This is a genomic window from Rhodosalinus sp. 5P4, assembly GCF_041365695.1.
Classification (GTDB): Bacteria; Pseudomonadota; Alphaproteobacteria; order Rhodobacterales; family Rhodobacteraceae; genus Rhodosalinus.
In genome coordinates this window covers 276906-330657 of sequence record NZ_JBGFSJ010000005.1, presented here as the reverse complement: position 1 = coordinate 330657, position 53752 = coordinate 276906, and the positions used below count along the sequence as shown (strand labels likewise).

Genomic DNA, 53752 nt, shown 5'->3' with positions numbered 1-53752 from the left:
TCAAGCTCACCGGGCTCGACGACGCCATGCGCTCGGTCGCCGTCATCGGCTGGACGATGCTCGGGTTCGGCGTGGTCCTCTGGGTGGCGGACCGCTTCGGGCCCGCCCGGCTGGAGGCCGCGGACTGGTCCTGGCGTCATGCCTGGATACTCGGGCTCTGGCAGGCGGTGGCGCTCATCCCCGGCACCTCGCGCTCGGGCATCTGTATCACCGGGGCCCGCTTCCTCGGCTATTCGCGCCACGGCGCGGCCAAGATCGCCATGCTCATGTCGATTCCCACCATCGCCGCCTCGGGTGCGCTGCTGGCCGCCGAGGTCGTCGCCACGGCCGACACCGAGGCCGCCCGGAACGGCGCGATCGCAGCGGGTTTCGCCTTCGTCTCGGCGCTGGCGGCGCTGGCGCTGATGATGCGGCTGCTGCGGTCGGTGAGCTTCACGCCCTACGTGATCTACCGCGTGGCGCTCGGTATCGGGCTTCTGGCCTGGGCCTATTCCTGACCCCGGCGCGGGTCAGACCCGCATCGGCATCACGACGTAGATCGCGGAACTGTCGTCGCCCTCGCGCATCAGCGTCGGGTCGCCGGAAGAGTTGAACATGAACACCGCGTTCTCGCGGTCCACCTGGCTCGCGATCTCGAGCAGATACTTGGCGTTGAACCCGATCTCGAGGCGTTCGTCGCCGTAGGCGACCGACAGTTCCTCTTCCGCCGCACCGCTGTCGGGGGCATTCACGGACAGCACCAGCCGATCCTCGTCGAGCTGCAGCTTGACCGCGCGCGAGCGCTCCGAGCTGACCGTGGCCACCCGGTCCACGGCCTGCGCGAACTCCGCGGCGTCGACCTCCAGCCGCCGGGTGTTTCCCTGGGGAATGACGCGGGCATAGTCCGGGAAGGTTCCGTCGATCACCTTCGAGGTCAGCGTGATGTCGGGCGTCGCGAAACGGACCTTCGTCTCGGAGACCGAGACCGCGATCTCGGCGTCGTCGTCGTCCAGCAGCTTGCGCAGTTCGCCCACCGTCTTACGCGGCACGATCACGCCGGGCGTCTCCTCGGCGCCGTCGGGCAGGGGCGCGTCGATCCGGGCCAGCCGGTGACCGTCGGTCGCCACGCAGCGCAGCACCGGCCCGTCCTCGCCCTCGGCCACATGCATGTAGACGCCGTTCAGGTAATAGCGCGTCTCTTCGGTGGAGATCGCGAACTTGGACTTGTCGAAGAGGCGGCGGAGCACCGGAGCGGGCGCGGCGAAATTCGCCGTGTATTCCGACGAGGCCATCACCGGGAAATCCTCTTTCGGCAGGGTGGCGAGCGAGAAGCGCGACCGCCCCGCTTCCACCTCCAGCCGGCCGGACGCGCCGTCGTCGCTCAGCGTGACAAGCGCGCCGTCGGGCAGCTTGCGGACGATTTCATGCAGGGTGACAGCGCTCACGGTCGTCGCGCCGGGCCGCTGCACCTGCGCCGCGGCACGGTCCACGACCTCTATGTCGAGGTCGGTGGCACGGAATTTCGCCTCGTCGCCCTCGGCCTCGATCAGCACGTTGCCGAGAATGGGAATGGTGTTGCGCCGCTCCACCACGGACTGCGCCTGGGAGACGGCCTTGAGAAGCGTGCCGCGCTCGATGCTGATCTTCATGCCCCATCCCTCCGCTCGACCGGGAAGGAAACGCTAGCCATTTCCCGTTCCGGCTCAAGTGCTTTGTGGGGTTCTCCGCCGGATCGAACGACCCGTCAAGGTCGCGGCCCGCGATTGCGCGCGGCCCGTGCCGGAAAAACCAAGGACCGGTCTCAGGCCTCGAGCGACCGGCGCAGGATCTCGAGATCCTCCGAGATCTGCGGGTCGGAGGACTTGAGTTCCTCGATGCGGCGCACGCCGTGCATCACCGTCGTGTGGTCGCGCCCGCCGAAGCGGCGTCCGATGTCCGGCAGCGACCGGCTGGTGAGCTGCTTGGCCAGATACATCGCCACCTGGCGCGGCCGCGCGTAATTGCGCACACGCTTGGGCCCGAGCAGGTCGCTCAGGCGGATGTGGTAATGTTCCGACACCTTGCGCTGGATCTCCTCGATGGTGATCTTCCGCTCGGAGACCCGCAGCACGTCCGCGAGGCTGTCCTGGGTGAGTTCCATGTCGATCGGCCGCCCGACGAGCGAGGCCACCGCGAAGAGGCGGGTCAGCGCCCCCTCGAGAACGCGGACATTGGTCGAGATCCGCAGCGCCAGGAACTCCAGCACGCCGGGCTCGATCTGAAGGCCGGGATACTGGCTGCGCTGCCGTTCCACCTTGGACTGCAGGATGCCGAGGCGCAGTTCGTAATCCGTCGGGTGCAGGTCCACCACGAGGCCGCATTGCAGGCGGCTCTTGATGCGCTCCTCGAGATCCTTGATCTCGCCCGGCGCACGGTCGGCCGAGATGATGATCTGCTTGTTCTGATCGACGAGGGCGTTGAACGTGTGGAAGAATTCCTCCTGCGTGCTGTCCTTGCCGGCGATGAACTGCACGTCGTCCACCATCAGCACGTCGACCGAGCGGAAAATGGACTTGAAGTCCATCATCTTGCGATCGCGCAACGCCTGGATGAAGCGATACATGAACTGTTCGGCCGACAGGTAGAGCACGTTGAGATGCGATTGGCGCTCCTGCAACTCCCAGGCGATCGCGTGCATCAGATGCGTCTTGCCGAGCCCGACGCCGCCGTAAAGGAACAGCGGGTTGAAGGTGACGGGGCCGCCCTCGGCGACGCGGCGCGCGGCGGCATGGGCAAGCTCGTTGGGTTTGCCAACGACGAAGGTCTCGAAACGGAACCGCTCGTCGAGCGGCGCGCCGGGAAGCGTGTCGCTGCTGCCGGAGGTTTCGGGCACGGCCGCCGCGGACGCCGCGTCGCGGGGGCCGTTCGAGGGCGCGGCCGGCCGCTCTGGAGAGGGCGCCACGGTGAAATGCACGCGCCTGACATCGGCGCCGGCGGTCGCGATCTGGTGAAGCAGAACGTCGCCGAAATTCTGCGACACGTAGTTGCCAAGGAAATTCGTCGGCACCTTGAAGGTCGCGACCCCGTCAGAGACGCCGGCGAACTCGAGCGGCTTGATCCAGTTGTGGTAGTTGTTCCTGCCTACCGTCCTCTCGAGTGTTGCCTGTAGCTGTCCCCATTGATCCCGCGTCATTTTTCTCTCTTCCAGCAGCGACTTCATTCCGGACCTCCAAACCGCGCAGACGGTTCAACTCGAACCCGAAACCCGACGACCCCGCGAGCGGACTCCGCCCGGCCAACCCACCAGCCCGGCGATGCCGGGCATTCAGGCGCAACTGGAACGCTCCCCCTCGCGGGCCGAAACGCACGACCGCGGAGTGGGCGCCGGTTGCGCCGTTCATCTTGTGTCGGACTGGCGCGTGAGGCGTCCCCGATGCCCCACGGTCACGGCGATCCTGGCTCTACGGATCGCTCGGCCACACAGGTGGAAACGATCCACGTGTGCGGTGTGACGCCTGTCCCCCCAAGGCGATGACTCGCAGACCGGAAGTTAGCAACTGCGCTTGCAGAGCGGCAACGAAACTTGTCGCTTGACTCGGATCCGCGGGCAAAAGAATCCGGTTCCGCCTCATGCGGCGGCTGCACAACGAAACGGGCCCGGCGAGGTGCCGGGCCCGTAAACTTTACCGTCTGGAAAAGGGGTTAGCCGATCGCTTTCACACGGGCGGACAGGCGCGACATCTTCCGGGCAGCGGTGTTCTTGTGCAACACGCCCTTCGTCACGCCGCGCATCAGTTGCGGCTGGGCGGCGCGAAGTGCGGCGGCCGCGGCATCCTTGTCGCCCGAGGCGATGGCTTCCTCGACCTTGCGCAGGAAGGTGCGGATGCGCGACCGGCGCGCCTTGTTCACGGCGTAGCGACGCTCGTTCTGAAGGGCGCGCTTCTTGGCCTGAGGCGTGTTTGCCATTGTCTTTTCGTCCCATTCGTCTGGGGTGGAATGTCTGAAGCCGCGCTCTTAGACGCGAGTCGCGGGCAAGTCAACCGCCCGGCTCAGCGGTCGCGGAACTGCGCCTCGCGCTTCTCCAGGAAGGCGGTCATGCCCTCCTTCTGGTCTTCGGTGGAGAAGAGCGCGTGGAAGAGGCGCCGCTCGAAGCGCAGCCCCTCGGCGAGCGTGGTTTCCTCGGCCCGGTTCACCGCCTCCTTGACCGCCATCGCGGTCAGGATCGACTTTTCCGCGATCTTGTCGGCGATGCCACGCACCTCTTCCATCAGGCTCTTGGCGGGCACCACGCGGCTGACGAGGCCCGCGCGCTCCGCCTCCTCGGCGTCCATGAAGCGTCCCGTCAGGTGCATGTCCATGGATTTCGACTTGCCGACCGCCCGGGTCAGGCGCTGGGTTCCGCCGAGACCGGCCACCACGCCCAGGTTGATCTCGGGCTGGCCGAACTTCGCCGTGTCAGCGGCAACGATGAAATCGCACATCATCGCAAGCTCGCACCCCCCGCCCAGCGCGTAGCCGGCCACGGCGGCGATGACGGGCTTGCGAACCCGGGTCACCGCGTCGTGCTCCGGAGTGAAGTAGTCCGACATGTACATGTCGACGAAGCTCTTCTCCGACATCTCCCGGATGTCGGCGCCCGCCGCAAAGGCCTTGGAGGAGCCGGTCAGGATGATGCAGCGCACCTTGTCGTTGGCGTCGGCCTCGGCAAGCGCGCGGGACAGTTCGCCCAGCATGTGCGCGTTCAGCGCGTTCAGCGCGTCGGGGCGGTTGAGCTTGATCGTGGCGACGTGGTCTTCGGTCTCGACGATGATCGTCTCATAAGCCATGCAGCCGGCTCCGTTCGTTTCGGTCAGATGCCTGCCTTAGCATTCTGGCACGTCCATTCAAGCTATCTTTGGCAAGAGATGCAGTAGAACGAAGAGCGCCCCGACTGGACCTTGCGGCGCACCGTTCCGGTGCAGCCGGGCCGCCGGCAGGGCGCGCCCTCCCGGCCATAGACGTCGAAGGCGTGCTGGAAATACCCGAGTTCGCCGTCCGCGCGGCGATAGTCGCGCAGGCTGGAGCCACCGGCCTCGATCGCGTCGGCGAGCACCGCCCGGATCGCCGGCACGAGCGCCGCGGCGCGCCGCGAGGACAGGCGCCCGGCCTTGCGCAGGGGCGAGACGCCGGCGCGAAAGAGCGCCTCGCAGACATAGATGTTGCCGAGCCCCGCGACGAGCCTCTGGTCGAGAAGCGCCGCCTTCACGGGCGTGTCCCGCCCGGCGAGGCGCGCCACCAGATAGTCCTCGTCGAACCCGTTGCCGAGCGGCTCGGGTCCCAGCCCTGCAAGCAGGCGGTGCGTTTGCCGCCGTTCCGTCGCCACCAGGTCCATCGCGCCGAAGCGCCTCGGGTCGTTGAAGGTGACGCGGGCGCCCCCCTCGAGGTCGATCACCACGTGATCGTGCTTCTCCGGTGCGGGATGGTCGTGCACGAAGCGTCCCAGCGCATCGCCGGAGACGAGCAGGCGACCCGACATGCCGAGATGGATGATCCAGGTCTCGCCCGTGTCGAGATCGGCGAGCAGGTACTTCGACCGCCGCCCGAGGCGCAGGACCCGCGCCCCGGCCAGCCGCTCGGCCATGCGCTCGGGCAACGGCCAGCGCAGATCGGGCCGGTTGACCGCTGCGCGCAGGATCCGCGCGCCCTCCATCACGGGCGAAAGGCCGCGACGAACTGTCTCGACTTCGGGCAATTCCGGCATGCGCGCTCCTTCCCGCGGCCGGCGCGGATTGCAGCGCCCCGCAAGCGCCCTATAAGAAGGCTCTGCACGGCAGACGGCAAGGCTCATGAGCGACGACGCGACAGACGCCCGCAGGGGCACGACGCATTTCGGGTACGAAACCGTGCCCGAGACCGAAAAGGCGGGACGCGTCAAGGGCGTGTTCACCTCGGTTGCCAGCCGCTACGACGTGATGAACGACCTGATGTCGGCGGGCGTTCACAGGCTCTGGAAGGACGCGATGATGGACTGGCTGGCGCCCCGGCCCGGCCAGCGGCTTCTCGACGTGGCCGGAGGCACCGGCGACATCGCCTTCCGCTTCCTTCGCCGCGCCGGCGCGGGGCACGCCACCGTGCTCGATCTGACCGAATCCATGCTCATCGCGGGGCGCAAGCGAGCCGAGGCCGAGCGCATGGCGGATCAGCTCGCCTGGATCGTGGGCGACGCGATGGCGCTGCCGTTTCCGGACGCAAGCTTCGATGTCTACACGATCAGCTTCGGCATCCGGAACGTCACGCGGCCCGAGGCCGCCCTCGCCGAGGCGTTCCGCGTGCTCCGGCCGGGCGGCCGCCTCATGGTGCTCGAGTTCTCGCAGATCCCGACGCCGGCCCTGCAATGGGCCTATGACCGCTATTCCTTCAACGTGATCCCCGCCATGGGCCAGGTCGTGGCGCAGGACCGCGCGAGCTACCAGTATCTGGTGGAATCGATCCGTCGTTTCCCCGACCAGGAGACGTTTCTCGGCATGATCCGCGACGCGGGCTTCGAGCAGGCCCGCTACCGCAACCTGACCATGGGCGTCGCCGCGCTCCACTCTGGCTGGAAGCTCTGACCCTTGCGAGGACCGCACAACATCTGGCGGCTGATCCGCACCGGCGCCACGCTGGAACGCACCGGCGCGATGCGCGTGGTGCTCGACGCCTTCGACGCGCCGCCCTCGCTGCGGGCCGCCGCGCGGGCGCTGGGCTGGCCGTTCAAATGGCTGGGATATAAGGGCGATCCCGCCATGCCGCCCGCCACACGTGCGCTCACCGCGCTGGGCCCGGCCTACATCAAGTTCGGGCAGGTCCTCTCGACCCGGCCGGACGTGGTGGGCGACGAGCTCGCCGACCAGCTGCGCGTTCTTCAGGACAAGCTTCCGCCCTTCCCGATCGAGGTGGCCAAGGCGACGCTCGCGCGCGAGCTGGGCGTCGATCCCGATGGCGTCTTCATGGACTTCAGCCCGCCCGTCGCCGCGGCCTCCATCGCGCAGGTCCACAAGGCACGGCTGGCCGTCAACGGCGAGGCGGTAGCCGTCAAGGTGCTGCGTCCCCGGATCGAGAGCGCGTTTCGCAGGGACATCGACGCCTTCTACCTCGCCGCGCGGATGATCGAGATCCTGTCGCCGTCCTCGCGCCGGCTTCGGCCGATGGACGTGATCGCCCATTTCGAGGGCGTGGTGAAAGGCGAGCTCGACCTGCGCCTGGAAAGCTCCGCCGCGTCCGAGTTCACCGACAACACGCGCGGCGACAAGGGTTTCCGCACGCCCAAGGTGGTCTGGCCGCTTTCGGCCAAGCGCGTGATGACGCTTGGCTGGGCCGAAGGCATTCCGATGGGCGACAACGCCGCGCTCGACGCGGCGGGACATGACCGAAAGGCGCTTTCGGAACGCGTGTTGCAGCTTTTCCTGCTCCACGCGCTGCGCGACGGCTACTTCCACGGCGACATGCACCAGGGCAATCTCAAGGTCGCGCCGAACGGCGATATCATCGCCTATGATTTCGGGATCATGGGGCAGATCGACGAGTACACGCGCCGAGTCTATGCCGAGATCCTCTTCGGTTTCATCCGACGCGACTACAAGCGCGTCGCGGAGGTCCATTTCGAGGCCGGCTACGTTCCCGCGGACCGCGACGTGGACGAGTTTGCCAGGGCGCTGCGCTCGGTCGGCGAGCCGATCTTCGGCATGGACGCCACCCGGATCTCCATGGGCCGGCTGCTGAATTACCTCTTCGAGGTGACGGAGCGCTTCGGCATGGAAACCCGGACCGAACTGCTGCTTCTGCAGCGCACGATGGTGGTGGTGGAAGGTGTCGCACGCTCGCTCAATCCGCAGATGAACATCTGGGAGGTCGCGCAGCCGGTGGTCGAGGATTACATCAAGAACAGCATCGGACCGCGCGCCGTGGCATCGGATCTCGCGCGGACGGCGAAGGTTCTGACACGCTTCGGTCCACGCCTGCCCGGTCTCGTGGAAGCGGCGCTGATCCGGCAGGCCAGCCCGCCGCCGCCCCGGCCACGCGCGCCCTGGATCCGGCCCGCGCTTTGGGCCGCCTTCGGAGGCGCCCTGGGCGCAAGCCTGGCAGTGGGTGCCGGATCGCTTTTCTGAGGGCGCCGTCGTGTTCGGTCGGCCGGAGTCTTGCGCCAGGTGACCTGCCGGGGCCGTCCGATGAGCCGCCGCGGTCACCTCCCGGGAAGGTGCTGCGTCCGGCATCGTGGCCAGCCGACACCGCGAGGCGAATGAGGAAGTTCGCCCCAGGCGACCGAAGCGGCGCCGAGACTTCGCGCAAGCGGCCCTTCGCCGAAAAAGGCATCGACGTCCCGTTCCGGGGTCGAGACCCGCGCGGCGTGGACCGCCGCAGCTGGAATCGCGCCCGCGCGCGAGGCGGCGGAGATCGGAAGCGATGCCCTGTCTCGCCACACTAAAGGGATCGCGCCGCGTCCTTCATCGCCGCTCCAATCATCCGCTGCGTTCGGTTCCGCATGTCGGGCAGGGGATCATCCAGCATCGGGAGCCGCCGGGTCATGCCCTCCGTCCCATCGGCGTTACCGCGATTCTCGCAGGGCGAGGACGTCCCCCGCCGGCACCTCTTCGCCACTGGCCAGACCGATGACCGGCGCGCCCTGCGGCCCGACCCGCACCTCGCGTACCGTCTGGAAGGCCGGAACCGGGCGGCTGTCGGCCCCGGGGCCAGCGCTCGCGCTCTCCAGGGTGAAACTGTAGCGGCCGTGCGGCAGCGGCACACCGGCCGGGCCGACACCAGCCCATTCCACCGTTTCCGCGTCCGCCGGCACCGGCTGACTCAGAACCGCGCGGCCTTCGGCGTCACGCACCACGAGCGCGGTGTCCTCGGCCGCGCGACCTGGTTCCAGTCGCAGCGTCACCGGCGCGCCATCGAACGCTACCGGCGCGGTGGTCAGCACCTCACGACCCACCCAGTTGGCGAACTCGGCAAGCGGCGTCTGCATCTGGGCCAGAAGATCATTGGTGAGTACCTGCTGCTCCACGGTCGAGAAGGTGGCGAGCTGCACCGCGAAATCGGTGCTTTCGATCGGGTTCAGGGGGTCCTGGTTCTGCATCTGCACCGTCAGCATGCGCAGGAAGGTCTCGAAATCCGAGGACAGCGCACCGCGGCCGGCCTCCGTACGGGCCGTGGCACGGTCCGGTCCGGCGGCGAAGGCGGGCGGGGGAACAGGGCTGGTCTGCATGGGACATCTCCGTGATGGGTGATCAGAGCCTGAGGTCCAGCCCGGCGAGAACGCCGCGCCGGGGTGCCTCCTGCGTGGCGGGCGGGGCCATCTCCTCGGCCGGGGGTGCGCCGGACGCACCGGCGATGTCCTCCGGCCTGCGGGGGGGTGCGCCGGTATCCTGCCCGAAGGCGAAAGAGGTCGACCCGTAGCCCATCGCACGGAATTCCTGCGCGAGCTGGTCGGCGTGTCGGCGCATGAGGTCCAGCGTTTCGGGACGTTCGGCCTGTATCAGCACCGCGATCCCCGCATCCGACGGTGCGAAGCTGAGGCGCACCCGCCCGAGCTCGGGGGGGTTGAGCGACACTTCCACAGAGCCCGGAACAGGCGCCCCGGAGAGCGCCTCGGCCAACTGGCGAAGCACGGCGGCGGCCTCCGCGCGCGGGGGCGCGGCCTGGCCGGACGGGTGCGGCGCAGCGGTCCTCACGTCGAGGCCGGAAAGGGGCGCCGTGCCGCGATCGGCCATTTCCTCTCCGGCGACGTGCCCGACCACCTGCAGCGACGAATGTCCGCCCGGGGGTGGTGGCGCGGGGACGGCACCGGGCGGGACGACGGGCGCAGCCGGTGCGTTGGACACAGCCATCCCCCGGCCCGGTTCCGTCGCGGATGGCGCGGACATCGGGTCGGTATGTGTGAGACGGGACGCGCGCAGCTCCTGCGGCGCGGTCATGCCGGGGTGCCTTTGCGGAGCCTCCGCCGCCGCGTCCGCCTGCAGCCCGCTTCGCTGCGGCGCAGCTTCTTCCCGCTGCCCGGTCAGCGCGCGCGGGTTGGTCGGATCGTTTCGTCCGGACCCGGGCGGCAGCCCGTTTATCCTTGGGTCGGCGGCGGTCGCGGCGAAACCTTCGGGTCTTGCCTTCGCCGGCCCGTCGCCGGCCGGGCGCGTGGCGTCGGGCGAAGCCGGCCCGGCGTTGGCCGCCAGCGCGGCCATTCCATCCCGCTGTTCTCCGGGTACAGACCCGGCCCCGACGGCCGCGGGGCCTTCCTGCATGACGCCGCCGCGCGCATCCTCGGACATTTCCACCACCGGCGGTCCGGGTACGGATAGCGCCGCGGACGGGTCCTCCGTGTCCTCGACGGGCACGGGCGCAACGTCGGCAAGCTGGCCTTCGGAGGTGCCCTGCTCTTCTTCCATATCCTCGCCCCGCGCGGGCGCATTCCCTGCCGACCCGTCGGCGGATCGCGCCGCCCCCGGCCAGCTTTCCGCGTCCATGCGCCGAAGGATTTCCGCAAACGCCCCCCTGCCTGCGGTCGCCTTTCCGCCAGGGGCGACCGGGTGCTCGGCGCCCGTTTCCGGGCGACCCGCCCGCGGGCCCGCGCCCTGCGGTGCGGCCGATGGCGACTCGGGCAAGGTCGAATTCATCGGTATCATCGGAAGCTCCCCGGCGCGTTCTGCGTGAGCCTCACATTCCGCCACGCGGGTTACCGCTTCTTTACCGCGCGGGAGGCATGGTCGGGAAAACCCGCGCAATTGGAGTGACCGCCATGATCCCGTCCGCCCCCGCGCCCGCCACGCCGGCCCCGCGCCCCGACCCTGTCGCGAGGGATCATCCCGCGCGCGAGGCCGCCGTCGCGCTCGAGACCGCGTTCCTGTCGCAGATGCTCAAGAGCGCCGGGGTCGGGCGCACGCCCGATGCGTTCGGGGGCGGCGCGGGCGAGACGCAATTCGCCTCCTTCCTGCGCGACATGCAGGCCCGCGCCATGGCAGAGGCGGGCGGCATCGGGCTGGCCGAACACATCTTCCACGCGCTGGCGGCGCGCGGCGATGACGCCTGACCCCGCCGTGACCGCCCTGGAGGCGTTGCTGGAAGAAGAGCGCCAGGCACTGCTGGCGGGCGATATCGGCCGCTTCGCCACCCTTGCCGACCGCAAGGAGGCGCTCGCCGGCCGCCTTCAGGGGCAGGACGCCGATCCCGCCACGCTTGCCGCCCTGCGCAGCCGGCTGGAACGCAACGCCGCCCTGCTCGATGCCGCGCTTGCCGGGATACGGTCCGTGGCCGAACGCCTCGCCGCGATGCGCGAGGTGCGCGAGGCGCTCGCGACCTACGACCCCCGGGGCCAGCGGCGCAACATCCGGCAGGCCGCCGCGCCCCGCCTCGAGAAGCGGAGCTGACGCCGGCAGGAAAACGCACACAGTTTTCCTCAAATCCGCCGTAGCGGGCCGGGACGGCTTCACGCTCCGTTAGGACACCACCCCCCACCATCAAGACCGCATCCGCAAGGGTGGCGCGGCCGCAAGTTCGGGCCGCACCCGTCAGAACGACTTTGTGACGCCCGGCATCCCCGGGCCCCTGCAACAGGCGCAAAGCGCCGAACCGGAAAGACAAGGAAACCCCATGTCCAGCATCCTGACCAACAACAGCGCCATGGTCGCGCTGCAGACCCTCAAGGCCGTGAACAACAACCTCGCGAAGACGCAGGGAGAGATCTCGACGGGCAAGTCCGTGGCCTCGGCCAGCGACAACGCCGCCGTCTGGGCGATCTCCAAGGTGATGGAATCCGACGTTCAGGGATTCAAGGCGATCTCGGACAGCCTCGCGCTGGGCGAATCGACGCTCGCCGTCGGCAAGAAGGCTGCCGAGGCCACGACCGACCTGCTGACCCAGATCAAGGGCAAGATCGTCGCCGCCCAGGAAGAGAACGTCGATCGTGCGAAGATCCAGACCGACATCGAGGCACTGACGAACCAGATCAAGTCGGTTGTGGGGGCGGCGCAGTTCAACGGCAAGAACATCGTCAACAACTCCGACCTCACCAGCATCCTCTCCTCGCTCGACCGCGACGGCCAGGGCAACGTCAAGAGCGCGTCGATCGAGTTCCGCGGTCAGGATCTGACCACAAAGTCCGGGACTGTGGAGACGGCAAACGCCATTAACCGGATCGGAACAGTGGCTGATGACGGCACATACACCGTGGGCGCCGGCGCAACGCTCAGCAATGTCGCGAACGATGCCACGATCACTATCGCCACAGAGGTGGCGAACGGCGACACGGTGACGGTGAACTTTGCGGACCAGCAATTCACATATACCAACAACACGGGTATCGCGATCGCCGTTGCCGATTTCGACGACATTCTTGCAGCGGGGCTCGCCAATCTCGGTGTCGAAGGCGTTACCACATCGGTGACGGGTGCCGGAGAGGTCACGATCTCCTCGACCAACAAGTTCGAATCGATCACGATCCAGGGTTCTTCGACTGGGGCAACCACCTTCACCGTGGACCCTGACGCGGGTGGTCCGCAACCGGCGGCTGCCGCTGACGCCCCCGCGACCCTTGTCGCCCGCGCAGAGACCATTTCCCTTGGCGGCGCTGGAAATACCGGAGGCGTGGTCAACGAAGGCGATGGGTTCCGGATCGCCCTGGACGGAAAGACATTCGACTACGTCGCGCGTGCAGGAGATACATTGAACGACGTCGCTCAGGGCCTCAAGCGCGTGATCGACGCGGGACAGATCGACGGCATTTCGGTGAAGGTGAACCTTTCCGACGACGTTATCTCGTCGCCGCCGACTATCCAGATCGACAACGACAATGCCTCGACCGTCGCGCTTACGGTGGATGATGGCGCAGGCGGGCAAGCCTCTGGTGGTCTCGTCGGCCTCGACGGCATCAATGTTTCCACCAAGGACGGCGCCGAGGCGGCGCTCTCGAACATCGAGACGCTTATCCAGCGCTCGATCGACTCGGCGGCGGAATTCGGCTCGGTGCAGGGTCGGGTCGAGACCCAGAGCGACTTCGTCAGCAAGCTGACCGACTCGCTGAAGTCCGGCATCGGCGCGCTCGTCGACGCCGACATGGAGGAGGCCTCGGCCCGCCTCCAGGCGCTGCAGGTTCAGCAGCAGCTCGCCACGCAGTCGCTGTCGATCGCCAACCAGGCGCCGCAGCAGCTGCTCGCGCTCTTCCGCTGATAGCGGCCTCCCGGCCGGCGCACCGTCGCCGGCCGGATCTTCCCCAGAAATCCACCACAGACGGAGAGCGGTGCCTTGAACGCCCTGACCCATGCCCGGAACGCCTATGCCCAGACCAGCACGGCGACCCACACGCCGCGCGGGATCGAATACCAGGTCATCGCGCGCGTCACCCACCGCCTCAAGTCCGCGGCACAGAAAGGCGACGCCGGTTTCGCCGAACTGGCCGCCGCGATCGCGGACAATCGCAGGCTGTGGACGGCACTCGCCGCCGATGTCGCGCGCAGTGGCAACGGCCTGCCCGAAGACCTCAGGGCGCGTATCCTTTATCTTGCGGAGTTCACGACCCAGCACAGCCGCGCCGTCCTTGACGGGCGTGCCTCGGCCGCGCCGCTTCTGGAGGTGAATTCGGCCGTGTTGCGCGGCCTGCGGCAAGAGGCACCGCAGCCATGAGCGGGCTCGTGCTGAAACTCGGCCCGCGCGAGCGCGTGCTCGTGAACGGCGCGGTCCTCGAGAATGGAGAGCGGCGCAGCCGGCTTTGTGTGATGACGCCGGGCGCGCGCATCCTTCGCCTGCGGGATGCCATCCATCCGGACGAGGCCACCACCCCGGTGCGCCGCGTCTGCTACGCCATGCAGCTTCTCCTGACGGGCGACGCCGACCCCGAGGCAGAGCGCAGCGACCTGTTGCGCCGCATCGAGGAACTCAGCCAGGTCTTCACCGATCGCGACAGCCGCAACCTGCTCGCCGCCGCCACGCACGCCCTTCTTTCCGACAAGCACTATGCCTGCCTGAGAGCGTTGCGCGCACTCATCCCGCGCGAGGATCGCCTGCTGGCATCGGCCCGGCTGTCATGAGCTTCCAGCCCGTTCTTCCCGTCGGTGGCCTTGCCGGATACCGCTTCCTCGAGCGTACGGCCGAGACCCAGCAGGCCGCCTTGCGCCAGAGCCCGGCGCTCGCGCGCGACACCGACCATTTCCGCGAACGGATCGGCGGCATCGAAACCGCGGCAGAGCTTGTCGCGGACCGGCGGCTTCTTCGCGTCGCCCTGGGCGCCTTCGGCTTGCAGGACGATCTGCCCAACCGCTTCTTCATCCAGAAGATCCTGGAGGATGGCACCGCGCGCCCCGACGCGCTCGCCAACCGGCTCACCGATGACCGCTACAAGGCCTTCGCAGAGGCGTTCCGCTTCGCCGACGCGACCACGCCGCCGACGCGCGAGGCCGGCTTCGCCAGCGAAATCATCGCCCGGTTCGAGGCGCAGGAATTCGAGATCGCCGTCGGCCGCCAGGACGAGACGATGCGCCTTGCGCTTTTCGCCGCACGCGAACTCGGCACCATCGCCGCCTCGGGCGCCGGCGCGGATACGCAATGGTTCCGGATCATGGGAACGCCACCGTTGCGGCGCGTTCTCGAGACCGCGCTGGGCCTGCCGCGCGCGTTCGGCCAGCAGGACATCGACCAGCAGCTCGAGACGTTCCGGACACGCAGCGAGCGGATCTTCGGATCCGGCGAGATCGCCCAATTCACCAACGAGGCCGCGCGCGACACACTTGTCCGGCAGTTCCTGCTGCGCGCCCAGATCGAGGCTGCGCCGAGCCCCTCGCCCGGCGCGATCGCGCTCACCATTCTGCAATCGGCCCCGCGACTGGCGCCCCTGCGCTGACGCCGCGGGCGCACTGCTCAGGTCACGGCCGGCGTCCGCGCGGCGGCCCCCGCCTCCGCCCGGCGCAGAAGTAATCTCAGCCGCCGGAAACTTTCGGCGGTATCTTCCCGCTCCGTCTCGGCGAGGAAGGCGTCGAGTTCCGGCCAAACGCGCACCGCCTGGTCCACGAGGGGATCGCTCCCTTCGGCGTAAAGACCCGCGCGGATCATCGTCTCGGACCCCTCATAGGCCGCGACGAGGCTCCGCGCCCGTGCGATGGCGGCGTTTTCTTCTGCGCTCGCCACGCCGGGCAGGCTGCGCGAGACGGATCGCACCAGGTCCACGGCCGGGAAACGCCCACGCTCCGCAATCGCGCGGTCAAGCACCACATGCCCGTCCAGCACGCCGCGCAGGATATCCGCGACAGGCTCGTCATGATCGCTTCCGGCCACGAGGACGGAAAAGAGCGCGGTGATATCGCCCGCGCCGTCAGGACCGGGCCCGGCCCGCTCTGCCAGCGACATGATCTGGTGCGCGGTGGACGGCGGATGCCCGCGAAGCGCGGGGGGCTCGCCCGCCGCGACCGCGACCTCCCTGTGCGCCTCGGCGAAACGCGTGATCGAATCGGCAAGCAGCAGGACATGGCGCCCCTGGTCGCGAAAATGCTCCGCCACGGCCATCGCCGCCCACGCACAACGCCGCCGCACCAGCGCGGAGCGGTCCGAGGTGGCCGTCACCACGACGGCGCGGGCCATCCCCTCGGCGCCCAGCGCATCCTCGACGAAATCGCGCAGTTCGCGCCCGCGCTCGCCGATAAGGGCAAGCACGACGACGTCGGCCTGCATCGCGCGGGCGAAATGCGCGAGCAGGCTCGATTTCCCGACGCCCGCACCGGCGAAGAGGCCGAGTCGCTGGCCCCGCGCCACGGGCAGAAGCGTGTTGAAGGCGCGCAGGCCCGTCTCGAGGCGCGCGCCCATGCGCCGGCGCGCGGCGGCGTCGGGCGGTGCGGCGCGCAACGGACGGGCGACAGCCCCGCGCAACAAGGGCGCACCGTCGAGCGGCATGCCGAACGGATCGACGACGCGTCCGATCCAGCCATCGGCCGGCGCGATCGAATCGCCGCCCCGAACGCGGACTGCGTCGCCGATCGCGGTGCCCTCCGCCGAGCCGTCGGGCAGCATGAGCACATCGCGGCCGGCGAGCTGCAGGACCTCTCCGGCCAGCCACCCACCATCCGTCCGGCTAACCTCCAGCCGGTCGCCCATGCGTGCCTTTTCAAGGCCGGTCACGCGCAGAAGCCCAGCCTCCACCGCCGAGACACGGCCAAGGGGGCCGGCCGCGCGCAGCCCGTCCAGCTCGGCCGTCAGGGCCGTGATTCCATCGCGGATCATCCATGTTCTCCGATGTTGCTCGGGAACTGTTTCTAAACCACTGGCCGTTAAGCCTTGATTGCACCTGATCGGAGGAGAAGCCCCGATGTTCGACCAGCTCGAGGTCTTTCGCACGGCCCATTCCATGGCCGTGCACGCCGGCGCCCGCCACGCGCTGGCCGCGCGCAACATCGCGAACGCGGACACGCCGGGTTACCGCGCGCGCGACATTCCACCCTTCCAAGAGGTCGCTGCCGGCACGACCGGGTCGCTCCGGACCACCCGGCCAGGCCATATCGGCGCGGATCCCGGCGCGGCCCGAGCGCAACCTGCCGAACGTGCCGGCGCGCTCTCGGATCCGAACGGCAACAGTGTCTCGCTCGAACTCGAGATGCTGACGGCCGTCGAGGCCCGGCGGCAGCACGACCGCGCCCTCGCCATCTACCGCAATGCGCTGAGCCTGATGCGGCTCTCGCTCGGCCGTCGCTGAAAGGACACGCGATGAGCGACTTTTCCGATTCTCTTTCCGTGTCCACAAGCGGGCTCAAGGCGCAGGCCACACGCCTTCGCCACCTGTCCGAGAACATCGCGAACGCGGACACGCCGGGCTACCGCCGCAAGACGGTCCCGTTCGAGCAGGCTTTCGGCGCGGAGGGCGCCGGCGGCGCGGTGCGGACCGGCCGGGTGAGCCTCGACCGGTCCGAGCTCGAGCGCATCCACGATCCCGCGCACCCCCTGGCCGACGACAGCGGCCATTACGAGGGCTCCAACGTCGATCTCGTGATCGAGATCGCCGACGCCCGCGAAGCGCAACGCAGCTACGAGGCCAATCTCAAACTGTTCGACCAGGCGCGGCAGATGTCGTCCGCGCTGATGGACCTTCTTCGTCGCTAGAGGACAGAGCAACATGGATATCCAAGCCGCCCTCGCCGCCGGCCGCTACGCCGCGGCCCGCCCGGCCACCACACCCGACGCGGACCCGCCAGGTGGGTCGGGCGCTGGTGCCGCCTTCGCCCGCGCGGCGGAAGACTTCGCCTCGACGCTGCGCAGGGGCGAGACGACAGCCATGGCCGCCATGACCGGAGACGCCGATCCGCACGCGCTCGTCCAGGCTCTCGCGCAATCCGAACTGGCGCTCGAGACCGTGGTCACGGTGCGCGACCGGGTGGTCGAGGCCTACCAGGAAATCCTGAGGATGCCCGTCTGATGGAAACGGAGGCCATGCTCTTCGACGCGCTCCGGCACGGGCTCTGGGTTGCGGTGATCATCTCCGTTCCGGTGCTTTCGGCGGCACTCGTCGCGGGGGTCAGCGTCGGCCTGTTCCAGGCGCTCACCTCGGTGCAGGAAATGACGCTCACCTTCGTGCCCAAACTGATGGCGATGCTCGCCGTATACTGGCTCTCCATGGGGTTCATGACGCGGACCCTGGTCGATTTTTTCCAGCGGCAGATCGTGCCGCGCATCGCGGGAGGCTGAGATGGAAAATGCCAGCTACGTGACCCTCTCCCGGCAATCCGGTCTCCTGCGGGAGATGCAGAGCGTCGCCAACAACATCGCCAATGCATCCACCACGGGCTACCGCAAGGAGGGTGTGATCTTCGCGGAGTTCGTGCGCCGGATCGAAGGCGGAGACTCGCTTTCGATGGGCGCCTTGCGGGCCCGCCACGTCTCCGACCTGCAAGGCGCGCTCACGCGCACCGGCGACCCGTTCGACCTTGCCGTCGAAGGTCCGGGATATTTCCTCGTCGAGACGGGCGAGGGCGAACGGCTCACCCGGGCCGGAAGCTTCACGCCCGGGCCCGACGGCGAACTCGTCACGCCCGATGGCCACCGGCTTCTCGACGCGGGCGGCGCGCCCGTCTTCGCACCGCCAAATGCCGAAATCGCCATCGGGACGGACGGAACGCTCAGCGCCGATGGGCGGCTTGTGGCCCAGATCGGCCTTTATCGACCAACCGATCCGCTGGGCCTCCAGCGGGAGGCCGGCGTGCTCTTCCGCTCTGAAGACGGTGTGGAGCCCGAGCCAGGCGGGCGCGTGCTGCAGGGCTTTCTGGAAAAATCCAACGTCGATCCCGTGGGCCAGGTCGCCCGCATGATCGAGGTCCAGCGCGCCTACGAGCTCGGCCAGAGCTTCCTCGACGCCGAGAACGAGCGCATCCGCTCCGCGATCCGCACCTTCATCGAGTAAGGAGACAAGACCATGCGCGCCCTAGATATCGCCGCCACCGGCATGAGCGCCCAGCAGCTGCGGGTCGAGGTGATCTCCAACAACCTCGCCAACATGTCCACCACGGGCTACAATCCGCGCCGCGCGGAGTTCGCCGACCTGCATTACCAGCAGCATACCCGCCCAGGCACGGTTTCCGCGGCGGACGGCACGATCCTGCCGGCCGGCGTCCAGCTGGGTCTCGGCGTACGTCCCTCCGCGGTGGCGGTCCAGCTCTCGCAGGGTTCGCTCGCCGCCACGGGCGGCGAGCTCGACATCGCCATCGACGGGCGCGGCTACCTCGAAGTGACCCTGCCCTCGGGACAGCCCGCCTATACGCGCGACGGCGGGCTGAAACGGAATGCCGAAGGCCTCATCGTCACCGCGGACGGCCACCCGGTCGCGCCCGAGATCGTGATCCCGGCGGACGCCAGATCGATTTCGGTGAACCCGGCCGGCGAGGTCTATGCCTACTTCAACGACGCGGTCGCCGCGCAGCAGCTCGGCCAGCTCGTCCTCGCGGGCTTCACGAATCCCAAGGGCCTCGAAGCGATCGGCGCGAACCTCTTCACCGAGACGGAGGCCTCCGGACCGGCGCTGCCGGGTGGACCCGGCGAAGACGGGCTCGGCACGTTGCGCCAGGGCTACCTGGAGGAGAGTTCGGTGGACGCCGTGCGCGAGGTGACCGAACTGATCGAGGCGCAGCGGGCCTACGAACTCAACGCGAAGGTCATCACCGCCGCCGACCAGATGCTCGGCGCGACCACCCAGGTGCGCTGATGAGGGCCGCGTTCCTGCTGGTCCCGGCTATCGTCGCTGCGGCAGAACTCGCCGCGGCCGACGCGCTGGTCGCCAATCGCACGATCCGGCCGCGCGAGGTTATCCTTCCGAGCGATGTCTCCGTGAAGGCCGCGGACATCCCCGGCGCGCTCGTGCACCCGTCCGAGGCGGTGGGCCTCGAGGCGCGCGTCGCCCTTTACGCCGGTCGTCCGATCCGGGCAGGGGCCGTGGGACCGCCCGCGCTTGTCGAAAGGAATCAGATCGTGACCGTAAGCTACGTCTACGGTGCGCTTGCGATCACGGCGGAGGCACGCGCGCTCGAGCGCGGCGGCGCGGGCGAGCGCATACGCGTCATGAACCTCTCGTCCCGCACGAGCCTGCACGCCGTCGTTCGCGCCGATGGCAGCGTTCACGTGGATCGGTGACGCGCCATGAGATGCCTTGCAGCCCTTCTGCCCTGCCTTCTGGCCGCCTGCAGCACCACGCCCGTCGGGCGGGCGCCCGACTTCTCGCCGGCGATGCAGGGCGCGGAACATTTCGCCATGCTGTCGCCCGGCCTGCCCGACAGTGTGGACCGGCGCGGAGAGACGGCCGGCGCCTCGCTCTGGTCGGACGGGCGCCGGTCACTTCTGGGCGACCGCCGTGCCCTGGAGCGTGGCGACATCCTGACCGTCGTGATCGAGATCGACGAGAGCGCGGCGATTTCCAATTCGACCGAGCGCAGCCGTTCGGGCTCCGAGAGCCTTCAGATCCCGCAGCTCTTCGGCTTGCCGCAGCGGATCGATCGAAGCCTTCCCGACGGCGCCTCGATGGGCAACGCCATCGATCTCGGCAGTTCGAGCAACGCCCAAGGCGACGGATCGGTCCGCCGCTCGGAAGAGCTGACGCTTCGCGTCGCCGCTACCGTGACCGATGTTCTTCCAAGCGGTGTGCTCGCCATCCGCGGCAGCCAGGAGGTGCGTGTCAACTTCGAACTGCGCGAACTTCTTGTCACGGGTTACGTCCGCCCCGGCGACATCTCCCGCCGCAACGAGATCACCTACGACAAAATCGCCGCGGCGCGGATCTCCTACGGGGGACGGGGCCAGATCACCGACATGCAGCAGCCGCGCTACGGCCAACAGGCCCTTGGCGCGATGCTGCCCTTCTGAGCGGAGCGTGAACATGCGCAAACTGCTGCCGGTCCTGATGGCGGTCGCGGGTCTCGCGGCCGGAGTGGGGGCGGGTTACGCCTTCCGCCCCACTTCGGAGCCGGGCGTCGACGCGGAGACCGCGGAAAACGCCGAAAGCGCCGCCGGAACGCTGGACGAGGCCCCCCCTCCCGGAGAACGGGATTACGTGCGACTGGACCAGCAATTCGTCGTCCCCGTCCTGGAGGAGGGCCGCGTTGCCGCCATGGTCGTTCTGGCCATCGGGCTCGAGGCCATGCCCGGCGCCGGCGAGGCGATCTTCGCGCGTGAACCCAAACTCCGGGACACGCTGCTGCAGGTCATGTTCGATCACGCCAATGTCGGCGGCTTCGCGGGCGCGTTCACCGACACTGCCGCGCTGGATCCGCTGCGCCGGCAGCTGACAGAGGCGGCGCGGCGCATCATGCCTGGCACGATCGACCAGGTTCTGATCGTCGAGATGGCGCGTCAGGATCTCTGACGCGGCCCCGCCGACGTCTTGACACAAACTGCGGACAAAAGGCGCTCTCCGTCGCGGAGCGCCTCCTTGTGTGCCGCGGCGGCCTCGGCCCGCGCCGCTTCGCGGGCCACGGCCTCGCGCCGCCCGAAGCTGCGGCGCAGCCCGGCGGCGGCGATACCCTCCCTGGCGCGCAATTCCGCTTCCCGCGTGGCGAGGTCGACACGGCGCGCCCGGGCCCAGCCCCGCCAGAGCTCGCAGGCGGCAAGCGCGGCACCGCCATCGACCGGGCGGGAAAGCACGGCGGCGCGACCCTCGGCATCGAGGCGCATGCGCGCCTCGCGCAGCTCCGCCGCCTCCCGCCGAAGCGCGGCCAGCCGTTCCGCATCCTGGCGAAAACGCAGCTCGGCGAGACGGGCGAGGAGGTCCCAATCGGGCGTCATGCGCGGCCCCGGGCCCGGGCGCGGGCGCGCATGTCCTCGGCAAACCGGATGGCTGCGGCCACGGGCCGGTAATGTTCCGGCGCGATCTCTTCGCCGATCACCACGGCGGCCCAGAGCGCCCGCGCGGTCGGCGGATCGCGGCGGATCGGCACACCCGACTCGGCGGCCAGTTCGCGGATCCGCGCGGCGATCTCGCCCACGCCCTTCGCGACGCAGACCGGGGCGCTTCCCGCCTCCCGGTTCCAGCGGAGCGCCACGGCGACCCGCGTGGGGTTCACGATCACCACGTCGGCCGCCGGCACGTCCTGCAACATGCGGTTCGTGGCGAGCGCCTCCGCACGACCACGTCTGGCCTGCTTCAGGTAGGGATCGCCCTCCGATTCCCGGGCCTCGTCGCGCAGTTCCTTGTGGGACATTCGGTTATGCCGGCGATGCTCGGCATGCTGCCAGAGGAAATCCACTGCGCCGATAGCGATGGAGATCACCAGCACCACGCCCAGGAATTCCACCATCAGGCGCGCCATTTCCGCGCTCGCCGGTCCCGGGGGGCTTCGCAGGCTCGCCAGCACGCGCGGCAGCCGATCGGCGAGAAACAGGGCAAGGCAAAGCGTGAAGATGCAAAGCTTCGCCGTGCTCTTGGCGAATTCGAAAAGGCCTTTCCGACCGAACTTGTTCTGCGCGCCGGAGATGGGCGAGATGCGGTTGAGTTTCGGCGCAAGCTTCGACGGGGTCACCGTCACGGCGCGCTGCGCGATCAGCGCGAGAAGCGCGGCGAGCCCCGGCAGCCCGAACCAGAGCGCCATCGGCCCGGCAAGCGCCGCGGCAAGCGCACCCGCCGGGGCAGTGGAGGCCCCCTCGAAGAAAAGCGGCGCAAGGACGTCGGCGCGGCCAACCAGCGCGGCCATCGCGCCCCCCGCGCGTTCCACGGCCCAACCGCCCCCGGCGGCCAGCGCAAGCAGAAGCCCCGCATAGGCCGCCGCGGTGGCCAGGTCTGTCGACCGCGGCACCTCTCCGCGTTTGCGCGCCTCCTCCAGCTTACGGGCGGAAGGCTCGTGCGACTTCTCCGCCGCTTCGTCCTGACCGGACTCCATTAGGGTGTCCCGCGCGGATCGGCGAGATACGCGAGCAAAGCCTCGTGCCAGATCGTCAGCATGAGCGGCGCCGCCAGCGCAAAAAGCGCGAGTCCGCCCAGGGTGATCACCGGCGCCCCCACGAACGCCACCATGAGCTGCGGCATCGCCTTGCTGATCGCACCGAGAGTCAGGTTGTAGAGCAGCGACAGGATCAGGAACGGCGCGGCGAGCGAGAAGGCCAGCGCGAAAGCCTTCGCGACCTGGCTTGATCCCCAGCCCGCCATGGCGGCTGCGTCGGGAAATCCGCCGGCCGGCAGCAGCGCGTAGGAGTGCACGAGGTATTCCGCGAGGCGCACATGCAGGCCGGCCGAAACGGCGATCGCCAGGCCGGCCAGCACGAGCACATGCCCTATGGCCGGCGTCGGCTCCGGCTGGGCGCCCCCGAGAAGCTGCGCGAGGGAAATCGCGTTGGCGGCGATGGCGCCAGCCGTCTGCAGGGCCAGCACGAAAAGGCGCAGCGCGAGACCGAAGGCGAGGCCCGCGAGCGTCTCGGTGGCCAGGAACCGCACAAGGCGTGGAAGATCGGGCGGACCGGCGAAGAGCGGCGGCACCGCAGGCGCCACCACTGCGGTAAACGCGATGGCGGCAACCGCCCGGATCCGCAGCGGAACGCTTTGCGAGCCGAAGGCCGGCAACACCGCCATCGCCGCACCGACCCGCAGGAACACCGCCACGGAATGCCAGAAGGTGGCCTCCGCCACGCCGGCGGCCTCTGCCAGCGTCATGCCGCCACCGTCCCCACGAGCACGGGCCGTGCCTCGAGCCCGATCTCCTCGAAGGAGAGGACCGGGTTCGACACACCCTTGGCGGCCATCACGGTTCGGAGAAAGCGGCGGCGCCGGGTCGAGGTGACAAGTGCCGGCGAAAGGCCGCGCTCGGAGGCCGCGGCCATTTCCGCGGCAAGTCCGTCGGCAAGGCGGTTGAACGCCTCTGGCGGCAGCGCCACGTCGAGGCCGCCGCGATCCCCCTCGAGCTGGTAGGCCGCGAAGGTCTCTTCCCAGTCGGAGGCGAGCTGCACGAGCGGCAGCGTCCCGTCGTCGCGCCGGAGCGCGGCGACCAGCTGGAAACCAAGGCGCTGGCGCACCTCTTCGCACACGGCCTCCGCCCTCGTGTGAGCAAGGCGCGCCTCGGCCACCGCTTCGAGGATCAGGGGCAGGTTGCGGATCGACACCTGCTCTTCGAGCAGCAGGCGAAGCACCCGGTGCAGCAGGTCCAGCGGCACCTTGTCGGGTACGAGCTCGTCGAGGAGCCGGCGATTGGCCTCGGCACGCGCGGGATCCGAAAGGTTGACCATCTCGTCGAGCAGCCGGCGCATCGCCTTGTGGGTCAGAAGCCGGGCAAGATTGCGCTTGATCGTCTCCAGAAGATGCGTGGCCAGCACTTCCGCCGGGGATACCAGGGTCGCCCCGGTAAACGCGGCCTCCTCCTGCACCGCGGCCGGGATCCAGCGCGCGGGCGCGCCGTAAACCGGTTCGGCCACGTCCTCGCCGGCCGGCAGCGCGGTGTCACCCTCGGCGCGGAGGGCCAGCACCTGGCCCGGACGAAGGCGCGCGCGCGTCTGTTCCACCCCATGGATGCGTACCGCGTAACTTCCCTCGGGAAGCGAATCGTCGTCGGTGAGCCGGATCTCGGAAAGGATCACGCCGTAGGCGGTCGCGACATGCGCCCGCAGGTTCGTGATGCGCGCCTCGAGCCCGGTTCCGGGATCGAGCACCATGTCCACGAGGTCGGGAGCGAACTGGACGTGGATGTCGTCCACCTCGAGCATGTCGCCCATGGGTCGCTCTGGCACGGGCGCGGGCGCCTCGGCCCCGTCATCCTGTGCGCCTTCCGCACGCTCGGCACGGCGCGCCAGCGCCCAGGCCCCGAGACCCAGTGCGGTGGCGCCCGCGACGAAGGGCACGAAAGGCAGGCCCGGGACCAGCGCGAAGAGGCCCATTAGTACCGCAACGGTGCCAAGCGCGGCCGGATGCGCCCCGAGCTGAGCGAAGATGGCCCGGTCCGTCGCGCCCACCGCGCCCCCCCGTGCGAGCAGCAGCCCGGCCGCGATCGAGATGATGACGGCAGGGATCTGGCTGACCAGCCCGTCGCCGACGGTAAGTATCGCATAGGTCTCCGCCGCCTGGCCGAGCGGCATGTCATGGACCACGATGCCCATCACGAGACCCATCACCAGGTTCAGAAGCGTGATCAGCAGACCGGCTATGGCATCACCCTTGACGAATTTCGAGGCACCGTCGAGCGAGCCGAAGAAGGTGGTCTCCTGCTGTTCGCGCTCGCGCCGGGTCTTCGCCTCGGCGTGGTCTATGGCGCCGGCGGACACGTCGCTGTCGATGGCGAGTTGCTTGCCGGGCATCGCGTCGAGCGCGAAACGCGCGCCCACCTCGGCCATGCGCGCCGCGCCTTTCGTGATGACGGCAAAATTCACGATCAAAAGCACGCAGAAGACGACGAGCCCGAGAAGAACGCTGCCGCCCATCACGAAACTCGCGAAGCCCTCGATCACCTCCCCGGCGGCATCGGTACCGGTATGCCCCTGGCCGATGATGAGTTTCGTCGAGGAAACGTTGAGCGAGAGCCGCAGCATGAGCGAGGCGAGCAGAACCGAGGGAAACGCCGAAAAGTCAAGCGGCCGCTCGATGAAGAGGGTCACGGTGAAGATGAGGATGGCCAGCGCGAAGGACGCGGCGAGCCCGATGTCGAGAACCCAGGCCGGCATGGGCACGATCATCATCGCGATCACGGCCATCAGCGCCAGGGCGAGCAGGACCGTGGGCCGGAATAGCGCGGAGGGCACGAAGGCGGGCACCTCTCACCCTCCCGGCTGGGCGAGGAGAGGCGGCCCCGCGACGAGTGCCGGCACCAGAGACCCGAGCGGTCCGCGGGGCCCCGGGCGCAGCAGCGGGAAGCCGTTTTCCCTGGGCCCCGCCGTATCGGATTGCCGCGCATCGCCGGCATGGTCGACGGCCGATCCATCGCGCAGCGCATCGAGGTGACGCACGAAGCGTGCGCGGTAACGCGCGGCCAGGGCCGGGGTGCGCGAATGGTAGGCCGCAGCGGCGGCGAGCCAGTCGCCCGTTTCCGTTTTGAGCTCGGAAAGGAAACGCGCGGCGTATCGCGCCCCGGCCAGAGGCTCGAACATCTGGTCGATCGAGGTGAAGGCGTGGCCGTGCCACCGATAGTTCAGCTGGAAGCAGCCCACGTCGAAACTGCGCGCGCCACGCGCATGGTGGCGTGCGGCGTAGCCGAGCGCGGCCTTGCGCGAGTCGAACCAGTGTCCGGCACCTTCCATGTTGACCGTCCAGGGCCAGGGTCTGACAGATCCGGCCTTCGAGCGGCCTGTTTCCGTTCGCGTGATGGCAAGCAGCACCTCCGCCGGAACGCCCGTTTCGGCAGCGGCGCGGACGGCGGCGCTGTCGCAGAGTTCGGCCGTTCGGTCGGCGTCGGCCCCGGCGGCCAGCGTGGTCGCGAGGAAAAGGGCGAGCGTCTCGCACACGCGCCGTGCCAGGAGGGAAGAGCGGGACACTCGCGATGTCTGAGTCAATTCGGCACTCCGGCGCATTCTGCAGCGGTGGCCTCGATCTAGCCGCCTGTCCGTTGAGATTCGGTAATCACGCGGCCTAGCGAGGCGGTTCCTCGGCTGGGAAACGGGCGAGCAGGTCTTCGAGGATCGCGCGCGCCTCCTCGGATCGCCCGAGCGTCGCGCGCGACGCGGAAAGGGTGATTTCCCCGGCAGCCTCGTCGCCAGGCGCCTCGGGGTCGTCCGAGGATGGCTCCGGGCCCTCGAGTTCCGCCGGCGTCGCCTGCACTTCAGCGAGAATTTGCGCGGCCCGCGCCAGGATCGGGTCGTTCCCGTCCGCAAGCCTGTCCCAATCACCGGCAAGCCATGCGGCGCGCTGGGCATCGGCGGGACGGTCGGATGCGAGAAAGGCCTCGACGGCCGCATCGCGGTCGCCGGTCTTGAGGCGCGCCTCCGCGCGGAGCGCATCTGCCGCTGCCCCGTCGACGCCAAGAAGCTCCGCTTCGGCCCGCCGCGGACGGCCGGTGGCCAGCGCCAGCCGCGCCCTTTCGATCGCCCTTTCGGAACGGGCGGTCACCGGGGCATCGTTCATCCCGGCTGAAAGATAGGGTTCGGCAGTTTCGAGAAAGCCCAGGTCGAGAAGGCGTCGGCCGACCGCCGTTCCGATCGCAGGAGGCAGATCCGCGGCGGTGGCCGCCGCGAGCCTGAGCGTCCCGGAAACAAAGACCGCGTCGGGCGCATCGGACGCCAGCCGCCCAAGCACCGTGGCGGCGGCCGGATCGCGGCCCGGCCAACCCGTTTCGACCAGTTCGTCGATGGCGGCCCGGTGTGCTCCGGAAGCGGCAAGCGCCATCACGTGCGCACGTGCGATATCCTTCTCCGCCGCGGTGCCTCGTGCTTCATGTGCGTAGATCGCGGCGCGCTTGGCCATCTCGGGCGCGATGGGCTCTCCCCTTTCGGCGCGCCCGCGCACCAATGTTGCCAACGCCTCGGGAGCGTCGGACCCGTCCCGCGCGATGATGGCGGCCAGGCGCGCTTCCGCATCGCGGATGTCGCCACGCTCGGCCGACAGTTGCGCGGCGGCAAGTGCGCCCGCGCCATCGAAGAAACCATCGAGCCGGTCGAGTGCGCGCAGCAAGGCATGCGCCGCGTCGGGCCGACCGCCCTCGCGAAGCTTGTCGACGAGCCGCGGGCCCAGATGCCGGCGAAGATGCTGCGGAAGCGCCACGAAGCTGCGCCGGACGGCTTCCGCCATCTCGGGTGAAACGCGCGGCTCCGGAGAGGTTGCCAGAAGCGCCCACAGCGGGCCGGGATCCGGACACTGGGCCTGGGCTGGAAGCGGATCCATTGGTGCGGCGTCGCCATCCATGACAGCCGCGAGGGCGAGGAGGGGCGCGCGGGTTTCATCCTCGATCTGCGCCAGGCGCAGGGTCGCCCGCGCCTCCGCGCCGAAACCGAAGTGAAGATAGAGTCTCGCAAGAGCGATGACCGACTCGGTGCTTGGCGTTCTTTCGTAGCTGGCGATGCGGTCTCGCGCCCGGGCGAGCTGGTGCGGGAACGGCTCGTCGTTGCCCCAGCTGGCCACGTCCAGGGTCGGCGCGGGAAGACAGGTTCCCGCCTCCGGTTGCTGACGCATGCCCGGGCGAATCTGGACCGCATCGAGCGCCGTTATGGCGCGAAGCGGGGCGTCGCGCGTCATGGTTTCGGTCTCTTGTTCAGGCCTGCCGCCCGAGGCGTCCTTTGGGCCAGCAAGATCCGCATCGTCGGCACGGGTCTCGCCGCCCGATCCGGGCTCCGATGGAATGGGCCCCCGCCGGGTCGCCAGCAGTCCCTGGGACACCGCGCGCGCGAATTGCTCGGCAAGACGGGCCTCTGCCTCCCGAAGCGATGTTTCCTGAGCCACAGAACCACCGGTTCGCTCGCCGACCTCTCCGTCCGTTGCGATACGCGGGCCGACAGGTTCGTCGAAGAGTTGCGATGGGGACAGCCTCTCGGGGAGCGGTGCCAGAACCGCGGTCCTGAATGACGCGGTGCGCACTTCGCTCCTTTCCGGAAAGAGCGGCAGCGCCCAAGGGCGTCCGGACGGCCGTACCGCCTTCTCCGTCGCGGCGGATGACGGCGGATCCGCGATGTCGATCACCAGCATGCGGGGACCGTTCAGATGCGTCGAGATCCGGCACGCGCAGGCAAGACCGAGGCGCAGCGTTCCCGGGTCCGCATCAGGTGTGAGCGATGCGAGACGGGCACGCGATATCCTCCGGAAAGCGCCCGCCAGCTCGAACTCGACATCCGCCTTGGCAAAGCTGAGCACTGCGGCGCCGGGCACGGTCTGGAGCGTCCAGTCGATTGGTTCCGGAAGATCAAGCGCGACCCGGGTGAAGCCCTCGTGCTCTCCCGTGCGCACCCCGATCGTCTGTGCGTGGACGGGTGTTGCGGACAGGGCGGCGACGGCGATCGAGAGAAGAAGCCCGCGGGTCATGCCGCCGCCTGCTTCACGGCCTTGAGCCGCTCTTCGAGTTCGGAGAAACTGGGACGGAAGTCGGCCGGCGTGTTCTGTCGACCGACCTCGATGCAGATGTTCGTGGCATGGTTGTGCAGATTGGCCACCAGAACCTCCCGTATGAGCTGGTAGAAATGCGCGTCCTCCTCGACCACGGTGCGCAGGCGCGCCGCGGCGGGGCCGACGAACCCGTAGGCGAGAAACACGCCGAGGAAGGTTCCGACAAGCGCGCCGGCGATCAGTTTGCCCAGCACCTCGGGCGGCTGGTCGATGGAGGCCATGGTCTTGATCACACCGAGCACGGCGGCGACGATGCCAAGGGCAGGCAGCGCATCCGCCGTCGATTGCAGGGCATGGCTGGGGTGCAGCGCATGGTGCAGACTGCGCTCCATCCGCTTTTCGAGGATCTCCTCGACCTGGTGCGGGTCGTCGTAGGTCATCGAGGCGGCGCGCATCGTGTCGCAAATGAGGTTCACCGCCTCCTCGTCGGCCAGGATCCGCGGGTAGCGGGCGAAGATGGCGGATTCGCTGGGCGCCTCGATATGTTCCTCGATCGCCACGGGGTTCTGCCTCGCAAGGCGGATCAACTCGAAAAGCAGGCAGAGCAGATCGCGGTAATCCTCGGGCTGCCAGCGCGGCCCCCTGAATACGGCCGGGACGGAGCGGAGTGTCTGCCGGATCGTCGGCATCCCGTTGGCGATGAGGAATGCGCCGATGGCCGCCCCGAGGATCATCATGAGCTCGTAAGGCAGCGCCTGAAGGATGATCGCCACCTTGCCCCCGGCGAGGAGGTACCCGCCGAAAACCATGACGAGAACGATCGCGATTCCAGCCAGCCCGATCATGCGGTGCGCCTCGCCCCCTGTTGACGCTGCCAGCTTGGGCGAGCGGGATTAAGATATCGTCTTCGCGCGCTCATTGCCGGGGTGCGCCCGCGTTGCGCCCGGCGAGCATGACGCTCATCGTGTAGGCCGTTTTCGGACGCAGCCCCGCCATTATCCCGGCGGCCGCCTCGGGGCGCATGCGGCCCAGAAAGCCCGCGGCGAAGGCGGCATCCATCGTCTCGAACAGGGCGGCGGCCTCTGCGGGCTTCATGTTTTCGTAGACCGCCGTCAGCCGGTCGAGATCGGCCTCCGCCGCCGTTTCCACGATCGTGATCGTGTCGCGCAACGACTCCTCTGCGCTGGCAAGCTCCTCAAGGCGCCGCTCGATCGCCGCATCGGCGACCGATAGCGCCTGCATGCGGTCCTCGATCTCGGCCTCGCGCGACGCCACGCGCGATTCCCGCGCCTGAAGCTCGGCGATCAGCGCGTCGAAGTCACCCATGTCCGAGCAGGCGCCGGCCGCAGCCTCGGTCTGCGCGCCGGGGTCTTCCGGCTCGGTGGACTGCGCAAGCGCCGCGTTCGCCTCCAGCCCGATCCGGAGAACCGCCGAGCCGACGAGCAGCATGATGATGGTCAGAAGCGTTTCCCGCCCGCGTCGCCGAAACGCGGCCCGGGTGGCGCGGGGCCGACTCATTGGGCGTCTCCGTCCGGGCGGCGCATGAAGAAGGGCACCGTGGATCGCTTTCGCGCTTCGGCCGGAGGCGCCGCCGCTTCGGGCTGCGCCGGCGCCGGCTCCGAACTCTCACCCTCTGCGCCGGCGTCGCCCGAAGGGAGGTCATGCATCGACGCGACGAGGAGCTCCAGCCGCTTGGCGACGGACTCGGCGCGCTCGGTGAGCGCATTGAGCGATTCGGCAGAGTGCCCGGCCGTCTCCTTCGCGGCGTCGAGGGCGCGCGTCATGTCGTCCACCTGCTTCGACAGGACGGCCACGGCACCGCCCATCCCCCCCTCCAGGTCGTTGAAGCGGGAAAGCCGCCGGGCGAGGACGGAGCAGTAGAAGGCGGCGCCCAGCGCGCCTGCGACGAGGAGGATGTCGGCGATCAGTTCCATGGGCGTCCTCAGTTCAGCACGAATTCCATCACCAGAAGGTCGGCGACCCGGTCCCCGCCGGTGACGATCTGTACGCGGCGGAGCATTTGCGCCCGAAGCCGTTCAAGCGCGCCGGGCGCCTCGATCTCGGCGGGATCGAGCGCGCGAAGGTAGCTGTGCAGCGCGTCGACCACCCGCGGGCGAAGCGACTCGACCTCCTTTTGGTGGGGGGGCGGCACCTCGAGTTCGGCGCGAAAGCGCAGGTGCTGGCGCCGGGACCCGGAGTCGAGCGCGATCACGACGGGATCGAGAGGCACGAAGGCAAGGTCCGCCATCGACTCGGATCGCGGCGCGCCACCCTCGTCCGACGGCAGCGGGATCAGACCTTCCCGCACGGCGAAAAATCCCGCGCCCGCACCGGCAAGCGCGAGCGCCACGCCAAGGAGCAGTGGCAGCTTTCCACGTCCGGAGGGGCTGTCCTGCGTCTCAGAATCTTCCGTCATGTGCCGATCCGATCCATGTCATCGCGGTGTCTATAGCCCGTTGAGAACTAACCGATTGTTAAGCGAGATCGGCCAAGGTCCGCCCCGACGCCGCGGCAGAAGGCCCGGTTCGAAGGAGTGTCGCCTTGCAGCAGATTCTCTCACTGTGGAATGCGCTCAGCCCGGGCCGTCGTCTGCTTGTCGCCGGGGCGACCATCGCCATGTTCCTGTCGGTGCTCGCCCTCGCCCGGGTTGCCGCGACGCCGGGCATGGCGCTGCTTTATGCCGGGCTTGAAAACGGTCCCGCAGGAGAGGTCGTGCGCGCGCTCGAAGCCCGTGGCGTGCCTTACGAGGTGCGCGGCGGTTCGATCTTCGTGGCGGAGCCGCAGCGCGACGAACTGCGCCTGACGCTGGCGAGCGAGGGGCTTCCGGCCAATTCCACCAAGGGCTACGAGCTGCTCGATTCGCTATCGGGCTTCGGCACGACAAGCCAGATGTTCGACGCCGCCTATTGGCGCGCGAAAGAAGGCGAACTCGCCCGAACGATCCTTTCCAGCAGGGATATCGCCTCGGCGCGCGTGCACATCGCCAATACCGCAGCCGATCCCTTCCGACGCGACGTCCGGCCCACCGCGTCGGTCGCCGTGGCCGCGTCGTCCGGCGTCATCGGCCCCGAACAGGCGCGCGCGCTCAGCCATCTCGTGGCGTCGGCCGTGCCCGGCCTCGCGCCGGAGGATGTGTCGGTCATCGATTCCACCGGCGGTCTCGTCTCCTCTTCCGAGACACCCACGGGCCAAGCCGGCGGGTCGCCCGATCGCGCGGCGGCGCTGCGGGACCGCGTGCAGCGCCTTGTCGAGGCGCGGGTGGGTCGCGGCAACGCTGTGGTGGAGGTCGCGATCGACACCGTCACGGAAAGCGAGACGCTTCGCGAGCGCCGCATCGATCCGGAAAGCCGGATCGCCATAAGCTCCGAAACCGAAGAGCGCACGACGAACGCCGAAGAAGCCGGCGGCGGCGGGGTGACGGTCGCCTCGAACCTGCCGGACGGCGACGCGGCGGAGGGCGAGCAATCCTCGCGGCGCGAAAGCGAAACGCGTGAGCGCGTGAACTACGAGGTTTCGGAAACCGAGCGGGAGGTGCTTCGCGCCCCCGGCGCGATCCGCCGTCTCAGCGTCGCAGTCATGGTGAACGGCGCCACGGTGCAGGATGAAAACGGTGCCGAGGTCTTCGCGCCGCTGCCCGAGGCGGAGCTTGACGCGCTCCGCGAACTGGTTGCGGCGGCGGTGGGCTTCGACGAGACGCGGGGCGACCAGATCACCTTGCGGTCGATGCCTTTCGAGGCGTCCTCGCCTGCCGGAACGGCCGGGGCACTCTCCTGGGCCGACCGGCTCGGGCTCGACGCGATGCGCGCGATACAGCTCGCGGTTCTGGCGGCGGTCGCCCTCATCCTCGGTCTGTTCGTCGTGCGTCCGGTGCTTGCCGGCGCCCGTGACACGGCACCGGCCCTGCCGGCGCCGGGCGGTGATGGCGCGGAGGACACCGCAGCGCTCGATGGCGAGATCACCATGGGGAACGGCTTCGAGTTGCCTGAATTGCCCGAACTTCCCGCGCTTACCGCGGATGGCACCAGTGACGGCGCGCATGAGGATCCCGTCGCGCGGCTGCGCGATCTGATCGGCCAGCGGCGTGAGGAGGCAGCCCAGGTGTTGCACAGCTGGCTCGCGGATCGCCCGGGACGGGCGCCATGAGCATCGCCCATCTTCTGGAGGATTTCGCCCTTGCCCGGCCGCAGCCGACGGCCGCCCAATCATCGCCCCTGTCCGACGAGCAGCTCGAAGCGTTGCGCCTGGAAGCCTTCGAAGAAGGGTACAAGGCCGGCTGGGACGATGCCGTCGCCGCCCGCGACAAGGAGGAAACGCGCCTCTCGGCCGAACTTGCCGGAGCGCTGCAGGATCTTTCCTTCACCTACAACGAAGCCTACGCGCACATGGTGAAGGCGATCGAACCCTTGCTGGAGCGGATGGTCGGCAGCCTGCTGCCGTCGCTCATGCGCGAAGCGCTCGGGGCCCATGTCCTCTCCGAACTCGGGACGCTGACCCGCGAGTTGGGCCAGGCGGAGGTCGAGGTGCATGTCCCGCCAGGACAGGTCGACACGATTGGCACGCTTGTGGAGGGCGCGGGCTTTCCCGCCCGCGTCATCGGCGACCCCGCACTCGGCGAGGGGCAGGCGCAGCTGCGCTTCGGCACTTCCGAGCGGCAGGTCGATCTCGACGACATCCTTTCCGAGATTCGCCGCGCGATCTCGGCGTTCTGTCACGAAACCGAAAGGGAACTTCGCCATGGATGACGAAACGGAGATGGGTGGAACGGCCACTGGCATGTTCACCGCCGTGCCTATCGAGATCATCGTCGCCGTCGGTCGCGCGCGCCCGCTCATCCGCGATCTCCTGAGGATGGGCGAAAACGCGGTTCTGCCGCTCGATCGTCGGGTGGAAGATCCGGTGGAACTGTACGTGGGCGACCGGCTCATCGCGCGTGGCGAACTCGAGGAGATGGAGGGTGAGCAGGCCGGCCAGCTTGCCGTGCGTCTGACCGAGGTGGCGGATCTCGCCGGCGGTCTCGACTGATGGGCGTGGGCCCGGGGCGTCTGCGCGGGCCACGGCGGGCACCGGGCCGTGTCGCCCTGCTCGCCAGCCTTGCGCTTCTTCTCCCGGCCGCCGCGAATGCGCAGGAAATTTCGTTTTCTCTGGGGGAGGACGGGTCGCTCGCTGCGCAAAGCGTCCAGCTCCTCCTGCTGATCACGGTGCTGAGCCTCGTTCCCGGTATAGCGGTCACGATCACCTGCTTTCCGTTTCTCGTCACAGTGCTCTCGATCCTGCGGCAGGGGCTCGGGCTTCAGCAATCTCCGCCCAACATGCTGCTCGTGAGTCTGGCGCTTTTTCTGACCTGGTACGTGATGGACCCGGTGTTTCGCGCGGCATGGGAGGCGGGCGTCCAACCATTCGTCGATGGCGACCTCGGCCTGGAGGCCGCCTTCGGCGCGGCCGTGGAGCCGTTTCGCGGATTCATGGCGAACCGGGTGGATCCGGCGACACTCGACTCCATGGCTGCGCTTCGCCCCGATCCACCCACTGCCACGGTGGAGGAGACGCCGCTCGCCGTTCTCGTCCCGAGCTTTCTGCTGTCAGAGATCGCCAGGGCCTTCGAGATCGGTTTCCTGATCTTCCTGCCATTCCTCATCATCGACCTCGTGGTGGCGGCTGTGTTGATGTCCATGGGCATGATGATGGTCCCACCGGCGATCGTTGCCCTTCCGTTCAAACTTGCGTTCTTCGTTCTGGCCGATGGCTGGACCCTGATCGCGGAAAGCCTCGTCCGCAGCTACATGTGAACGCGCCCCGCCGAGGATGGAGCACTCAAGCGGCGGGGCTTTCCGGCGATCTGGGCCGTTCCGGACCGACCTCGGGTGCAGCGCCTACAGGTAGCTGTGGTACGCAGCCGCGATAGGGACGGACGCTGCGAGCTGGAGGCGTCTGTTCTTTTGAACGTCTGTTCGGCTTGGCGCGTGGGCAGACGAGGCGTTTCCATTCAGAGCCTGCCGCCTCCGATCGGGACGGGGCGAATTTCAGCACCTTGAATGGCCGTCAGAACACCCTGCCTGCGGAGGGAGCGCCCGTGGGTCGAAGATCCCTGCATTGTCAAACGATACTACGGCCTAGACGTCCAGCGATAGGCGGATGTCCCGCCTTCGATCGCCGGGTCGCTCAATCGGCCGTTCCGCACTGCCGCGCTCAACGCCTTGACCGCGCTCGCCATCCCCATCGTGAAAAGCCTGAGATAGGTCCGCCCCGGAGCAAGGGAGAGGCGAGGGGTCCCGCCTTCCCGCAAAACAAGCGCAACGGTCCCATCAGCGCACGACGAATTCCGCGTGGAGCGCCCCCGCAGCCTTGATCGTCTTGAGAATGTCGATCATGTCGCGAGGCGTAACGCCAAGCGCGTTAAGGCCCGAGATTACTTCGGAAAGCGTTGTGGCCTCAGGCAGTTCCGCAAGGCCGTTGCCCTGCTCTTCCTCGATATCGGCGAAGGTGCGCGGCACGACGACCGTCTCGCCCGGTGCGAAAGGGTTCGGCTGAACCGCGAGCGGCGCTTCTTCTATCCTGAGCGTCACGTTGCCCTGCGCCACCGCGACACGCGAGATCCGCACATCCGCTCCCATCACGATGGTGCCGGACCGCTGATCAACGACCACGCGCGCGCGGCGCTCCGGTTCGACGGCGATCGCCTCGACACGACCGATGGCGTGCGCGGGTGAGCGCGCCCCGGTACGGCGGATGTCGAGCTGGACCGTACCGGCATCCAGCATGAGCGCGACAGCGCCCCCGAATTCCCGATTGATTGCCGCCTCGATGCGCGCGGCCGTCGTGAAGTCCGGATCCCTTAACGCCAGGCGGAGCGCGGTAAGGCCTGAAAAGTCGAACGCGACCTCACGCTCGATACGCGCACCCGCGGGAATCGACCCAGATGTCGGCACGCCCTCGACAACGCGCGCGGCGTCGCCCTCCGCCGCGGCACCCCCGGCGAGCACGGTCCCCTGCGCGACGGCATAGACCTCACCGTCCGCTGCGCTGAGCGGCGTCATCACGAGCGTGCCGCCGAGCAGGCTGCCTGCGTCGCCGATGGCCGAAACCGTGACGTCGATGCGGCTTCCGGCGCGCGCGAAGGGCGGAAGCTCGGCAGTGACGAGAACGGCGGCCACGTTCCGCGGGCGGAATGCCTCTCCTGCCACGTTGACGCCGAGACGTTCCAGGATGTTGGTCATGATCTCTTCGGTGAATGGCGCGTTACGCAACCCATCTCCCGTGCCATTCAGCCCGACCACGAGCCCGTAGCCCAGAAGGTCGTTCCCGCGCACACCGTCGACTTCGACGAGATCCTTGATCCGCACGGGACCGGCTGCCACCGAAAGCGGCAGCAGAATCGTCAAAAGGACGCTGGAAAGCCGCAGAAGGCACTTCATCACAGACGGTCCAGAAGGCTGAAACGCGACAAGCGCGCGGTAACTTCATAGACAAGCTCGAGACGTCGTTCCGCGTCCTTCAGTCGAGTTGCAGCCTCGAAGCGGTCCACGCCGACAAGCTCCGCGCGGGCGACTTCCGCGGCGGCGCTTTCCGCCGAAAGGCGCGTCGCCGCCTTCTCGATCCGGGCTTCGACCTGGCCCACACCCGCACGCAACGCGATGATACCGTCCTGGGCTGCAAGCATCCGGTCACCGGCGGATCGGAAAACGGCCGCCCTCGCAGGATCGGAGAGCGTTACGTTCGGGTCCCCGGCGATCGTTCCGAGCGCGAGCGCCGCGAGCAAAGCCTTGAGAGCGGGGTCGTCGGCGCGCGTGGAAAGCTGCAGTTGCTCACCCTCGTCGACAAGGATCGGAGAGAGCGGCGTATCGCCGCCCAGATACCCTGTGGTGGCGAATCCGCCCGCCGGGTCATCGAACCAGGCTTCCACCGCCGCGACGACATCTCCCGGTTCGGTCAGGCCGGCCACGGCTGCACGAATACCCGTGAGCATCGCCTGGGCCGGGGCGAGCGCCGGACCGTCGCTTGCCACGCCGGCAAAAAGGCTCCGCCCGCCGGCGGAGGTGTTGAGCGACGAAACCACGCTTGCGAAAGCAGCCTCGGCCTCGGTACCTCTCAGCGGGTTTTGCGCAGGCGTACCCGAGGCATGTTCGATAAGCCCGATGGCAAGCTCTCGCGTCGCCTCTGCGACCGCGCCCAGCGCCGCCTGCTGGCCGCGCGCCAGCGTGGCCGCCTCGGCGCCGGCCAAACGGTAGCTCTCGCTGATGGTGATCCTCCGTTCCAGCACCGTCAGAGTACCGTAATCTCCCTTGAGACGTGCGCCAGGATCCGCGACGCGCCCGGTTGTGAGCGCGCGCGCCTGATCCCCGAGCGATTGCTTCGCCTCGACGGATTGCCGCCGCAGGAGGAACGCCTGGGCCAGATCCCCAATGGATTGTGCGGTCATGGTCATAGCCTTGTCAGCGCCCCGAGCATTTCATCCACCACGCGGATCATGCGGGCGTTCGCGTTGTAAAGCTGCTCCACGAGAAGAAGCCGCTGCAATTCGGCGTCGGTGTCTACGCCGCGCGTGAGTTCAGCCTCGGTAAGGGCATCGAGGCGCGCCGTGGCAAAACTTTCCCGCGCCTCGGCGTTTTGGCGCTGCATGCCGATGTCGGACAGCAATGCCGCCCCAATATCCTTGGCGGCACGCGCGCCAGGCCCGAAATGACCCGAGGCGTCGGGTCGCGGCTCTGCCAGGGCAGAGGTCATGGCGACAAGCAGCGTGCCGTGGCCAACCGGGCCGGGCGTTGCGGCATAAAGACCGTCCCGTAGCCGCCAGCTTTCGCCGCCCTGAGCCGGGTCCGCGTCCGGGTTGAGGGCGATACGGCCCGCAAGCCCCGTCTCGGCCCCGACTGTGAAGGCAATGCCACCATCCGTGAAAAGACCCGCGTCTCCGGGCGCAAGGGTCGGATCGACCGCCGGGGTCTGGAACCGCTCGACAAGATCGAGGGCAAGCGCATCGAGACCCGACTGCGCCTTGACGGCGAGTTCGTCGCGGACCTCGGCTGTTCCCGAAAGAGCGCCGCCGGCGAGCGACCCGTCGCGCATGTCGATTGCGCGCCCGTTCAGCGTGACAGTCCCGAGCAACCCGGTCTCGACACGCATGTCCGCCGTGATCACCCGTGTCGGGGTGAAATCGAGCTGCGCAGGCCGACCGTCGAGAAGAAGGGCGCCGCCCGTGCTGACCAACGCGATCTGGCCACCGGGACGCGGCATCTGGCGAAGCGGAACGATCTCGTCGATCCGGTCGAGTACCTGCTGGCGCTGGTCGACAAGCGATGCCGTTTCCTGGCCCCGCGCGCGCGCCGTGGCGATCCGCCCGTTCAGATCGGCGACCTGGTCGAGGCCGAGGCGAAGCTCGCCGACCATCCGGTCGATCGCCGCGTCCGCACGGCCCCGAAGGTCCTGTACCCTGTCCGACGCCGCTTCGAGGCCGTCCGCAAGACGCCGCGCCGAGTCCGCAACGCCATCAAGGCGGACATTCGAGGCGGGCTGGGCAGAGGCGTAGACCAGCGCGGACTCGAAGGCGGCGAGACGGCTTGAAAGCGACCCAGGCGCGCCTGGTAGGCCAATCGCCGCCTCGACCTCGGAAAGAAACCTTGCCCTCGCGCCGGCATCACCGAGCGCGGCCGCAGCCTGTCGGCGATCGCCGATCAGCGCATCGTCCGTGTTGCGGACGACACCATCAATGCGGACGCCACCGGACCCGGCCCGGGCCGACAGCGCGACTTCACGGGGACCGTAGCCTTCGGTCAGGGCGTTGGCGAGGTTGTTCGAGACCACGCCGGCGGCACGCGATGCCGCGCCAAGGCCGGTCAGGGCAGTGTTGAGGGCGCCGGATAGGCTCATTCGAAGTCCTTTCCGCGCGGGCGTTCAGCCTCAGCGCTTGATGTTGGTGGTTTCCTGAAGCATCTCGTCGACGGTCTGAATCACCTTGGCGTTCGAGGAATATGCGCGCTGGGTCTTGATCATGTCGGTCAGTTCCCCGGCCACGTCGGTCGCGGATTCCTCCTGTGCGAAGGCGACTACGCTGCCGGTGGGGCCGTCGCCGGCATCCCACAAGAAGAACGGGCCGCTTTTCGGCGAGGGCACGAAGGTCTGCTGGTCCAATCCGGTCATGCCGTTCGGGTTCGGCATGTCGACGAGTGGTATCTGGAAGATGCGCCGCGTCACCCCGGTGTCGAACACGGCGAGAACGAAACCGTTCTCATCCACCTCCACCGCTGTCATGTTGCCCACCGCCGAGCCATCCTTGGAAATCGAGAGCGGCGCGAACTTGTCGGAGAGCTGGGTCAGTCCGCCCCGGCTTCCGGGCTGGCCGATATTGATCTCTATGGGTCCGCCATCGACATCGACGATCACGGATCCCGTGGCCGCATCGTAAGCGCCACCCGTGAAAGTCGTCACGCCCGCCAGCGTTCCACCTGCGGTCCGGCTGTCGTTGAAGGCGAGGACATAGTCGCCAACGACAGCGCCGCCGGAGGCCGAGTCGCGCAGAACCATGCGCCACTCGTTTGAATACCCGGCGCCGGGCACGGTCGGGGTGAACGTGATGTCGACATTGGCTGAAATGCCAAGATTGTCGATATACTCCACCGAAAGCGTTTCGGGCGTCACCGTCGCGCCCGCTGCGGTCGCGGTCGCCGGCAGGTTGATTCCAAGGGACATCTGGGTGGTCGGCTGACCCGAGAGGGCATTGGCGTCGATACGCACGGGGCGCAGCGAGTCGGCGGTGTCGCGCGGAACGGCCGGCATGGTGCCGTCGGGCAGGGCCGGCCAGCCCAGGAGCGCAAGACCCGCCTGGGTGACGAGGTAACCGTCGGCATCGGTCCGGAAGGACCCGGTGGTCGTGAGCAGCATCTGGGGATTCCCGTTGCCCACCTGCACCTCGTTGGCGCGGGCCACGGGCAGGAAGCCGCGCCCCCGCACGGCCAGATCGGTCGGGTTCGAGGTGTTCACGAGCGCCCCGCTCTGATCCACGAGTCGCTGGCTGAGCGAGCGAACACCGCCTGCGGCGTAGCCCCCGCCACCCGTCGTCGAGATCACCATGGACTGGAAGTCGGTCTGCACACGCTTGTAGCCGTAGGTGCCGGCGTTGGCGATGTTGTCGGAAATTCCGGCAAGGCGGCTCGCGTTCGCGCCCAGTGCCGCAACGCCTGAATTGAGTGCCGAGGATATCGTCATGTCGGGGGCCCTTCTGTTGCGTCGGCGACGTTGCCCGCCCCGAAACTAGGACCAACGCCTTAAGGCGCCGCTAACGGCTAAAAAGCGCCGGATCTGACACGGCCTGTGCGCAGGAAAACGATTTCCAGCCTGTCGTTGCGCACCGACATAGGCTGTTCCGGCAAGGCAGGTGCGCGATCGGCGTGGCCCGTGACCCGGCGGACACGCGCCGGCGCGAGTCCCCCCTCCTCCAGCAAAGTCCGCAGAGCGGCGGCCCGCCGGGCGGAAAGATCCCAGGCCGGATTCCGGGCCATCACGATGGGGCTGGCGCGCACGTGCGCTTCGACCGCGGCCTGATTCGTCACCATTCCCGAGAGGCGTCCGATCACGCCCGCCAACGCCTCGAGCAGTGGGGTCGGCGCCGCATCCCCTTCGAAAAGCGGGGCGCCCGGCCGCGCGAAGATTTCCACGACGAGGCCCTCGTCCGTCACTCGGGTGACCACGTGCTGGCGCAGAAGGTCGTCGGCATGGCTTTCGCCGGAGTTTCCGCGCAATGCGGCGTCCAGACGCGCGAGCGCCTCTGCCTCGGCTGTCGCATCGCCACTTTCCTTCGGGCCTGCCGTTCCCGGCACGCGATCGCCCCGGGCGCGGTTCTCCTCGGTCGGTGCGCGCGACGCCGCGCCCGTGCCGATGCGCGGCACGATCTCTTCCGCGAAAACGCTCTCGCCGCCGAGGGGCCCGCTGCCGCCGCCCGATTGCCGCACGATCGGTATGGTCGGATCGAAATAGTCCGCAAGACCCTTGCGTTGCTTCTCTGTCGTCGCGTTCAGCAGCCACATCAGCATGAAGAAGGCCATCATGGCGGTCACGAAATCGGCATAGGCGACCTTCCACGCGCCGCCGTGATGCCCATCGGACCGCACCACCTTCTTACGCTTGACGATGACTGGCGCGACATTGCTGCCGGACGCCATGCTCACCACCTTTCTCACCCCGGGGAACGCGGTAGCACGCGCCGGATTGCGCATTTCTTAACAAGCGCAATTCGCGACAGTCTTGCCGGGCAAGGTCCTCCTGACATGTTCCGGCGCTCGGGCGCACGGCATGGCGGAGCCTGATGGCCTAGGGTTCGCCTGCAACTCTCGGGCTCGAGCAATGGGTACGTATCGGGTGACTCGCATGCGCGACATGTCACGCGCCGAACTCATGCAGTTTTTCATATATCTTGATGGCGCGCGCGCACTATCCGCCGAAAACCGGGATTGACCGTGTCGTGGTCGACACCGCCAGGCGGCCTCGAGGCGCCCGCCGGCTTGCCACGCTCAACGGTGAGGCGACACGGGCAACGCTGACGGCCCGAGAGAGGAGGCGAGCCCGGCCGTCCCCGTGCCGCGCGGCGGTACTCCGCGATCACCCACCCAGCGCATGGCGGCGTCATGCGCTGCTTTTGCATCCTGCGCCTCTACCGAGGCGCGGATGTCACGAAGCGCGTTCGCCATCTCGAGTTCGGAGACGTGGCCTTCCTGGGTGCGCAATATCTTCGGATGCGGCGTTGTCAGCATCTCGGACCCGGTCAGCAACTCTTCGTGCATCTTTTCACCGGGACGCAGGCCGGTGAACCTTATCTCGACGTCGCCATGCGGGGTCTCTGCATCGCGCAAGGTGTAGCCTGCGCCCTCTATCATCTGGCGCGCGACCTGCAGGATGGAGACCGGTGCGCCCATGTCGAGCGCGAAGAGATCGCCACCACGCGAGAGCGCGCCGGCCAGCAAGACAAGGTGCACCGCCTCGGACACCGTCATGAAGTAGCGGGTGACGTCGCGGTGGGTCACCGTCACCGGTCCTCCACGGGCGATCTGCTCCTCGAAGAGCGGGATGACCGACCCGGAAGAGCCGATGACATTGCCGAAGCGGACCATGGAGAACCGCGTCGTCGTGGAGCGCGTGGCGAGATCCTGCACGATCATCTCGGCCAGACGCTTGGACGCGCCGAGCACCGAGGCAGGCCGGACGGCCTTGTCCGAAGAGATCAGTATGAACCGGCCCACCCCGGCGTCGCGGGCGGCATCCGCGACGACCTTCGTCCCCAGCACATTCGTGCGCAGTCCTTCGACCGCGTTCTCTTCCACCATGCCAAGATGCTTGTAGGCCGCGGCATGCAGCACGACATCGGTTTCCGTCTCGCACAGCACGCGCTCCACCAGCGCGCGTACGCACACCGATCCGAGTACCGCCAAGATCTCGGTGTCCGTGTCCAACTCCGAAAGCTCGCGCTCCAGGTTGAAGAGCGGCAGCTCGGCGTGATCGAGAAGAACGAGGCGACGTGGACGGTAGGAGAGGATCTGGCGGCAGAGCTCGGACCCGATCGATCCGCCGGCGCCTGTGACGAGGATGCTGCGGTCCCGGTAGGCCTCCGCCATTCCGGGAACCTTGGGCTCCATCCCGCCGCGGCCGAGAAGGCCGTAAAGCTGTGCCTCGGTCAGCTTCGATCCTCCGGGACGGCCGAGGACGAGCTGCGCGAAGGATGGCAGCGTATGCACCTCGCAGCCAAGCCGTCGTACCAGGCGCGTGATGCGCGCCCGCGTTGCCGGAGAAGCGGAGGGCATGGCGATGATCACGCTGTCGATCCGACGCTCCCGCACGAGTTCGGGGAGGCGGATCGGCGAATGCACCTTCAGGTCGGCGATGGTCAGAGATTGCAGCGTCGGATTGTCGTCGAGGAACGCCACCGGCAGCAGCGCGTCGTCCATGGCGAGCGCCGCGGCCAGCTGCTGGCCCGTCTTGCCAGCGCCGTAGATCAGCACGCGCTTGCGCAACTGCCCCGTCCGGTAGATCCAGAGCGTCATCTCTCGCAACAGCAGCCGCGTCGACCCTGAAAGGATCACGAACGTCATCGTGAATATCACGAAGACCGATGCCGGCATCGTCCCGCCGGAAACCACGTTGACCGCGACGCCCGTCATGCCCATCGCGGCGCCGACGCCCGCCGTACCGAGGACGCGCTGCAACTCGTAGGCGTTGAGCTTCACCCTGTGCAGACCCAGATGCAGCGACAGCGCGACGCCAAGGGCGACCATCACCGCCAGCACCGGCAATGCGGCCGGGGGCCGGGCCGCCTCCGGCAACCCGGAGTGCGCCAGAGCAAGAGCTAGAAAGTAGGCAGCGACAATAGATGAGGCATCGAGCGCGAGAAGAATCAGCCCTTTTTGCGATCGACTCAGCGAAGAGACCATCAGGTAGAGCACTAGCTTTCGCTCGACGTGTTCGCGTTGCACGGTTTGCAAAGTCCGGCCCTTCTCGATCCGCGTTTCCAAGTCTTTAGGATCGAACAGAAAACACGTTAAAATTGTCTGAAGACTACCTGATTAGATTCCTTGAAAAGCGCGTCCTGACGGGCACGCGCCGACTTCGAGCGTCCGGGCCCTCGTTTTCCACGCGGTCGGAGCCGCCCGGGACTGAGCGGCAGTGACCGACGGACCGTGGTGACCATTAACCAGAAATCGAACCAAATGTTTTGGTGGCTCGCGTAAACGCGATCCAGCCGCGCCTTTCTGGGAACGCAGCGCCGCGCATAGACGGAATCGGTTTCCGTCGGGCTCTCGCAGGCCCGCAACAGCCGCTCCTCGGTCGGGAAAAAGACCAGGGTCGCCAGACCGGTGATCCCCGGCTTCACCCGAAGCACCTCTGCGTAAAGCTCTGGGAAATCCTCCACATATCGGCGAAGCGGGGGGCGTGGACCCACGAAACTCATGTCGCCCCGGAACACGTTCCACAGCTGCGGCAGTTCGTCGAGCCTCATGCGCCGAAGCATCCTGCCCGTGCGCGTGATCCGACCGGCCTTGTCGCCACCGGAAACACCGCTGTCGTCCGGGGCCGGCCGCATGGTGCGGAACTTCCAGAGGATGAACGGCCGTTCCGGGGCCCGCATCCGCTCTGATCTGTAAAAAATGGGCCCGCCATCTTGCCGCCAGATCAGCGCGGCGACGGTCAGAATGAGCGGCGCGAGAAACACGCCAAGTGTGAGCGAGCCCAGCACGTCAAGCGTGCGTTTGAGCGGGTATCCCCGGTAGCGCCATCGGAGTGGCGGTCGCGCAACAATACTCGCTTTCACCATTCCGTGGGCATTGGCATCGGTCATGCCGACCGCCGTAACCGAGCTCTGGTAAAGATCAGATTAACGAAGCCGATCAGCTGGGCAGCAGCGAGGAGATCAGCGTGTGAAATCGTTCCCGCGCATTTCCATCGCAATCCTGGTATCTTTCGGGCTCTCGGCGTGCAGCCCTCCCCGCGGTGCCGCGCTGCAATCCGAGGTCACCCGCGAACGCGTTTCCGGGAGCCCCAGCTTTCAGGTCGTGGCGGTCAGCCGCGCCAATGCCGAGGCACTCAACCGTTGGCCGACAACGGGGTGGCGCGGCGGCTATCACTGGCCTCAGGCATCCGGCGCGCCGTCCTCCACGATCATCCGCGCCGGGGACCGCGTCACCCTCGTGATCTGGGACAGCCAGGACGTGTCGCTTCTGACGGGCGCCGACGAAAAGCGTATCGATCTGAACGGGATAGAGGTCGCGCCCGACGGAACGATCTTCGTTCCCTACGTGGACGATGTGGTGATCAACGGACTTACCCCGAACGAGGCGCGTGAACGCATCCAGACCGAGATGGAGCGCATCGTGCCCTCGGCGCAGGTCCAGCTTTCCGTGGAGCAGGGCTCTTCCAACTCCATCGACCTGGTGAGCGGCGTGGCGACGCCGGGCAGGATCCCACTTCCGGGCCGCGATTACACCATCCTCAGCGCGATCGCAGAGGGCGGCGGCATAAGTTCCGATCTGCGCAATCCTCTCGTGCGCCTCATCCGGGGCGGCAACACCTACGAAATCCGCGCCGACCAGCTCTTCGCCGAGGCGAGCCGGAACGCGACCCTGCGCGGCGGCGACAAGGTCGTCGTGGAAGAAGACCGGCGCAGCTTTACCGCGCTCGGCGCCGCGGGCACCGAGAACATCATCTATTTCCCCAAGGACGAGGTGAGCGCCCTCGAGGCGGTGACCCTGATGGGCGGGATTTCCGACGCGCGTGCCGACCCCAAGGGCGTCCTTATCCTGCGCGATTACGAGCGCTGGCAGGTTACACCCGCCCATGCGGGGCCGACCCACGAGCAGGTCGTTTTCAGCTTCGACTGACGAGCGCGGACGGCCTCTTTGCCGCGCGCGGGTTCCGGGTCAATCCCGGAGATACGGTTCTCGCGACGGAATCGCCCGTGACGCGCGTCACCACGATCTTCTCGCTGATCGGAACCGCGCTCGGCGTCGCCGGCGCAGCGGAGGGGCTGGCCAATTCAGCTGGAAACGCGCGTGAGGCCGGGAAACGGGAAGGGCGCCCGAGGGCGCCCTTCGCAACAAACCGAAGGCGTCGATTACTCGCTGCTGACGCTCACGAGATAGGCGTAGACGTCTTCCATCCCGGTGTTCAGACGGAACGCCATCTTGGAACGCACGCCGCTGTCGTCGGTGTAATCGCGCAGGAAACCCTGCGGATCCTGGACGTAGGCCACGAAGTTTTCCTCGGTCCACTCGAGGCCCATCTCGGCGGCCTTCTGGATGCCGTCGCCGTAGCGGAAATCCTCTACTTCGGCGGCGGGGCCCCCCATTACACCGTAGAGGTTCGGCCCGACGGGCCCGCCCCGCACGATCTGCTCGCCGGAATCGTCCACGATCATGTGGCAGGCCTTGCAGCGGTTGAACAGGCTTTCCCCGGCTTCAGGGTCGCCGCTGAACTCCTGCGCGACCACCGGCGTGGCGAGGCAGGCTGCGAGAAGCGCAGTCATCGTTCTGGCTGTCATTGCTGTCTCCATGGTTTTGTCCCGATGAGACAGTTTAGCCCTCTGCCAGACATGTCAACACGGCGCTTGCAAGTTGCATAGAACCTGACCCCCGAGGATGTGCGGGCAGAGCTGTCGCCCCGGCGCGTGCGGCGCACGCACCAAGCCCAAGCCGCGCCGGGGAACTTCAAGGCGGACGTTTCACGCAAGGCCGCGCTTGCGGCTGACCGGCAGCGGCACGAGGGGCTCGGCATGTGGAGAATGCGCGGCGCTTGCGCCCGGCGTGCCGAGCGCGCAGGAAGCCGGAATGGACAACCGCGATTTCCTGAGGCTCAATGCGCGCTGGCTCTCGGCCGGGGCGTTGCTGGCGTTCCTGTCGAGCTTCGGACAGACGTATTTCATATCCGTCTTCGCGGGCGAGATCCGCGCCGCCTTCGATCTCGGCCATGCGGCGTGGGGTGCGATCTACACGCTGGGCACCGGGGCTTCCGCGCTTGCCATGCTGTGGGCGGGCGCCCTTACCGACCGGTTTCGGGCCCGGACGCTCGGCACGGCCATTCTGGGTCTTCTGGCCATCGCCTGCCTGACCATGGCCGCCGTTCCGGGAGCCTGGGCGCTTCCCCTGGTCATCCTGGCACTCCGCTTCACCGGCCAGGGCATGACAAGCCATATCGCGATGGTGGCGATGTCTCGCTGGTTCATCGCCGCGCGGGGGCGCGCGCTTTCCATCGCCACCCTGGGCACCGCCATCGGCGAGGCGTTGCTGCCCATCACCTTCGTCGCGCTTCTCACTGTGCTGGACTGGCGCGTCCTGTGGGTGCTCGCCGCCGTCATGGCGCTGGCCGGTATCCCGCTTCTGCGCATCCTTCTCGTCCGGGAGCGCACGCCGCAGTCCTTCGCAGCCGAGGGCGGCGCGACCTTGGGCATGTTGGACCGTCACTGGACGCGCCGAGAAGGGCTTCGCCATTGGCTTTTCTGGTTGATGGTCCCTGCGCTTCTCGGACCAGCCGCGTTCAACACCGCCTTCTTCTTCCAGCAGGTGCACTTCGCCGAGATCAAGGGCTGGACCCATCTCAGCCTCGTGGCGCTCTTTCCCGTCTACACGGTCACGGGCGTCACCTCGATGCTCGTGTCGGGCTGGGCGCTCGATCGGGTGGGGACCGGCCGCCTCATGCCCTGGTTCCAGCTTCCGATGGTGGGCGCCTTCGTCATCTTCGCCACGGCAACCACGCCTTCGGCCGCACTCTTCGGGATCTTTTTGCTCGGGGTCACGACAGGCGCCAACGTGACGCTTCCCAACGCCTTCTGGGCCGAATTCTACGGCACGCGCCATCTTGGTGCGATCAAGGCGATGGCCGCCGCGGTCATGGTGTTGGGCACCGCGATCGGTCCGGGGGTCACGGGCGCGCTGATCGGTCTCGGCGTCGGGCTTGAAGCGCAGTACCTTGCGGTCGCCGTATATTTCGTCTTCGCGAGCGCGCTGATGGCGATGGGCGTGACGCGGGCGCGGCCGCTTCTGTCGCGACCGGCCTAGCGCCGGCGAAGGTAGACATAGTAGGCCCCGCCGCCGCCATGCTTCAGATGGGCCTCGCGCACCTGCAACACGGCCTGCGACAAAGGCGGCGTCGAGAGCCAGTGCGGAAGCTGATGGCGCAGCACGCCCTGACGCCGCGGGATCGGGCCCTGATCCTCCGCGCGCCGGCCCTTTCCGGTGATGACGAGCACCAGCCGTCGTCCCGCCGCCTGGCTTGCGAGGATGAACGAGACGAGCGCGGGGTGCGCCTCGTCCAGCGTCATGCCGTGAAGATCGATCCGCGCCTCCGGGTCGAGCCGCCCGCGCTTCATCTTCTGATGTATCTTGCGGTCCATCCGAAGCGGCGCGGCTTCGACCCGCGCCGAGAGATCCGGCGCCAGATCGCGGGCGCCGCCGGATGCCGGCGCAGCCCCGCCGATCCGGAACCCCGCAGTCACCGCGGGGCCCGCAGACCGCCGGGGGGCCGGTGACGGCGCCCGATCCACGCGCTCCCCCTCGTCGCGCGGGGGGCGATCGGCATGCAGCCGTTCGGCACTTCGGGCGACTTGCCGCCACAGCGCGAGATCCTCGGAACTCAGGCGCCGGCGGGTCACTGCAACGACTCCGGCAACATCGCGTAGGCACGCTGGATGGGCATCAGCACCACCATCCGGCCCGGATCCCGCAACCGGCCGGCGCGGCGGCCGGCGCGTGGGCCGGTCCCGAAGAAGATGTCGGCCCGTTGCGCGCCCTTGATCGCGGACCCCGTATCCTGCGCGACCATCAGCCGGCGCATCGGGTCGGCGCCGTCTTTCTCGACCCAGACCGGCGCACCGAGCGGCACATGCGCTGGATCGACCGCGATCGACCGCAGCGCCGTGACGGAACGGTTCATGGCCCCCAGCGGCCCCCGCTCCGCGGGCACATTGGTCACCTCGCGGAAAAACACGTAGGACGGGTTGTGAAACAGGAGTTCCCGGCCGGCATCCGGGTTCCGGCGCACCCAGGCACCGATCACCTGCGCCGAGACCTGGTGCGTCGCGTAGACGCCACGGCGCACGAGTTCCTGCCCGACGGAGCGGTAGGGATGTCCGTTCGCCCCGCCATAGCCGACGCGGATGACCGACCCGTCGTCCAGCCTGATGCGGCCGGACCCCTGGATCTGGAGAAAGAAAAGTTTCACCGGGTCGTCGACCCAGGCGATTTCCAACCCGCGATCTTCGAGCAGTCCGGAGGTCAGGATCTGCCGGCGGGACAACCAGGGCCGGCCTCTGGGGAGCTCGGGCGGGACGCGGTAGACGGGGTGGCGGTATCGCGGCGTGCGCTCGCGCGAGCCGTTCAGTTCCGGCTCGAAATACCCGGTGAAGAGAGGCGGCGCGCCGTCCTCGATCAGCACCGGACGGAAGAACAGCTCGAAGAAAGTGCGCGCGTCCGTCTGGTTCTGGGCGAGCGCACAGAGGGATTGCCAGTCGCGTGCGTCTAGGTCGGGGCAGGTTTCGAGAAACACGGCGAGCGCGGCCGCGTGATCGTCCTCCGCCCAGCCATCCAACTCCTCGAAGGACAGGATCGAGACGGACCGCTCTGCCGGCGCGTCAGTGCCGGCCACCGCGAGCATCGCCACGGCGATCGCTCGCAGCGCGCCGCGCATCACTCACCCGTGGCGACAAGCTGCCAGTTGGGATCGTCGGTGCCCATGACGCGTGCGAAGGTCCAGATGTCCTTCTGCCGGCGGACTTCAGTGGGGCTGCCTTCGACGATGTTGCCATCCTTGTCGCGCACGACCGAGGTAAGCTCGCCGACGAACCGTACCGTGATCTCGGCCAGGCGGCTTTCGGAATGGAAGCTTGCGTCCACCACCGACAGATCGCGCACACCCACGAACTCCGCCTCGACCGAAAGGCCCTGCTCCTCGCGGGCGCGGATCACCTCTTCGAAGCTTTCGTAGACGTCGTCGGCGAGAAACGGCTTGAGCGCGTCCATGTCGCCTTTCTCGAAGCCCATGAGGATCATCTCGTAGGCCGCTCGCGCACCCTGGAGGAAGTCGGCCACACCGAAGGTCGGGTCCACAGACTTCATCCGGGCGAAGGCGTCCGCCGCGTCGCTGTCGGTGGGCACGTGGTCGGTGATATCCTCGTCGGGGCCCCCGTCGATCACCTCGAATTCGGGGCGGCGGGGAGGGGCGGACCCCCCGCGTTCCGCGACGGGGGGCTTCTCGAACCCCTCACGCGTACCCAGCACGCTTCGCAGGCGCAGGATCAGGAATACGGCGATGCCGGCCAGCACCAGAAGCTGCAGGAGAGGAGAGTTCATCTAGTCCTCTTGGGGCACGGTTGGAAAATATCGTTCACCGCACTTATGTAGGGAACTTGCGCGGTCAAGTCCACCGCGCGCACGACTGACCGGGGGGCGTCGCATGTGGCTTTTTCTCGCCTTTCTGGCGATCCCGTTGATCGAAATCGCCCTTTTCATCGAGGTGGGCGGCCTGATCGGGCTGTGGCCCACGCTGGCAATTGTCGTCGTCACCGCCCTCGTCGGCGCGGCGGCGGTGCGCAATCAGGGCCTCGCGGCCCTGCGGAAGTTGCAACGAAGCCTCGAGCAGCTGGAGGATCCCGCAGCGCCGCTGGCCCACGGAGCGATGATTCTCTTTTCCGGCGCCTTGCTTCTGACGCCCGGTTTCTTCACCGACACGGTCGGTTTCCTTCTCCTCGTGCCGCAGGTGCGCGCCCTGGTGATCCGACATGCGATACGTCGCATAATCATACATCGCTCCGGTCCCGGCGGCCCGCCGCCGCACGCGCCGCAGCCTCGCGACGACGTGATCGAAGGGGAATGGGAAGAAGCGCCCCCGCCGAAGAATCCCACGCACCGCCCCCGGTCCGGATGGACCCATCATTGAGTGCGCGCCGCCATACGGCATTGAGGCGGGCGGGCGCGGCTGCTAAGAGCGCCGTCGAAGCGAGATCCAATCCCAGTCTGGAGTGACGTGATGGCCGAAACCGAAAACGGCGCGGGCGGCGCGGGGCAGGCGGATCAACAGTCCGCGCAGCAGCAAGGCCAGCAGCCCGTCAAGATGAGCGTGCTCGCGCAGTACGTGCGCGACATGTCGTTCGAGAACATCCTCGTGCAAAAGGGCGCGCGCAGCGAAGGCCAGCCGGACATCCAGGTGAAGGTCAATCTGGATGCGCGCAAGCGCGAGGCCGAGAACCAGTACGAAGTGATCATCAAGCTCTCGATCACGTCGGCCTCGAAAGAAACCGGCGATCCGCTCTTCCTCATGGAAATCGATTATGCCGGCGTCTTCCACGTCGAGAACGTGGCGCGGGAGCAGTTGCACCCATACCTGATGATCGAATGTCCCCGGATGCTCTTTCCGTATCTTCGCCGGATCGTCAGCGATGTCAGCCGCGACGGGGGCTTCCCGCCACTCAACCTCGAGAACATCGACTTCCTGCAACTTTACCGCAACGAGCTCGTGCGGCTCCAGGCCGAGCAGAAGCAACAGACCGACGAGGCCGGCGCGCCGCCCCGCGCGGACGCCTGACGCGTCAGCGCGGCCAGAGGGCCGTGTCGCCCAGGCGCTCCACGAGCGCGGCGTGGGACGCGCGTTCCTCCTCGGTGATGCGCGGGGGCAAGGGGCGCGGGCGCGGCTCCATCCTGTGATGGCCCGCCTCGCCGTGTCCGTCCCGCCGTGTCTTCGATACCGGTGCCAGGACGAGATCCGGCTGGCGGCCGCCGATCAGCTCCAGGTAGACCTCGGCGAGGATTTCCGCATCGAGCAGGGCCCCGTGAAGCGTGCGGGCCCCGTTGTCGACGCCGAAGCGGCGACAGAGCGCGTCGAGAGAGGCGGGCGATCCGGGAAAGCGTTGCCGCGCGATCGTCAGGGTATCTATCGCCCTTTCCCATGGCAGCACGGGATGGCCCAGCCGCCCCAGCTCGGCATTCAGGAACTTCATGTCGAACGCCGCGTTGTGAATGACGAGCTTGGCATCGCCGCCCACGAAGTCGAGGAACGGCTGCGCGATCACGGCGAAGAGGGGTTTGTCCCGAAGAAAGTCGTCTCCCAGGCCATGGACCTGGAAGGCGTCCTGCGGCATCGGGCGCTCGGGGTTGATGTACTGGTGAAAGGTTCGGCCGGTTGGAACGTGATTGAAAAGCTCCAGCGCGCCGATCTCGACGATACGGTCGCCCGTCTCGGGGTCGAAACCCGTCGTTTCCGTATCCAGAACGATTTCACGCATCTGCCAACTTCTCCCGGATTTCCGCGACGATCGCACGCACCTGTGCACGGGCGTGTGCGGGCGTGTCGGTCACCACGACATGATCCGCGCGCGCTTCCTTCTCCTTGCTTGGCATCTGCTTGGAGAGGATCGCCTCGAATTGCGCGTCCGTCATCCCCGGTCGAGACAGGACGCGCCGGCGCTGGGTTTCCTCGTCGACCGTGACGCAAACGGTGGCATCCATCATCTCGTCCGCGCCGGTTTCGAACAGCAGCGGAATGTCGAAAACGATGATGTCGGCCTGCGTTTGCCGGGCGGCGCGGCGCCGATCCTCGGCCACGATCGGGTGCACGATCGCCTCGACGCGGGCGAGGGCGTCCGGGTCTTCCGCGATGCGCCGCTTGAGGGCGTCGCGCGACACTTCGCCGCCCACAAGCGCTTCGGGGAACAGCGCCCCGATCGGATCGACCGCGGCGCCGCCGGCGGCATAGGCATGATGCACCGCGGCGTCGGCGTCCCAGACCTCGCACCCCTCGTCGGCGAACATTGCCGCCGTGGTGGACTTACCCATTCCGATGGACCCCGTCAGACCCAGCCGGAACGTCATTTCAGGATGGCCTCGCGCGTGGCTTCCGTCACCTCCGGGCGTTCGCCGAACCAGCGCTCGAATCCCGGAATCGCCTGGTGGATCAGCATCCCGAGGCCATCGACGGTCACGCATCCCATCTCGGCGGCCACTTTCAGAAGCCGCGTCTGAAGCGGCGTGTAGACCAGATCGGTCACCACCGCATCCCGCCGCAACCCGTCGAGCGGCACGCGAAGCTCTGGCTGGCCCTCCATGCCGAGGGAAGTCGTGTTGACCACTGTTGCAGCCTCCTCGATCACGTTGCCGGCCTGCACCCAGTCCTCGACCCGGATGCGGGTTCCGAAATCCTGCCTGATCGTCTCGGCCCGGGCCCGTGTCCGGTTCGTCAGGATGATCTCGGGCGCGCCGGCATCGAGCAGCGAGGCAACCACCGCGCGCGCCGCGCCACCTGCGCCCAGCAGCACCACAGGCCCACCGCTTGCATCCCATCCCGGCGCGTTCCGGCGCAGGTTCTCGATGAAGCCGTACCCATCGGTGTTGTCCGCGTGAATGCGCCCGTCCTTGCGGAAGATGAGGGTGTTCGCTGCGCCGATCAGAGTGGCCCGATCCGTCACGAGATCCGCGAGATCGAGCACCTTTTCCTTGTGGGGAATGGTGATGTTCACGCCGACGAAGCCGGCCTTCGGCAAGGTGCGGATCACCTCGGCAAGATCGGCCGACGCCACGTCCATCGGGATGTAATGGCCGCGCAATCCCATGGCGCGCAGCCAGTGAGCGTGCAGCCGGGGGGACCGGGAATGCGCCACCGGGTGACCCACCACGCCTGCAAGAGGTATCTTCGCGACCTCTGTCATCCTTCGATCTCCCCTGCCACCGTGAGCCAGGACAGCAGAGGAAGGAGCGGCAGACCGAGGATCGTGAAGTGATCGCCCTCGATGGCGGAAAAGAGCCTCACGCCCTCCTCCTCCAGCTTGTAGCCGCCCACACTCTCCCCCAGACCCGGCCAGTTCCTCGCCACGTAGTCCGCCAGATACTGGTCGGAAAACTCCCGCATGACCAGACGCGCCTCGCCCACATGCCGCCAGAGCGGGCGGCCGTCCCGGCACGCGACGGCCGCCGACAGAAGCCGATGCGAGGTCCCGCGCAGACGTTGCAGCTGGTCGCGGGCCTCCTCCGCCGACCGTGGCTTGGAAAGCACTGTCCCCTCATGCGCCAGAACCTGGTCGCAGCCCAGAACGAGCCTGCCGGCGATGCGGTCGCTGACCTTGCGCGCCTTCATCTCGGCAAGCGCGTCGGCCAGGTCGCGCGGCGGCGTGCCGTCGGCCTCCATCGATGCTTTCACCGCGCTCTCGTCGAGACGGGCCGGCACCGTCTCGATCTCGAGACCGGCCTGGCGCAGCATCGACGCGCGGATGGCCGATCCCGAGGCGAGGACAATCGCGTCGCTCATGTGCACAACTCCGTGTGAAAACGCGGCATTGTGACGGGGGTGGCCGGGGACCTCGCCGAAGCAGCCTCATGCCATGTGAACCACCCGCCTGCTCTGCTTGCGTTCTCCCGCAGTCGTCCGGCTGTGACAAGGGACAGTTTGGAGGTGTGGAGAAGCTCGGCCTCCGGCTCCGTGTGCCGCATGTCTTCGCCTTTCATCCGCAAGTCGGGTCCGTGTACCGCGTTGTTTTTAAAATTTTAACCCTTTCAGCCCCACTGCTTCCACATGTCTGTCCACAAGCAGCACGGAGCTGTTAAAAGTTTCGTGCAAGGCCCGGTAATCCACATCCAGAGGCGGCCCCTACAAGAACATCTACCTTTCTTCTCTATATATATTTCATTAAGGCTCGCCGGACTTGCAAAGAAGGTACGGACCGTGACGGACTGGCTGGCCCTGATCTATCCCTGGACGAAGTCTCTCCACATCATGGCGGTCATCGCCTGGATGGCCGGATTGTTCTACCTGCCGAGGCTCTACGTCTACCACGCGGAACGCGCGACGCCGGGGGACGCGCTCGACCCGACCCTTCAGATCATGGAATCCAAGCTTCTGAGATTGATCATGAACCCGTCCATGATCGTCACATGGGTGGTGGGGCTTCTG

General features: G+C 67.9%; 60 protein-coding genes (2 of these 60 only partly in view). 27 read left to right on the top strand and 33 right to left on the bottom strand.

The window, feature by feature from the left end; all coding sequences use genetic code 11:
• Positions 1-497, top strand: partial view of an undecaprenyl-diphosphate phosphatase gene (locus AB6A69_RS12010; RefSeq protein WP_371060991.1) — the 3' portion only. The gene continues 307 nt to the left of window position 1, outside the view; only the last 497 of its 804 coding nucleotides appear in the window; the start codon falls outside the window, past its left edge; the stop codon is at positions 495-497.
• 12 nt (positions 498-509) lie between these two features.
• Here AB6A69_RS12010 and dnaN read toward each other — a convergent pair whose 3' ends face one another.
• The 5 genes from dnaN to mutM all read right to left on the bottom strand — a co-directional run bounded on the left by dnaN (position 510) and on the right by mutM (position 5698).
• Positions 510-1628 carry a DNA polymerase III subunit beta gene (gene dnaN, locus AB6A69_RS12005; protein WP_371055930.1) on the bottom strand — a complete coding sequence of 373 codons (1119 nt, stop codon included), beginning with the start codon at positions 1626-1628 and terminating at the stop codon, positions 510-512.
• Between the two features lie 152 nt (positions 1629-1780).
• Positions 1781-3151 (bottom strand): chromosomal replication initiator protein DnaA, encoded by a 1371-nt coding sequence (gene dnaA / locus AB6A69_RS12000; RefSeq protein ID WP_371060938.1) that lies wholly within the window; start codon positions 3149-3151, stop codon positions 1781-1783.
• Between the two features lie 509 nt (positions 3152-3660).
• Positions 3661-3924: a 30S ribosomal protein S20 gene (gene rpsT / locus AB6A69_RS11995; protein WP_371055928.1), complete on the bottom strand. Its 264-nt coding sequence runs from the start codon at positions 3922-3924 to the stop codon at positions 3661-3663.
• Between the two features lie 83 nt (positions 3925-4007).
• Entirely contained in the window at positions 4008-4784 is a 777-nt protein-coding gene (locus tag AB6A69_RS11990; protein WP_371055927.1) for an enoyl-CoA hydratase, read from the bottom strand.
• A gap of 62 nt (positions 4785-4846) precedes the next feature.
• Complete coding sequence (gene mutM, locus AB6A69_RS11985) at positions 4847-5698, bottom strand: bifunctional DNA-formamidopyrimidine glycosylase/DNA-(apurinic or apyrimidinic site) lyase (RefSeq protein ID WP_371060937.1); 852 nt, start codon at positions 5696-5698, stop codon at positions 4847-4849.
• An 85-nt stretch (positions 5699-5783) separates the two neighbouring features.
• Here mutM and ubiE point away from each other — a divergent pair, with 85 nt between their 5' ends.
• A complete protein-coding gene (gene ubiE, locus AB6A69_RS11980) occupies positions 5784-6548 on the top strand; it encodes a bifunctional demethylmenaquinone methyltransferase/2-methoxy-6-polyprenyl-1,4-benzoquinol methylase UbiE (RefSeq protein ID WP_371060936.1) in 765 nt (254 codons plus the stop codon).
• Positions 6549-6551: 3 nt separating this feature from the next.
• Positions 6552-8084 (top strand): 2-polyprenylphenol 6-hydroxylase, encoded by a 1533-nt coding sequence (ubiB, locus tag AB6A69_RS11975; protein WP_371060935.1) that lies wholly within the window; start codon positions 6552-6554, stop codon positions 8082-8084.
• Between the two features lie 437 nt (positions 8085-8521).
• Here the strand turns inward: ubiB and AB6A69_RS11970 are convergent, their stop codons facing one another.
• Positions 8522-9184, bottom strand: coding sequence for a flagellar hook capping FlgD N-terminal domain-containing protein (locus tag AB6A69_RS11970; RefSeq protein WP_371060934.1), 663 nt, complete (start codon positions 9182-9184; stop codon positions 8522-8524).
• Between the two features lie 22 nt (positions 9185-9206).
• Positions 9207-10433 (bottom strand): flagellar hook-length control protein FliK, encoded by a 1227-nt coding sequence (locus AB6A69_RS11965; protein ID WP_371060933.1) that lies wholly within the window; start codon positions 10431-10433, stop codon positions 9207-9209.
• Between the two features lie 272 nt (positions 10434-10705).
• On the opposite strand from AB6A69_RS11965, the gene AB6A69_RS11960 reads away from it, so the two are divergent.
• From AB6A69_RS11960 to AB6A69_RS11935, 6 genes are all read left to right on the top strand, one after another.
• Entirely contained in the window at positions 10706-10996 is a 291-nt protein-coding gene (locus AB6A69_RS11960) for a rod-binding protein (protein ID WP_371060932.1), read from the top strand.
• Positions 10986-11333 (top strand): flagellar biosynthesis protein FlgN, encoded by a 348-nt coding sequence (locus tag AB6A69_RS11955; protein ID WP_371060931.1) that lies wholly within the window; start codon positions 10986-10988, stop codon positions 11331-11333. Before AB6A69_RS11960 ends, AB6A69_RS11955 begins: the two co-directional genes overlap by 11 nt.
• A gap of 223 nt (positions 11334-11556) precedes the next feature.
• Positions 11557-13131: a flagellin gene (locus tag AB6A69_RS11950; protein WP_371060930.1), complete on the top strand. Its 1575-nt coding sequence runs from the start codon at positions 11557-11559 to the stop codon at positions 13129-13131.
• A 75-nt stretch (positions 13132-13206) separates the two neighbouring features.
• On the top strand, positions 13207-13584 hold the full coding sequence (gene flaF, locus AB6A69_RS11945) for a flagellar biosynthesis regulator FlaF (RefSeq protein ID WP_371060929.1): 378 nt from the start codon (positions 13207-13209) through the stop codon (positions 13582-13584).
• On the top strand, positions 13581-13988 hold the full coding sequence (gene flbT / locus AB6A69_RS11940) for a flagellar biosynthesis repressor FlbT (RefSeq protein WP_371055918.1): 408 nt from the start codon (positions 13581-13583) through the stop codon (positions 13986-13988). The genes flaF and flbT overlap by 4 nt, the downstream gene beginning before the upstream one ends.
• On the top strand, positions 13985-14797 hold the full coding sequence (locus AB6A69_RS11935; protein ID WP_371060928.1) for a DUF1217 domain-containing protein: 813 nt from the start codon (positions 13985-13987) through the stop codon (positions 14795-14797). Before flbT ends, AB6A69_RS11935 begins: the two co-directional genes overlap by 4 nt.
• 17 nt (positions 14798-14814) lie before the next feature.
• Here AB6A69_RS11935 and AB6A69_RS11930 read toward each other — a convergent pair whose 3' ends face one another.
• Positions 14815-16167 carry a FliI/YscN family ATPase gene (locus AB6A69_RS11930; protein ID WP_371060927.1) on the bottom strand — a complete coding sequence of 451 codons (1353 nt, stop codon included), beginning with the start codon at positions 16165-16167 and terminating at the stop codon, positions 14815-14817.
• 85 nt (positions 16168-16252) lie between these two features.
• On the opposite strand from AB6A69_RS11930, the gene AB6A69_RS11925 reads away from it, so the two are divergent.
• Genes AB6A69_RS11925 through AB6A69_RS11885 form a run of 9 tightly spaced genes read left to right on the top strand, consistent with a single transcriptional unit; the run spans position 16253 to position 20782 of the window.
• Positions 16253-16636: a FlgB family protein gene (locus tag AB6A69_RS11925; protein ID WP_371060926.1), complete on the top strand. Its 384-nt coding sequence runs from the start codon at positions 16253-16255 to the stop codon at positions 16634-16636.
• A gap of 11 nt (positions 16637-16647) precedes the next feature.
• On the top strand, positions 16648-17040 hold the full coding sequence (flgC, locus tag AB6A69_RS11920; protein ID WP_371060925.1) for a flagellar basal body rod protein FlgC: 393 nt from the start codon (positions 16648-16650) through the stop codon (positions 17038-17040).
• A 13-nt stretch (positions 17041-17053) separates the two neighbouring features.
• Positions 17054-17353 carry a flagellar hook-basal body complex protein FliE gene (gene fliE / locus AB6A69_RS11915; RefSeq protein ID WP_371055913.1) on the top strand — a complete coding sequence of 100 codons (300 nt, stop codon included), beginning with the start codon at positions 17054-17056 and terminating at the stop codon, positions 17351-17353.
• On the top strand, positions 17353-17622 hold the full coding sequence (locus tag AB6A69_RS11910; RefSeq protein WP_371055912.1) for a flagellar biosynthetic protein FliQ: 270 nt from the start codon (positions 17353-17355) through the stop codon (positions 17620-17622). Before fliE ends, AB6A69_RS11910 begins: the two co-directional genes overlap by 1 nt.
• Position 17623: 1 nt before the next feature.
• Positions 17624-18334 (top strand): flagellar hook-basal body complex protein, encoded by a 711-nt coding sequence (locus AB6A69_RS11905; protein WP_371060924.1) that lies wholly within the window; start codon positions 17624-17626, stop codon positions 18332-18334.
• Positions 18335-18346: 12 nt separating this feature from the next.
• On the top strand, positions 18347-19132 hold the full coding sequence (flgG, locus tag AB6A69_RS11900; RefSeq protein ID WP_371060923.1) for a flagellar basal-body rod protein FlgG: 786 nt from the start codon (positions 18347-18349) through the stop codon (positions 19130-19132).
• Positions 19132-19557: a flagellar basal body P-ring formation chaperone FlgA gene (gene flgA / locus AB6A69_RS11895; RefSeq protein ID WP_371060922.1), complete on the top strand. Its 426-nt coding sequence runs from the start codon at positions 19132-19134 to the stop codon at positions 19555-19557. The genes flgG and flgA overlap by 1 nt, the downstream gene beginning before the upstream one ends.
• Positions 19558-19563: 6 nt before the next feature.
• Positions 19564-20283 carry a flagellar basal body L-ring protein FlgH gene (gene flgH, locus AB6A69_RS11890; RefSeq protein ID WP_371055908.1) on the top strand — a complete coding sequence of 240 codons (720 nt, stop codon included), beginning with the start codon at positions 19564-19566 and terminating at the stop codon, positions 20281-20283.
• A gap of 13 nt (positions 20284-20296) precedes the next feature.
• Positions 20297-20782: a flagellar basal body-associated FliL family protein gene (locus AB6A69_RS11885; protein ID WP_371060921.1), complete on the top strand. Its 486-nt coding sequence runs from the start codon at positions 20297-20299 to the stop codon at positions 20780-20782.
• Here AB6A69_RS11885 and AB6A69_RS11880 read toward each other — a convergent pair.
• The 10 genes from AB6A69_RS11880 to fliL all read right to left on the bottom strand — a co-directional run bounded on the left by AB6A69_RS11880 (position 20770) and on the right by fliL (position 30770).
• On the bottom strand, positions 20770-21201 hold the full coding sequence (locus AB6A69_RS11880) for a hypothetical protein (RefSeq protein WP_371060920.1): 432 nt from the start codon (positions 21199-21201) through the stop codon (positions 20770-20772). The genes AB6A69_RS11885 and AB6A69_RS11880 overlap by 13 nt on opposite strands.
• Positions 21198-22292 carry a flagellar biosynthesis protein FlhB gene (locus AB6A69_RS11875; protein ID WP_371060919.1) on the bottom strand — a complete coding sequence of 365 codons (1095 nt, stop codon included), beginning with the start codon at positions 22290-22292 and terminating at the stop codon, positions 21198-21200. The genes AB6A69_RS11880 and AB6A69_RS11875 overlap by 4 nt, the downstream gene beginning before the upstream one ends.
• Positions 22292-23059 carry a flagellar biosynthetic protein FliR gene (locus tag AB6A69_RS11870; RefSeq protein ID WP_371060918.1) on the bottom strand — a complete coding sequence of 256 codons (768 nt, stop codon included), beginning with the start codon at positions 23057-23059 and terminating at the stop codon, positions 22292-22294. Before AB6A69_RS11870 ends, AB6A69_RS11875 begins: the two co-directional genes overlap by 1 nt.
• Entirely contained in the window at positions 23056-25083 is a 2028-nt protein-coding gene (flhA, locus tag AB6A69_RS11865) for a flagellar biosynthesis protein FlhA (RefSeq protein WP_371060990.1), read from the bottom strand. Before flhA ends, AB6A69_RS11870 begins: the two co-directional genes overlap by 4 nt.
• Before the next feature lie 63 nt (positions 25084-25146).
• A complete protein-coding gene (locus tag AB6A69_RS11860) occupies positions 25147-25860 on the bottom strand; it encodes a transglycosylase SLT domain-containing protein (protein WP_371060917.1) in 714 nt (237 codons plus the stop codon).
• Between the two features lie 94 nt (positions 25861-25954).
• Positions 25955-28333 carry a hypothetical protein gene (locus AB6A69_RS11855; protein WP_371060916.1) on the bottom strand — a complete coding sequence of 793 codons (2379 nt, stop codon included), beginning with the start codon at positions 28331-28333 and terminating at the stop codon, positions 25955-25957.
• The gene (gene motA / locus AB6A69_RS11850; protein WP_371060915.1) at positions 28330-29199 is read right to left on the bottom strand and encodes a flagellar motor stator protein MotA; all 870 of its coding nucleotides are present in this window, start codon (positions 29197-29199) and stop codon (positions 28330-28332) included. Before motA ends, AB6A69_RS11855 begins: the two co-directional genes overlap by 4 nt.
• 70 nt (positions 29200-29269) lie before the next feature.
• Positions 29270-29872, bottom strand: a complete 603-nt coding sequence (locus tag AB6A69_RS11845) for a MotE family protein (protein WP_371060914.1) — start codon at positions 29870-29872, stop codon at positions 29270-29272.
• Positions 29869-30288, bottom strand: a complete 420-nt coding sequence (locus tag AB6A69_RS11840) for a DUF6468 domain-containing protein (protein WP_371060913.1) — start codon at positions 30286-30288, stop codon at positions 29869-29871. Before AB6A69_RS11840 ends, AB6A69_RS11845 begins: the two co-directional genes overlap by 4 nt.
• A gap of 8 nt (positions 30289-30296) precedes the next feature.
• A complete protein-coding gene (gene fliL / locus AB6A69_RS11835) occupies positions 30297-30770 on the bottom strand; it encodes a flagellar basal body-associated protein FliL (RefSeq protein WP_371060912.1) in 474 nt (157 codons plus the stop codon).
• A gap of 125 nt (positions 30771-30895) precedes the next feature.
• Here fliL and fliF point away from each other — a divergent pair, with 125 nt between their 5' ends.
• From fliF to fliP, 4 genes are read left to right on the top strand one after another with little or no spacing between them, the layout of a single operon-like run.
• Positions 30896-32497 (top strand): flagellar basal-body MS-ring/collar protein FliF, encoded by a 1602-nt coding sequence (fliF, locus tag AB6A69_RS11830; protein ID WP_371060911.1) that lies wholly within the window; start codon positions 30896-30898, stop codon positions 32495-32497.
• Positions 32494-33096, top strand: a complete 603-nt coding sequence (locus AB6A69_RS11825; protein ID WP_371060910.1) for an ABC transporter ATP-binding protein — start codon at positions 32494-32496, stop codon at positions 33094-33096. Before fliF ends, AB6A69_RS11825 begins: the two co-directional genes overlap by 4 nt.
• The gene (locus AB6A69_RS11820) at positions 33089-33376 is read left to right on the top strand and encodes a FliM/FliN family flagellar motor switch protein (RefSeq protein WP_371060909.1); all 288 of its coding nucleotides are present in this window, start codon (positions 33089-33091) and stop codon (positions 33374-33376) included. Before AB6A69_RS11825 ends, AB6A69_RS11820 begins: the two co-directional genes overlap by 8 nt.
• Positions 33376-34140 (top strand): flagellar type III secretion system pore protein FliP, encoded by a 765-nt coding sequence (gene fliP / locus AB6A69_RS11815; protein ID WP_371060908.1) that lies wholly within the window; start codon positions 33376-33378, stop codon positions 34138-34140. The genes AB6A69_RS11820 and fliP overlap by 1 nt, the downstream gene beginning before the upstream one ends.
• Before the next feature lie 516 nt (positions 34141-34656).
• Here the strand turns inward: fliP and AB6A69_RS11810 are convergent.
• From AB6A69_RS11810 to AB6A69_RS11780, 7 genes are all read right to left on the bottom strand, one after another.
• Complete coding sequence (locus AB6A69_RS11810) at positions 34657-35766, bottom strand: flagellar basal body P-ring protein FlgI (protein WP_371055893.1); 1110 nt, start codon at positions 35764-35766, stop codon at positions 34657-34659.
• Complete coding sequence (locus AB6A69_RS11805; RefSeq protein ID WP_371060907.1) at positions 35766-36770, bottom strand: flagellin; 1005 nt, start codon at positions 36768-36770, stop codon at positions 35766-35768. Before AB6A69_RS11805 ends, AB6A69_RS11810 begins: the two co-directional genes overlap by 1 nt.
• Positions 36771-36772: 2 nt before the next feature.
• Entirely contained in the window at positions 36773-38215 is a 1443-nt protein-coding gene (gene flgK, locus AB6A69_RS11800; protein WP_371060906.1) for a flagellar hook-associated protein FlgK, read from the bottom strand.
• A 30-nt stretch (positions 38216-38245) separates the two neighbouring features.
• Positions 38246-39550: a flagellar hook protein FlgE gene (locus AB6A69_RS11795; protein ID WP_371060905.1), complete on the bottom strand. Its 1305-nt coding sequence runs from the start codon at positions 39548-39550 to the stop codon at positions 38246-38248.
• A gap of 77 nt (positions 39551-39627) precedes the next feature.
• Entirely contained in the window at positions 39628-40557 is a 930-nt protein-coding gene (locus AB6A69_RS11790) for a flagellar motor protein MotB (RefSeq protein ID WP_371060904.1), read from the bottom strand.
• A 294-nt stretch (positions 40558-40851) separates the two neighbouring features.
• Positions 40852-42762 carry a polysaccharide biosynthesis protein gene (locus tag AB6A69_RS11785; RefSeq protein WP_371060989.1) on the bottom strand — a complete coding sequence of 637 codons (1911 nt, stop codon included), beginning with the start codon at positions 42760-42762 and terminating at the stop codon, positions 40852-40854.
• A 107-nt stretch (positions 42763-42869) separates the two neighbouring features.
• Positions 42870-43667, bottom strand: coding sequence for a sugar transferase (locus tag AB6A69_RS11780; RefSeq protein ID WP_371060903.1), 798 nt, complete (start codon positions 43665-43667; stop codon positions 42870-42872).
• A gap of 79 nt (positions 43668-43746) precedes the next feature.
• Between AB6A69_RS11780 and AB6A69_RS11775 the strand changes: the two genes are divergently transcribed.
• Positions 43747-44706: a polysaccharide biosynthesis/export family protein gene (locus tag AB6A69_RS11775; protein WP_371060902.1), complete on the top strand. Its 960-nt coding sequence runs from the start codon at positions 43747-43749 to the stop codon at positions 44704-44706.
• A gap of 233 nt (positions 44707-44939) precedes the next feature.
• Here AB6A69_RS11775 and AB6A69_RS11770 read toward each other — a convergent pair whose 3' ends face one another.
• A complete protein-coding gene (locus AB6A69_RS11770) occupies positions 44940-45365 on the bottom strand; it encodes a cytochrome c family protein (protein ID WP_371055886.1) in 426 nt (141 codons plus the stop codon).
• 286 nt (positions 45366-45651) lie between these two features.
• Between AB6A69_RS11770 and AB6A69_RS11765 the strand changes: the two genes are divergently transcribed.
• Positions 45652-46878 (top strand): MFS transporter, encoded by a 1227-nt coding sequence (locus AB6A69_RS11765; RefSeq protein WP_371060901.1) that lies wholly within the window; start codon positions 45652-45654, stop codon positions 46876-46878.
• Here the strand turns inward: AB6A69_RS11765 and AB6A69_RS11760 are convergent.
• From AB6A69_RS11760 to AB6A69_RS11750, 3 genes are all read right to left on the bottom strand, one after another.
• Positions 46875-47315: a Smr/MutS family protein gene (locus AB6A69_RS11760; RefSeq protein WP_371060900.1), complete on the bottom strand. Its 441-nt coding sequence runs from the start codon at positions 47313-47315 to the stop codon at positions 46875-46877. The two genes, AB6A69_RS11765 and AB6A69_RS11760, sit on opposite strands and share 4 nt — an antisense overlap.
• 152 nt (positions 47316-47467) lie before the next feature.
• Positions 47468-48505, bottom strand: a complete 1038-nt coding sequence (locus AB6A69_RS11755) for a murein transglycosylase A (RefSeq protein WP_371060899.1) — start codon at positions 48503-48505, stop codon at positions 47468-47470.
• A complete protein-coding gene (locus AB6A69_RS11750) occupies positions 48505-49167 on the bottom strand; it encodes a Tim44/TimA family putative adaptor protein (RefSeq protein WP_371038859.1) in 663 nt (220 codons plus the stop codon). Before AB6A69_RS11750 ends, AB6A69_RS11755 begins: the two co-directional genes overlap by 1 nt.
• Positions 49168-49270: 103 nt before the next feature.
• Here AB6A69_RS11750 and AB6A69_RS11745 point away from each other — a divergent pair, with 103 nt between their 5' ends.
• Both AB6A69_RS11745 and secB read left to right on the top strand, forming a co-directional pair.
• On the top strand, positions 49271-49753 hold the full coding sequence (locus AB6A69_RS11745; protein WP_371060898.1) for an FxsA family protein: 483 nt from the start codon (positions 49271-49273) through the stop codon (positions 49751-49753).
• Positions 49754-49843: 90 nt separating this feature from the next.
• Positions 49844-50398, top strand: a complete 555-nt coding sequence (gene secB / locus AB6A69_RS11740) for a protein-export chaperone SecB (protein WP_371038857.1) — start codon at positions 49844-49846, stop codon at positions 50396-50398.
• 4 nt (positions 50399-50402) lie between these two features.
• On the opposite strand, the gene dnaQ is transcribed toward secB, so the two are convergent.
• The 4 genes from dnaQ to AB6A69_RS11720 are packed head-to-tail and all read right to left on the bottom strand — an operon-like array spanning position 50403 to position 53110.
• Positions 50403-51095: a DNA polymerase III subunit epsilon gene (gene dnaQ, locus AB6A69_RS11735; protein WP_371055881.1), complete on the bottom strand. Its 693-nt coding sequence runs from the start codon at positions 51093-51095 to the stop codon at positions 50403-50405.
• Positions 51088-51681 carry a dephospho-CoA kinase gene (coaE, locus tag AB6A69_RS11730; protein ID WP_371060897.1) on the bottom strand — a complete coding sequence of 198 codons (594 nt, stop codon included), beginning with the start codon at positions 51679-51681 and terminating at the stop codon, positions 51088-51090. The genes dnaQ and coaE overlap by 8 nt, the downstream gene beginning before the upstream one ends.
• On the bottom strand, positions 51678-52514 hold the full coding sequence (locus AB6A69_RS11725; protein ID WP_371060896.1) for a shikimate dehydrogenase: 837 nt from the start codon (positions 52512-52514) through the stop codon (positions 51678-51680). The genes coaE and AB6A69_RS11725 overlap by 4 nt, the downstream gene beginning before the upstream one ends.
• Complete coding sequence (locus AB6A69_RS11720; RefSeq protein ID WP_371060895.1) at positions 52511-53110, bottom strand: nucleoside triphosphate pyrophosphatase; 600 nt, start codon at positions 53108-53110, stop codon at positions 52511-52513. Before AB6A69_RS11720 ends, AB6A69_RS11725 begins: the two co-directional genes overlap by 4 nt.
• Positions 53111-53524: 414 nt before the next feature.
• Between AB6A69_RS11720 and hemJ the strand changes: the two genes are divergently transcribed.
• Positions 53525-53752, top strand: partial view of a protoporphyrinogen oxidase HemJ gene (gene hemJ / locus AB6A69_RS11715; protein WP_371060894.1) — the 5' portion only. The gene runs 225 nt beyond the window's last position; 228 of the gene's 453 nt are visible here — the first part of the coding sequence; it begins with the start codon at positions 53525-53527; its stop codon lies beyond the right edge, outside the window.

Bases quoted from the DNA above. Each gene is read 5' to 3' on its own strand.
- dnaN (WP_371055930.1), bottom strand. From the start codon at position 1,628: ATGAAGATCAGCATCGAGCGCGGCACGCTTCTCAAGGCCGTCTCCCAG.
- dnaA (WP_371060938.1), bottom strand. From the start codon at position 3,151: ATGACGCGGGATCAATGGGGACAGCTACAGGCAACACTCGAGAGGACG.
- rpsT (WP_371055928.1), bottom strand. From the start codon at position 3,924: ATGGCAAACACGCCTCAGGCCAAGAAGCGCGCCCTTCAGAACGAGCGT.
- AB6A69_RS11990 (WP_371055927.1), bottom strand. From the start codon at position 4,784: ATGGCTTATGAGACGATCATCGTCGAGACCGAAGACCACGTCGCCACG.
- mutM (WP_371060937.1), bottom strand. From the start codon at position 5,698: ATGCCGGAATTGCCCGAAGTCGAGACAGTTCGTCGCGGCCTTTCGCCC.
- ubiE (WP_371060936.1), top strand. From the start codon at position 5,784: ATGAGCGACGACGCGACAGACGCCCGCAGGGGCACGACGCATTTCGGG.
- AB6A69_RS11970 (WP_371060934.1), bottom strand. From the start codon at position 9,184: ATGCAGACCAGCCCTGTTCCCCCGCCCGCCTTCGCCGCCGGACCGGAC.
- AB6A69_RS11965 (WP_371060933.1), bottom strand. From the start codon at position 10,433: ATGGACGCGGAAAGCTGGCCGGGGGCGGCGCGATCCGCCGACGGGTCG.
- AB6A69_RS11960 (WP_371060932.1), top strand. From the start codon at position 10,706: ATGATCCCGTCCGCCCCCGCGCCCGCCACGCCGGCCCCGCGCCCCGAC.
- AB6A69_RS11955 (WP_371060931.1), top strand. From the start codon at position 10,986: ATGACGCCTGACCCCGCCGTGACCGCCCTGGAGGCGTTGCTGGAAGAA.
- AB6A69_RS11950 (WP_371060930.1), top strand. From the start codon at position 11,557: ATGTCCAGCATCCTGACCAACAACAGCGCCATGGTCGCGCTGCAGACC.
- flbT (WP_371055918.1), top strand. From the start codon at position 13,581: ATGAGCGGGCTCGTGCTGAAACTCGGCCCGCGCGAGCGCGTGCTCGTG.
- AB6A69_RS11935 (WP_371060928.1), top strand. From the start codon at position 13,985: ATGAGCTTCCAGCCCGTTCTTCCCGTCGGTGGCCTTGCCGGATACCGC.
- AB6A69_RS11930 (WP_371060927.1), bottom strand. From the start codon at position 16,167: ATGATCCGCGATGGAATCACGGCCCTGACGGCCGAGCTGGACGGGCTG.
- AB6A69_RS11925 (WP_371060926.1), top strand. From the start codon at position 16,253: ATGTTCGACCAGCTCGAGGTCTTTCGCACGGCCCATTCCATGGCCGTG.
- flgC (WP_371060925.1), top strand. From the start codon at position 16,648: ATGAGCGACTTTTCCGATTCTCTTTCCGTGTCCACAAGCGGGCTCAAG.
- fliE (WP_371055913.1), top strand. From the start codon at position 17,054: ATGGATATCCAAGCCGCCCTCGCCGCCGGCCGCTACGCCGCGGCCCGC.
- AB6A69_RS11910 (WP_371055912.1), top strand. From the start codon at position 17,353: ATGGAAACGGAGGCCATGCTCTTCGACGCGCTCCGGCACGGGCTCTGG.
- AB6A69_RS11905 (WP_371060924.1), top strand. From the start codon at position 17,624: ATGGAAAATGCCAGCTACGTGACCCTCTCCCGGCAATCCGGTCTCCTG.
- flgG (WP_371060923.1), top strand. From the start codon at position 18,347: ATGCGCGCCCTAGATATCGCCGCCACCGGCATGAGCGCCCAGCAGCTG.
- flgA (WP_371060922.1), top strand. From the start codon at position 19,132: ATGAGGGCCGCGTTCCTGCTGGTCCCGGCTATCGTCGCTGCGGCAGAA.
- flgH (WP_371055908.1), top strand. From the start codon at position 19,564: ATGAGATGCCTTGCAGCCCTTCTGCCCTGCCTTCTGGCCGCCTGCAGC.
- AB6A69_RS11885 (WP_371060921.1), top strand. From the start codon at position 20,297: ATGCGCAAACTGCTGCCGGTCCTGATGGCGGTCGCGGGTCTCGCGGCC.
- AB6A69_RS11880 (WP_371060920.1), bottom strand. From the start codon at position 21,201: ATGACGCCCGATTGGGACCTCCTCGCCCGTCTCGCCGAGCTGCGTTTT.
- AB6A69_RS11875 (WP_371060919.1), bottom strand. From the start codon at position 22,292: ATGGAGTCCGGTCAGGACGAAGCGGCGGAGAAGTCGCACGAGCCTTCC.
- AB6A69_RS11870 (WP_371060918.1), bottom strand. From the start codon at position 23,059: ATGACGCTGGCAGAGGCCGCCGGCGTGGCGGAGGCCACCTTCTGGCAT.
- flhA (WP_371060990.1), bottom strand. From the start codon at position 25,083: ATGGCCGTGATCGCGATGATGATCGTGCCCATGCCGGCCTGGGTTCTC.
- AB6A69_RS11855 (WP_371060916.1), bottom strand. From the start codon at position 28,333: ATGACCCGCGGGCTTCTTCTCTCGATCGCCGTCGCCGCCCTGTCCGCA.
- motA (WP_371060915.1), bottom strand. From the start codon at position 29,199: ATGATCGGGCTGGCTGGAATCGCGATCGTTCTCGTCATGGTTTTCGGC.
- AB6A69_RS11845 (WP_371060914.1), bottom strand. From the start codon at position 29,872: ATGAGTCGGCCCCGCGCCACCCGGGCCGCGTTTCGGCGACGCGGGCGG.
- AB6A69_RS11840 (WP_371060913.1), bottom strand. From the start codon at position 30,288: ATGGAACTGATCGCCGACATCCTCCTCGTCGCAGGCGCGCTGGGCGCC.
- fliL (WP_371060912.1), bottom strand. From the start codon at position 30,770: ATGACGGAAGATTCTGAGACGCAGGACAGCCCCTCCGGACGTGGAAAG.
- AB6A69_RS11825 (WP_371060910.1), top strand. From the start codon at position 32,494: ATGAGCATCGCCCATCTTCTGGAGGATTTCGCCCTTGCCCGGCCGCAG.
- AB6A69_RS11820 (WP_371060909.1), top strand. From the start codon at position 33,089: ATGGATGACGAAACGGAGATGGGTGGAACGGCCACTGGCATGTTCACC.
- fliP (WP_371060908.1), top strand. From the start codon at position 33,376: ATGGGCGTGGGCCCGGGGCGTCTGCGCGGGCCACGGCGGGCACCGGGC.
- AB6A69_RS11810 (WP_371055893.1), bottom strand. From the start codon at position 35,766: ATGAAGTGCCTTCTGCGGCTTTCCAGCGTCCTTTTGACGATTCTGCTG.
- AB6A69_RS11805 (WP_371060907.1), bottom strand. From the start codon at position 36,770: ATGACCGCACAATCCATTGGGGATCTGGCCCAGGCGTTCCTCCTGCGG.
- flgK (WP_371060906.1), bottom strand. From the start codon at position 38,215: ATGAGCCTATCCGGCGCCCTCAACACTGCCCTGACCGGCCTTGGCGCG.
- AB6A69_RS11795 (WP_371060905.1), bottom strand. From the start codon at position 39,550: ATGACGATATCCTCGGCACTCAATTCAGGCGTTGCGGCACTGGGCGCG.
- AB6A69_RS11790 (WP_371060904.1), bottom strand. From the start codon at position 40,557: ATGCGCAATCCGGCGCGTGCTACCGCGTTCCCCGGGGTGAGAAAGGTG.
- AB6A69_RS11785 (WP_371060989.1), bottom strand. From the start codon at position 42,762: ATGGTCTCTTCGCTGAGTCGATCGCAAAAAGGGCTGATTCTTCTCGCG.
- AB6A69_RS11780 (WP_371060903.1), bottom strand. From the start codon at position 43,667: ATGACCGATGCCAATGCCCACGGAATGGTGAAAGCGAGTATTGTTGCG.
- AB6A69_RS11770 (WP_371055886.1), bottom strand. From the start codon at position 45,365: ATGACAGCCAGAACGATGACTGCGCTTCTCGCAGCCTGCCTCGCCACG.
- AB6A69_RS11765 (WP_371060901.1), top strand. From the start codon at position 45,652: ATGGACAACCGCGATTTCCTGAGGCTCAATGCGCGCTGGCTCTCGGCC.
- AB6A69_RS11755 (WP_371060899.1), bottom strand. From the start codon at position 48,505: ATGCGCGGCGCGCTGCGAGCGATCGCCGTGGCGATGCTCGCGGTGGCC.
- AB6A69_RS11750 (WP_371038859.1), bottom strand. From the start codon at position 49,167: ATGAACTCTCCTCTCCTGCAGCTTCTGGTGCTGGCCGGCATCGCCGTA.
- AB6A69_RS11745 (WP_371060898.1), top strand. From the start codon at position 49,271: ATGTGGCTTTTTCTCGCCTTTCTGGCGATCCCGTTGATCGAAATCGCC.
- secB (WP_371038857.1), top strand. From the start codon at position 49,844: ATGGCCGAAACCGAAAACGGCGCGGGCGGCGCGGGGCAGGCGGATCAA.
- dnaQ (WP_371055881.1), bottom strand. From the start codon at position 51,095: ATGCGTGAAATCGTTCTGGATACGGAAACGACGGGTTTCGACCCCGAG.
- coaE (WP_371060897.1), bottom strand. From the start codon at position 51,681: ATGACGTTCCGGCTGGGTCTGACGGGGTCCATCGGAATGGGTAAGTCC.
- AB6A69_RS11725 (WP_371060896.1), bottom strand. From the start codon at position 52,514: ATGACAGAGGTCGCGAAGATACCTCTTGCAGGCGTGGTGGGTCACCCG.
- AB6A69_RS11720 (WP_371060895.1), bottom strand. From the start codon at position 53,110: ATGAGCGACGCGATTGTCCTCGCCTCGGGATCGGCCATCCGCGCGTCG.